The organism is Aequorivita sp. 609 (genome assembly GCF_014212065.1).
GTDB classification, from domain to species: domain Bacteria; phylum Bacteroidota; class Bacteroidia; order Flavobacteriales; family Flavobacteriaceae; genus Aequorivita; species Aequorivita sinensis.
Genome location: NZ_JACJVM010000003.1, coordinates 160,343 through 218,013, shown reverse-complemented (window position 1 = coordinate 218,013; position 57,671 = coordinate 160,343). Strand labels below are relative to the sequence as shown.

The following is a 57,671-nucleotide window of genomic DNA, read 5'->3' as shown; positions in this document are numbered from 1 at the left end:
AATATATCTGGGATATGCCAGAAATGGTACAAATTGTTGGTATGGCGCACGGAATCTTATTCGTGCTTTATGTTGGTGGTGCAATATATATGTACAAAAAACTTAATTGGTCTATTGCCGATTTGTTTATTGTAGTTATGTGTTCAGTACTTCCTTTCGGACCTTTTTATGTTGAGCGTAAATATTTATAATGAATCAAGATACACTTCAAGAATATAGTTGCTTATTACAGAACTTCCTTATAAATGAAGGAATGTATCCCCAATGGGCTATTTTCTTAAACGTTGTTGTAAACTGTATCGTTGTTTGGATAGTAGTCTATTTCCTTGACATTGTCTTTAGAAAGTTAATCATAGAAACCTTTAAAGCATTAAGCAATAAAACTGTTTCAACTTTTGATGATTATTTAGTTAAAAGTAATTTCCCAAGGTATATTGCGCACGTACTGCCGTTGGGAATTGTACACAACCTTATCCCTATAATCTTTATAGAATCTCCTCTAATAACCAATCTTCTATTGGTTATTACTAAGGTTCTTACTGTAATTCTTTTAATTTATATTTTTAGAAGTATTCTACGAACCACTCGTAACTATCTTCAAGGTACCGAACGATTTAGGGACAAACCTATGGAGAGTTACGTTCAAGTAATGATGATATTTACATGGGGAGTTGGTATATTTTATATCATACAGATGTTAACTGGTTTTTCATTAATCAGTTTAACAACTCTTGGAGCTGCTTCGGCAGTAATTTTACTTATTTTTAAAGATACCATACTCGGTTTTGTAGCTAGTATTCAGGTTGCGGTAAATGATATTGTTCGAATTGGAGATTGGATTACTTTTAGCAAGTTTGGCGCTGATGGTTATGTTACCGAAATAAACCTTGCAACTGTACGCGTTCAGAACTGGGATAATACTTATACTACAATTCCTACATATAGCTTAATTTCAGATTCTTTCCAAAACTGGCGGGGAATGCAAGAAAGTGACGGTAGAAGAATAAAACGATCTATTTATATAAAGCAATCTTCCATAAAATTTATGTCTTCAGAAGATATTGAAAAATTCAAAAAGATTCAGCTAATTAAACCATATCTAGAACACCGTGAGAAGGAGGTTTCTAAGTTTAACACACAAAATGAAGCTGATAAAGAATTGCTTATCAATGGCCGTAATCAAACGAACTTAGGAGTTTTTCGTCATTATGCCGATGCTTATTTAAACGAAAACCCAATTATAAACAAAGATTTATTTTTGATGGTTCGTCATTTGGCACCAACAGACAAAGGGATTCCTATCGAGATATTTTGCTTCAGTAAGGATAAGCGATGGGTGACTTACGAAAATGTTCAAGCGGATATTTTTGATCACCTATTGGCAGCTATCCCCTACTTCGATTTAGAGGTATTTGAGTTACCTACAGGCAAGGATATCCAACGTCTTTGATTACTTGATTTCTAAGTACTTCAGAATAAAAATTTCAAGCATCACAAGTCTTTAATTTGCGGTGAAATAGTACCTTTGCAAACTATGTCGAAAAATGAGGATTTTATAGAAGTTTTGGGCGCACGCGTCCACAATTTAAAGAATATTGATGTTCGTATTCCAAGGGAAAAATTAGTTGTTATTACAGGACTTTCGGGAAGTGGAAAATCTTCTTTAGCTTTTGATACAATCTACGCTGAAGGGCAACGCCGCTATATTGAAACTTTTTCGGCTTATGCACGACAGTTTCTAGGTAGTTTAGAACGTCCAGATGTCGATAAAATTGAAGGTCTTTCACCTGTAATTGCAATTGAACAAAAAACTACAAGCAAAAGCCCGCGTTCTACTGTGGGTACAATTACTGAAATTTACGACTTCCTTCGTTTATTTTATGCCCGTGCAAGTGATGCATATAGCTACAATACTGGCCAAAAAATGGTTAGTTATAGCGACGAACAAATTAAGAGACTTATACTTGAGGACTTTGCCAATAAAAAAGTTAGTATCCTCGCTCCTGTTATTCGTTCTCGTAAAGGACATTACCGTGAACTATTTGAACAAATAGCTAAACAAGGATTTTTAAAGGTACGCGTTGATGGGGAGGTGCGAGATATTGTAAAAGGAATGAAACTAGACCGTTACAAAACTCACGATATTGAGATTGTAATAGACAGGCTAAAAGTTCCACCTTTTACTGAGCAGACAGCAGTTAAAGAAACAGATAACGACAAACGAATTTCAGAAACCATAAATACAGCAATGTATCACGGTGATGATGTTTTGATTGTTCTAGATAACGACACCAATGAAGCACGATATTTTAGTCGTTCTTTGATGTGTCCAACTTCTGGGATTTCATATCCTAACCCCGAGCCGAATAATTTCTCTTTCAACTCTCCAAAAGGGATGTGCCCGAATTGTAAAGGGCTAGGGAAACTTTATGAAGTAAATCTAAATAAGCTTGTACCAAACCCAAAACAATCGATTAAACAGGGTGCTTTGGCTCCGCACGGACCGCAAAAAAGTAATTGGATTTTTAAGCAGTTAGAATTAATTGCCGAAAGATATAAATTCAAATTAAGCGATTCTTTTGAGAGTATTCCTCAGAAAGCTAAGGATATCATATTTTTCGGGGGAAATGAAAAGTTTGAAGTAGAATCAAAGGAACTTGGAATTACAAGAAGTTATAAAATAGATTTTGAGGGAGTAGCAACATTTATTCAAAATACATTTGATGCCAACGAATCTACTTCGCTTAAAAGATGGGCTAAGGAATATATGGATAAAATACCTTGTCCTGAATGTGGCGGAACCCGACTTCGCAAGGAATCACTTTACTTTAAAGTAAATGAAAAAAATATTGCCGAACTCGCCAACATGGATATTGTAGAGTTGGCAGACTGGTTTAAAAATTTAGAAAAAAACCTTTCAGAAACGCAGCTAAAAATTGCTTCAGAAATTATAAAAGAAGTACGCTCTAGACTTCAATTTTTAATTGATGTGGGGCTAACTTATTTGGCATTAGACAGAAGTTCAAAATCTCTTTCTGGTGGAGAAGCACAGCGTATTCGACTTGCAACTCAAATTGGTTCACAGCTGGTAGGTGTACTCTATATTTTAGATGAGCCAAGTATTGGTCTACATCAGCGTGATAACGAGCGTTTAATTTATTCTTTAAAACAGTTAAGAGAAATTGGAAACTCCGTAATAGTTGTGGAACACGATAAGGATATGATTGAGAGTGCAGATTATGTAATCGATATTGGTCCTGCTGCTGGAAAATACGGAGGAGAAATAGTTTCAGAAGGAACTCCAAAAGAAATTGAAAAACACGATACCCTTACTGCAGATTACTTAAACGGAAGAAGAAAGATAGAAATTCCAGAAAAGCGCAGAGAAGGAAACGGAAAAACATTAACGCTGAAAGGCGCTACAGGTAATAATTTAAAGAATGTTTCTGTTGAGTTTCCTTTAGGAAAGATGATTGGCGTAACAGGCGTTTCTGGTAGTGGGAAATCAACCCTTATCAACGAAACTCTCTACCCTATTCTTAATGCTCATTTCTTTAATGGTGTAAAAAAACCTATGCCTTACAAAAAGATTGAAGGACTTGAGAATATCGATAAGGTTATAGATATTAATCAGTCCCCAATTGGGCGTACACCACGCAGTAATCCTGCAACTTACACAGGCGTTTTTTCTGAAATAAGAAATCTATTCGCTAAAACACCAGAAGCAATGATTCGCGGGTATAAACCTGGACGTTTTAGCTTTAACGTCTCTGGCGGTAGATGTGAAACTTGTAAAGGTGCTGGACTAAGAGTGATAGAAATGAATTTCCTTCCAGACGTTTATGTGGAATGTGAAACCTGTCAAGGAAAACGATTTAACCGTGAAACTTTAGAAATTCGCTATAAAGGAAAATCTATTTATGACGTATTGGCGATGACAATCAATGAAGCAGATGATTTCTTTGAAAACATCCCTAAAATACACCGAAAAATAAAAACCATAAAAGATGTTGGACTTGGGTATATAACGCTCGGACAACAATCCACAACCCTTTCTGGTGGCGAGGCGCAACGAATTAAATTGGCGACAGAACTTTCAAAAAGAGATACCGGAAATACTTTTTATATTTTAGATGAACCTACTACAGGATTGCATTTTGAAGATATTCGCGTATTGATGATAGTACTGAATAAATTAGTTGATAAGGGTAACACCGTTTTAATTATAGAACATAATCTCGACGTTATTAAAACCGTAGATTATATTATAGACATAGGCCCTGAAGGTGGAAGAAAAGGTGGGAAAGTAATGGCTTTAGGAACTCCTGAAGAAATTGCAGATCACAAAAAAAGTTATACTGCGCGATTCCTTAAAAAAGAGTTACTTTAGAGGATTATTCCTGATAGCTTGAAGTAAAAATTATTAACAACATTAAAATACTATTCAATAAATGAGAAACGAATTAACACCTAAAAACTGGAACCAAGTAAAAACAAACGACTCTTGGGCTATTTTTAAAATAATGGGAGAATTTGTTAATGGATACGAGAAAATGAGTCGTATTGGACCCTGTGTATCTATTTTTGGATCAGCTCGTACTAAACCAGATCACAAATATTACAAGCTAGCAGAAAATATCGCCAAGAAAATTACTGAAAACGGTTACGGTGTTATCACTGGAGGTGGTCCTGGTATTATGGAAGCAGGAAATAAAGGTGCTCATTTAGCAGGTGGAACTTCTGTAGGACTTAATATTACACTTCCATTCGAACAACACGACAATCCATATATTGACAGCGATAAGAGCATAGACTTTGATTATTTCTTTGTGAGAAAAGTTATGTTTGTGAAATATTCACAAGGTTTTGTTGTAATGCCTGGTGGTTTTGGAACTTTAGATGAGTTTTTTGAAGCATTAACACTTATTCAAACTCACAAAATAGATAAGTTCCCAATTATATTGGTTGGCACTGAATTCTGGGGCGGACTTTTTGAATGGATTAAAACAACATTAGTTGACGCTAAAAACATTAATGTTGAAGATTTAGATTTAGTTCATTTAGTTGATACTGAAGATGAAGTACTGGTTATCTTAAACGAATTCTATAACGAATATAATTTAAGTCCGAACTTTTAATTTTCCATAAAAACTCTGGAGGTATTTATAATTTGTGATATTCTTCTAGCAGTTCAGAATTTAAATTCATTAAAATATCTTGATAGCAAAAAGTATTTTATACTGTATTTTTTTTTGCTTGACTATTCAAGCAATGGCACAGCATACGATAAATATTAATGCTACGCTAAACCCTTCTAATAAAACGATTTCGATTGAACAGAAGGTGACGTATAATAATACTTCTAAGGATACATTAAATGAAATTTACTTTTTCGATTGGGCGAATAGTTTTTCTGCTAAAACGACACCGCTAGGTAAACGTTTTGCCGACAATTATGAGAGTGCTTTTCACTTCGAGAAAAAAGAAAATCGAGGAAAAACAGATATTCACAAAATCTATAACAACTCGGTTGTTCCGCTACAATGGCAACGTGATAAAGCAGTAGATATTCTAAAAATAATTCCTGATAAACCTCTTAATCCAGGTGATAATTATACTTTCAATATAGCGTATACAGTAAAAGTTCCAGACGATAAGTTTACGCGTTACGGAGTAGACAAAAACAACAACTACAAACTGCGGTACTGGTACATTTCTCCTGCTGTTTACGATGGGGAATGGCAAGTTTATAGCAATAAAAATACAGATGATTTATATTTAACTCCATCTCATATTTCTATAAACTTAAATATCCCAAGGATATACAATGTAACGTCAGATTTAAACGTCGAAATTGAAACCCTTTCTACTAAAGAAAAAACTATTCATCTAGAAGGGGAAGATCGCAACAGCGCTGTTTTATATATTGAAAAAAATCCAAGTTTTACAACAATTGAAACCGATAAAGTTAGCATTGTTACAAATATTCAAAACAGCCGTGTAAACCCTCCTGTTCAAGCTTTAGTAATCGATAGAGTCGCTCAATTTTTACACAATAAACTTGGACCATATCCTTTTGAAAAAATAGTAGTTAGTGAGACAGATTATAAAACAAATCCCGTTTACGGTTTAAACCAACTTCCAAGTTTTATTAGTCCTTTCCCTGATGGTTTTGAATATGATATGGAACATCTCAAAACCATTACCCGCCATTATATAGACAACACTTTAATTTTTAATCCTAGAGAAGATTATTGGTTACAGGATGCTTTGCAGATTTATATAATGATGGATTATGTAGATACCTACTACCCTAATATGAAAATAATTGGAAGTTTAAGTAATTGGTGGGTAATACGTTGGGCACACGCAGCAAACCTTGAGTTTAATGATCAGTATCCGCTACTCTACTTAAATATGGCTCGTAATAATATTCAACAACCACTTACTATTTCAAAAGATTCGTTGTTGAAATTTAATATGAATATTGCCAACGGCTATTACGGTGGTAGTGGTTTCAAATATTTAAATGATTATTTAGGAGATAATATACTTAGTGAAAGCTTCAAGGAATTCTATACTCAAAATAGATTAAAACCTGTAAAATCTTCAGATTTCGAAACTTTTCTATCTGAAAAAACTGACCTTCCTATTAATTGGTTTTTTGAGGATTTTGCAAACACTCGAAAAACTATAGATTTCAAAATTAAGAAAGTTCAAAAACAAGGCGATTCCCTTATAGTTTCCATAAAAAACAATAGAAAATCTAAACTACCCGTTAGTTTATACGGCTTAAATAATGACGATGTTGTTTATAAAACTTGGACCAAACCAATTGACAGCATAGACACAATTACGATTCCATCTAAAAATATTAAAAAGTTAGTTCTTAATCACAAAGGTGAAATCCCTGAGTATAATCGTCGAAACAATTATAAAACGGTAGATGGGTTATTAAATAAGCCTATTCAATTTAGGCTTTTTCAGGATGTAGAAGATCCTAGCTTCACCCAGTTTTTCTTTATGCCAATATTCGAGTATAATTTGTACGACGGGGTATCTGCAGGTATCCGACTGTATAACAAAACCGTGCTTCCTAAGCCAGTTCACTTTAGTTTTGAACCCCAATATGGTTTTCGCTCTAAGAAATTAGTAGGAGGTGCATCTGTTAGTTATATTCAATATTTAGATGAAGACAAACTTTATAAAATGCGATATGGTTTTTCAGGAAATTATTACTCCTACAATCGTGGTTTATTCTATAAAAAATTTACACCCTATATCACTTTCTCATTCAGAAATGATGATTTAAGAGATAATGAAAAGCAATTTATCAATCTTAGAAACATAAACGTTTATAAGGACAAAGATCCTAATGATCCCGATCAAGAGCCAAATTACAGTGTTTATAATATTCAGTACGTATATTCAAATCCAAACCTAATTAATTATTTCAGGTCTGTAGTGGACTATGAAATTTCGTCTAAATTTAGCAAGCTATCAGCAAACTTAGAGTATAGAAAGTTATTTCTAAGCAACCGACAATTAAATTTACGCTTTTTTGCAGGAGTATTTCTTTTCAACGATACGCGTGAAAATGAAGATTTTTTCAGTTTCGCCTTAGATCGTCCTAGTGATTATTTATTTGATTATAATTACTATGGAAGAAGTGAAGATTCTGGTCTTTTCAGTCAACAATTAGTTATTGCAGAAGGGGGATTTAAATCACAATTAGAACCTGCTTTTGCAAATAGTTGGATGGTAACAGCCAATGCAAGTACTAATATTTGGAAGTGGATATATGCCTATGGCGATGTGGGGTTAGTCCACAATACACATAGCGGTACTACTGCAGTTTTTGATAGTGGAATTAGATTGAGTTTGGTAGCAGATTATTTCGAACTTTACTTCCCGCTTTATTCAAGTTTAGGATTTGAACCCAACCTCCCTCATTATGACGAAAAGGTTCGTTTTATAGTAACCCTAAGCCCTCAAACGCTACTTGGTCTATTTACTAGAAAATGGTATTAAAGTATGTTTTTTTTCAAAAGAACAAATTGTATAAGATTACTTCAATCAAGAAATAATAAATTATAGACTCATACTATGGATTTCCTAAACAACTGGCGTATAATTATTTTACTTTGTCTAACTCTAGGTTTAGCTCCTTTTATGCCCGAACCACATCTTTGGGGAAAGCTAAAATGGATAGCGGGAGGAGCGAATGGGATGCAGGCTGCAGATTGGTTTGATGTATTGTTTCACGGTTTTCCATTTATACTACTCTTTAGACTTCTGATTGTTAAGGGATTCAAGACTAAAAAAGAATAAACCAATTATTCACTATTTTAATTAACTTCTACTAAGCAAAATGGCGTTGTAAAACCACCCTAAATTTGCTACTTTTGCAATTCCTAAAATTTATTGTAATGCAGACAGATCCTAAGACAAATACAGAAATTTCTTTTGAAGATTTTAAAGAAACAGTTATAAACGATTATAAAATTGCTGTAACTAGCCGTGAGTGTAGTTTACTAGGCCGACGAGAAGTGCTTACTGGTAAAGCTAAATTCGGAATCTTTGGAGATGGTAAAGAAGTCCCTCAACTTGCTTGGGCAAAAGCATTTCAAAATGGAGATTGGCGTAGTGGATACTACCGCGATCAAACCTTTATGATGGCTATAGGCGAATTAACTATTCAGCAGTTTTTTGCTGGGCTTTACGCACATACCGATATCACTGTAGATCCAATGAGTGGTGGAAGGCAAATGGGTGGACACTTTGCTACGCATAGTTTAAATGAAGATGGAAGTTGGAAAAATCTAACAGAACAAAAGAATAGTAGTGCAGATATTTCACCTACCGCTGGGCAAATGCCTCGTCTATTAGGTTTAGCACAAGCTTCAAAGATTTTCAGAAATGTTGAAGGCTTAGAAGACAAAACAAAATTTTCTATAAATGGAAATGAAGTAGCTTGGGGAACTATTGGAAATGCAAGTACTAGTGAAGGTCTTTTTTGGGAAACCATAAATGCTGCTGGTGTTTTACAAGTACCAATGGTAATGAGTGTTTGGGATGACGAATACGGAATTTCTGTTCACGCAAAATATCAAACTACAAAAGAAAATATATCTGAAATACTAAAAGGTTTTCAGCGTACCGAAACTGAAAAGGGTTATGAAATTATTCGTGTAAATGGTTGGGACTATCCAGAGCTTATAGAGGTTTACAACCGTGCATCTAAAATAGCTCGTGAAGAACACGTACCTGTATTAATTCACGTACAAGAACTAACACAACCTCAAGGTCACAGTACTAGTGGATCGCATGAGCGTTACAAAAGTAAAGAGCGCCTAGAGTGGGAAGCGAAAAACGATTGTAATTTAAAAATGCGCGAATGGATGATCGCCAATGATATTGCAACAGATGAAGAGCTTTCTGAGATTGAAAAAGATATTAAAAAACAAGTACGCGACGGCAAGAAAGCAGCTTGGGATGCCTTTATAAATCCACAAAAAAGAGAACAAGAAGAAGCTGTTTTATTATTAGGAAACCTAGCGGAAAACAGTGCAAATAAAAACTTCATCGAGAAGATTAAAAACGAATTAGAGGCTGATAAAAGTCCATTGCGTAAAGACATACTAGGCGCAGCTCGTAAAGCATTGCGTTACGTTTTAAAAGAAGATTCTCCTGAAAAGAAACAATTACAAGATTGGATTGCGAATTACTTCGAAATAATTCAACCAAAATACAGTGCCCACCTTTACTCTGAAGCTGAAGAAAATGCTAAAACAGTAAAAGAAGTGCCTGCTACATATTCTGATGATGCGGAAGAAGTTGACGGTCGTGTAATTTTACGTGACAACTTTGACGCTATTTTTAGTAAACACCCAGAAGTTTTAATTTTCGGTGAAGATGCTGGTGAAATTGGAGATGTAAATCAAGGTTTAGAAGGAATGCAAGAAAAGTACGGCAAGCTTAGGGTTGCCGATGCAGGAATTCGCGAAGCTACAATCTTAGGTCAAGGTATCGGAATGTCACTCCGTGGCCTACGTCCTATTGCTGAAATTCAGTATTTAGATTACATTTTATATTGTCTTCAAATTATGAGTGACGATCTAGTTACTACGCGTTACAGAACAAATGGTAAGCAAAAGTCACCACTTATTGTTAGAACTCGAGGCCATAGATTAGAAGGTATCTGGCACAGTGGCTCTCAAATGGCTGGTTTAATTCACTTACTACGCGGAATGTATATCTTAGTACCAAGAGATATGACCAAGGCTGCAGGTTTCTACAACACACTTCTAGAAACAGACGAACCAGCATTGGTTATTGAATGTTTAAATGGTTACCGTTTAAAGGAAAAAATGCCTAACAACCTTGGCGAACTTAAAACTCCAATAGGAGTTGTAGAAACTATTAAGGAAGGTACAGACATAACTTTAGTGTCTTATGGAAGTACATTACGTATAGTTGAAGAAGCTGCTAAAGAATTACTTCAAGCAGGAATTAATGCTGAAATCATCGATGTACAGTCATTGCTTCCGCTAGATATTAATCACGACATAGTTAAGAGTGTTGCAAAAACTAACAGGCTTTTAGTTATCGATGAAGACGTTCCAGGTGGTGCTTCAGCATACATCTTAAATCAAGTTATTGAAGAACAAGGAGGTTATAGGTATATGGATAGCAAGCCGCAAACTCTTTCAGCAAAAGACCACCGTCCTCCTTATGGAACCGATGGAGATTACTTTTCTAAACCCTCAGTAGAAGATGTTTATGAAAAAGTTTATAGCATTATGCACGAAGCAAATCCAACTGAGTTTCCAAAATTGAGATAATTTATAACTAAAGGGAAATCCCCCTAAATTTTAATTTAAATCAGTTGAAATATTGTTTTTAGCAGAATTTATCATACATTAGCAATATAATTATTAAAAAACAAGTTTATGTCACTAGTTAGCTTAAATAACAACAATAATAATAACGAGCTTCCGTAACAAAAACTTGTCGCGATATATAGCCCGTCAGGTTTTTACCTGACGGGCTTTTTTTTTGCCTCCACTCCACCCCACTCGGAAGTCAAAAAAAATTAAAGCAAAACTAAATTGATATCCAAACGGAATCGAGGAAACCAAACATTACGAAACTCAACTATTAACCAAATATTCAAATTATGTGTGGAATTGTATGTGCATTCAAACTAAAAGAGCCCTCTGAGGCACTTAGACCTCAAATACTATCAATGGCAAAGACTATTCGTCATCGTGGACCGGATTGGAGCGGTGTATTTACCAATGATAAAGCTATAATGGCTCACGAGCGACTTGCTATTGTAGACCCTATATCAGGGAAACAACCGCTTTATAGCAGGGATGGAAACCTTGTTTTGGCAGCAAATGGCGAAATCTATAATCATACCGAATTGAGAAAACAATTAAACGGTTATGACTTTCAAACTAAAAGTGATTGTGAAGTTATTTTACCTTTATACAAAGAAAAAGGCCCAGATTTTCTTGACGAAATGAACGGTATTTTCGGCTTTGCACTTTATGATATTGAAAATGATAATTATTTTATTGCCCGCGATCACATGGGCGTCATTCCACTGTATATGGGATGGGATCAAAACGGAACCTTTTATGTTGCTTCAGAGTTAAAAGCCCTAGAAGGTACGTGTACCAAAATTGAACTCTTCCCTCCTGGTCATTATTTAGATAGCCGTGAAGGTGAAATTAAGAGATGGTACAAGAGAGATTGGATGGAGTTTGAAACAGTTAAAGAAAATGAAACTAGTATTGAAGATCTTAGAAATGCATTAGATGCTGCAGTAAAGAGACAGCTAATGAGTGATGTGCCTTATGGTGTTTTACTTTCTGGTGGCTTAGACTCTTCCATTACCTCTGCTCTAGCCAAAAAATATGCAGATAAACGCATAGAATCTGGCGATACCGAAGGGGCTTGGTATCCAAGATTACATTCATTTGCAGTTGGTCTAGTGGGGTCCCCAGACTTGGCTGCTGCAAAATTGGTTGCGAATCATCTAGGAACTGTACATCACGAAATCAATTTTACAATTCAAGAAGGGCTTGATGCTATCAGCGATGTGATATACCACGTGGAAACCTACGATATAACTACCATCCGTGCCTCTACACCTATGTTTTTATTAGCGCGTGCTATCAAGGCAATGGGAATAAAAATGGTGCTTTCTGGCGAAGGAGCTGACGAGATTTTTGGTGGATACCTATACTTTCACAAAGCCCCTTCCGCAAAGGATTTTCATGAAGAAAATGTGCGTAAATTAGACAAACTACATATGTACGACTGTTTACGTGCAAACAAATCATTAGCTTCATGGGGAATCGAAGGTCGAGTGCCATTCTTAGACAAAGAATTTATGGATGTGGCTATGCGACTAAACCCTAAAGATAAAATGATAATTGCTGGTAAAAGAGGTTCTCACGAAAAGCAAGCAATGGAAAAATGGGTGTTACGCGAGGCTTTTGGCGATATGTTACCCGAAGCTGTTGCTTGGCGACAAAAAGAACAATTTAGCGACGGTGTAGGTTACAGTTGGATTGACTCTTTAAAGGAAATGGTAAACAATAAAGTAACAGATGAACAAATGGCAAATGCTCATTATCGTTTCCCTATACAAACTCCTACTAGCAAGGAAGAGTTTTACTACCGCACTATTTTTGAAAGTCATTATCCTAGTGATGCTGCAGCCTTAACCGTGCCTAGCGTGCCTAGTGTAGCTTGTAGTAGTCAAGTAGCCCTGGATTGGGACGAAAGTTTTAAAAATATGAACGACCCAAGCGGACGGGCGGTTGCAAACGTTCATGACGATGCGTATTAGAGCAAATAATTAGTATTGATTCAAAAAGCATCTAAGAGTTTTTTTGGGTGCTTTTTTTCATGAATGTGAATAAATAGCTGAACAACTCCTTTTCCTTTATATTGTTGAAAATTTAAAATATATCCTATATTTGATTGTTAACCTAAAAATTTCCCAGTATAAAATATATGAGAATTGCTTTATAAGAAATTATAGGTCAAGCTAAAAATCGAACTTTTAATAATTAAATTTTAGAATATTCATAATATGGCAAATTACAAAGCAAATTCGAACAACTCATTGTCTTTTATTTTAACTTCAGCCAATATAAAAATCGGAGAATTACTGTATAACAAATGGTATGATTCAAATGCAGAAATTATAATCTCTAATGGTGATAAGTTTCAACTTAAACCAAAAGGAATTTGGAATTCTAAAGTTGAATTAAAAGACGACAAAAAGACTATATTAGATTTTAAACTTAGTTGGAATGGAATTTTAATAAAAACTTATTTTAATGAATTAGAAGAAAAGTTTTTACTTCGAATTAAAGGAGTTTCAAGCAATAAATTCATATTAACCGACACGAACAAAAGAGAACTATTAGTAGCCGAAATGGATACTAAATTAAATAACCTTAATTACAATTATAATATTAATACTACAGAAGAGTTTGAAAATTTCGCAAATAAAGATATTCTTGTATTAGCATTATTACATTGTATCAATTACTACATATATATTACAACAATTGTTTCAGTAAAATAAACTCTTAACAAATATCATATCATTTAGGCTTTGTAAAACCTACTACTTCAAACCATTTACAGTGACAATTAAAATAGGAAATAAAAAATCCGCTTTCCATTAAATAGAAAGCGGGTTTTATTTAAACGTTTAAGTTGTTACACTTCTCTTCTAACCACTTGGGTAATAGGTTTAATCTTTATAATTCCTAAGGCGTGTAAAACCTGCATTATTTTATAAGTAATATCAACCTCGTGCCAGCGAACGCCTCCAAAATTTGCGCGACTTGCGTGTTTGTGGTGATTGTTGTGGTACCCCTCACCCATCATTAAAAAATCAAAAGGCAAAAGATTTTTGGAGGTGTCCTTAGATTTAAAGTTAACATATCCGTAGATATGTGCGTACCAATTAATGATTACTCCGTGAATAGGTGCCATAAACAGCGCTACCGGGAAAAATAGCCATTGCCACCAAGCTGTTGCGAAGTAAAAGAAAAATGCAAAATACAATATACTCCAGATAATTCTAGAGAAATAAGAACTTGCAAAACTGTCAAAGCGTTCCCATTGTGGAACATTCTTAGTGAATTTTTCGTCAACCTCAATGCGTTTCTCATTTATATCGGCGTATATGTTTTTAGTGCGCCACATCATTGAAAAAACGCTGGCATCGTATTTTGGCGAATGAGGATCGTTCTCAGTATCGGCATAGGCGTGATGCATTCTGTGCATAACACCATAACCATAAGCACTTAAATAATTTGATCCTTGAAAAAACCAGGTTAACACAAAAGTTATTCTTTCGGTTAGTTTAGACATTGTAAAGGATTGGTGAGCGGCATAGCGGTGTAAGAAGAAGGTTTGGAAAAATAGTCCTCCGTACCAAAGTACCACTATAAATATCAATATTGTCATTAGCTATTTTTTTTACAAACATACTTGCAATAGCCAAGCCAAACAATGAACCTAAATCAATTAATACGTTTCCGAATACGACTTAAGGCTTGTGGCGTCACTCCAATGTAAGAACTGATATATTTAAGCGGGATATCTTTGATAAAATCTTGGCGGTTTTTAAATAGCTTTAAATACCGCTCTTCAGCAGTTTCATTTAAAAGAGATTGCTCGCGTTTCGATTTTAACAGAAATAGACGTTCAGCAGTTAATCTTCCAATTAAATTTCCAAATTGAGTATTTGCATAAACATCCTGTAAATCGGAGTACGAAATACTATACATATGTGTATCAGATAAAGCCTCCAGCTCATAAAGTGAAGGTTTTCTAGTTAAAAATGAATCGTAGGCGCTTACAAATTGGTTTTTAAAACTAAAACTAAAGGTTACCTCCTTTTCTACAAATTCCTTTGGCAGGTAAAATCGTACAACCCCAGATTTAATAAAAGAAATGTAGTTTTCAATCTCTCCTAGTTTTAAAAAAACGGATTTCTTTCTAAAATTTCGCTCTATTAATCTCGAGGAAAAGTAATGCCAATCCTCATCAGATATTTTTGATATACCTTCAATATGATTTCGGACAAATTCCATTTATTCTTAATCGATACTTTTGAAATCCGTTTATATAACTGTACTATAAATTAAATGCTAACTGCTTCAGAAAAATTATTCTATGGCAACCACTTTTTATCAAAGTTAGGTTTGCGTTTTTCAAGGAAGGCATCACGACCTTCTTTTGCTTCGTCAGTCATATAAGCAAGACGTGTAGCTTCACCAGCAAACACTTGTTGCCCAACCATTCCATCATCGGTTAGGTTCATTGCAAATTTCAACATTTTAATAGATGTAGGGCTTTTTGCAAGTATTTCTTGCGCCCATTCGTAAGCTGTATCTTCCAGTTCGGCGTGAGGGATAACAGCATTTACCATTCCCATTTCCAAAGCTTCTTGTGCGCTGTAATTTCTTCCTAAGAAAAAGATTTCACGGGCTTTTTTCTGTCCTACCATCTTAGCTAAATACGCACTTCCGTAACCACCATCAAAACTTGTTACATCGGCATCAGTTTGTTTAAAAATAGCGTGTTCTTTACTTGCTAACGTTAAATCGCAAACCACGTGTAAACTATGTCCGCCACCAACAGCCCAACCTGGTACAACACAAATAACAGCTTTTGGCATAAAACGAATTAATCGCTGTACGTCAAGAATATTTAAACGGTGATATCCATCTTCACCTACATAACCTTGATGGCCACGTGCTTTTTGATCGCCCCCACTACAAAAACTATAAACCCCATCTTTAGAGGATGGACCTTCAGCGGAAAGTAAAACTACCCCAATTGATGTATCTTCCTGCGCATCGTGAAAAGCGTCAAGTAGTTCGGCTGTAGTTTTAGGACGAAATGCATTTCTTACATCTGGTCTGTTAAATGCTATCCTGGCAACACCATTAGATTTTTTATAGGTTATATCGGTATATTCTTTTGCTGTTTTCCAATTGGGAGTATTCATAATTATTATTTTTGTTTTCAAAGATAGCAGATATTGTTTAGTATCATTTTCTATCTTCTTTGAAATTAAACATAAAATCTCTGCGCGCTCTACGCCTCTGCGGTGTCAAATTTACCGTAAAGACATAGAGTTCACAAAGAAAAGATGTCTCAAAATACTCAAATAAATAATACTCAAATAAATAAAACAATGCGCAGCCTTCTACTCCTCTTGGTAATTCTATTTACATTAAATCTATCCGCCCAAGAAAGATACAAATTTACAACTGTTACCGACCTTGAAACTACACCTGTATTAAGTCAAGGAATTACAGGAACTTGTTGGAGTTTTAGCAGTATTTCATTTTTAGAAAGTGAAATAATTCGCCTAACTGGGAAACATATCGATTTAAGCGAAATGTATCAGGTACATAATACCTATCCCCTAAAGGCTGAAAACTACATCATGAGACAAGGAAAAGCACAGTTTGGGGAAGGTGGACTTGCTCACGACGTAATGAATGCTGTGGAAAAATACGGATTAGTACCTCAATTAGCTTTTAACGGAATGCCCGACGGGGAAAGCAAACACAATCATGCCGAGATGTCAGCTGTATTGGAAGCCATGCTAAAAACCTACGTAGAAAACCCAGGAAGAGAATTAAGTAGTAAGTGGCGTGCAGCTATAGATGCTGTTTTGGATATATATATCGGTAAGAATGTAAACAGTTTTACCTTCGAAGGGAAACAATATACACCACAATCTTTCTTAGAAATGACTAAGATTCAGCCAAAAGATTATTTAAGTTTAACTAGTTTCACTCACGCTCCGTTTTATTCAAACTTTATTTTAAATGTTCCTGACAACTGGAGTAATGGCAGTTTTTACAACTTACCATTAGATGAAATGATAGCAACCTTAGACAATGCATTGGAAAACGGATATACTGTAGAATTAGATTGTGATGTAAGCGAGCGTAGCTTTTCATCTAAAGAAGGAATTGCAGTTGTTCCTGAAGATGATGAAAATAAACTTAAAGCACTAAGCTTTATATTTCCTGAAAAAACGATAACTCAGGAGTACCGCCAACAGGAGTTTGAAAATTACAATACTACTGATGATCATTTAATGCATATCACAGGAATCCTTCACGATCAAAATGGCACAAAATATTATAAAGTTAAAAACAGTTGGGGGAACGATGAAAGCCGTGTTGCTAATGGAGGCTATGTGTATTTTAGTGAAGCTTATATGCGCTTAAAGACTATAAGCATTACCATACATAAAGATGCACTTCCTAAGAAAGTAGCTAAAAAAATAAGTCTGTAATTATTAATGTTCGATTAACCTCTAAAACCGCTGCGCTGAAAGATAAATGACTTGTTTTAAGATATACCAAAAATCAATAGGTTACTAATTGTATATCCGTTATTAAAAACTCACCTAAATTTTGATAAATTTTAATTTGATAAAATTCGGTTATAAAAAGAATAATTATTCTGTCTTTTAATCCTTGGAAGCGTTCAGTCACACATCTCAAGTCTAACATCTCAAATCTATTTATTCTTGGCTTAAAATTTGATATCTTTGTTTCGATGAAAAAATTATTGTTTCTTATATTATTATTCCCATTATTGGCTTCGGCTCAATTGGATTACGAGACCAATAAATATAAGTTAGATTTTGTTAAGCTTCCAGAAATTGAAAGTTTAACTACCACTTCCTTGTTATTTGAAGGAGATTTTCGATCTAAAGGTTTAAAAAGACTCCCATCTTTTAAGTTGAATAAACAAAATTATCGCGAACCGGTAAGTATGATTGATGCGATGATTACAAACCAAAGTTACGTAGAATCGGATCTTAAAATATCTTTAGACCCTAGAGAATACGGAGTTTACGGCGGAAATAGCAGTTATAGTGCAGATGGATCTACCAAAGTTAAAAACGAGGCATATTATGAAGCAAGCCGTGGATTTTTAAACGCAAACACTTGCCCTCCACACGGAATATGCGCACGTTGTGCACCTTTTAGACTAGGGCGTAGATATTACTAAGTTATTTACAACCCTATCTAGAAATTTGAATTGAATAGGATTTATTTCAACTCAATACCATCATCTTTAATGATGATTTGTTTGTCTTTATAAAGCGTTCCTATTGCTTTCTTAAAGCTTTTCTTACTCATACCCAACATATTTTTAATAGTGTCTGGATCTGATTTGTCGTGAAGTGGAAGAAATCCTCCTGCGGCCTCTAATTCTTCTCTAATAAAATTAGCGTTAGGCTCTATGCTTTTATAACCCGGTTGTTGAAGAACTAAATCAATTTTATTGTCAGGACGTATTTTCTTTACGAATGCTTTTAGCTTATCACCTGTACGGATATCTTCAAAAATGTCTTCTATATAAATCAATCCTTTATGAACACCATTAACAATAGCATTTGCTCCTTTTTCAGTTAAATGTGTTACTAAAATATCAACTTCTTGATAGGCTTCAACCGTTAGGTTTTCATTTTGAAGAAAATGGTTTGTTTTACTTGAACCAACTAAGCGGTTGGTTTTTTCGTCTATATATAAATAAACGATATACCAATTTCCTTTTTTCATTGGGCGTGCTTGTTCCTTAAAAGGCACAAACAACTGTTTTTCTAATCCCCAATCCATAAACGCACCATATTCGGTAACATCGCTACAATGTAAATATCCGAATGTATTTAATTGTAAAAATGGGTCTAAAGTGGTTGCTATAGGACGTTCTTCATTATCAAGGTATATAAAAACCGTGAGATCATCTCCTATTTCATATTCTTCTGGTTTGTATTTGTGAGGCAAGAGAACTACGTTTTCTTCGTCATCACCTAAATATAGACCCGGTTCGGTTTCCCTTAGGATCTCTAATGTATTGTATTCACCCAATTTTATCATAACTGCAAAGGTAGTGTTTTAAAGAAAATTAAAAATATAATAAACTATGGAAAACTTAACAAATTCTAATGTAATAAATTGGCCTTAGGCAATGAATTTAAAGTAATCCAAAAGCACTTTATCGTTGATAGTCGAAGGCGTAAATATTTCTAACAAAGAAGGCCCTTCATCTGCTTGGAAGAATGTAGTAATTCCTTTACTTAATTCTTCTTTTTCAGCTATAGATTGATACTTAAAACCATACATTTCTGAAAGATGTCTGGCTGTTAGATTGTGTTTGGTTTCAAAATAAGTATTAAATACTTTAGTATCTTTTTCACCAGGAAGAATTCTAAAAATACCTCCACCTCCATTATTGATTACAATAATTTTAAAATTCTTCGGTATATAATTATTCCACAATGCATTGCTATCGTAGAAAAAGCTCAGATCTCCAGTAATAAATATTGTTGGCAAGTTTGAAGCGTACCCTGCTCCTATTGCTGTACTTGTACTACCATCAATTCCACTAGTTCCTCGATTACAAAAAACTTCTGAGGATGCTGGTAAATTAAATAATTGGGCATATCTAATTGTAGCACTATTACTTAGTTGTAACTGAATATTTTGTGGAAGTTGTTTAAATATTTCAGAAAACACCATAAAATCTGAATACGGAATTTGGGTTTCATATATATTATGACGTTGTAATCTATAAGATTTTAACGATAACCATTGTTCCCGATAGTCACTATCTACAGCATTTGTTTTCGGAAGAAATTCAGTAAGAAATTTATTTATTGGCGTTTTAAAATGATGCGTTAAAGCAAAGAAAGTATCATAAGCTTTTTTTGAATCTACGTGCCAATGTTCTTCTGGAGTATAATTTCTCAAAAACGCTTTAATTCGTTTAGAAACCACCATTCCTCCAAAACTCAATAATACTTCCGGTTGGAGATTTTTAAAATCCTCTTCTGTCAATGGTGTTATAAGCTGATCTATAGCAGAAATAAAATTTTCATTATGAAGATTTGAAGTTGTTTCGGTTAGAACTAAAACACTTTTATCTTTTGCTAAATGTTCGATAAAGCGTTGCTCTACACTGTTTGGTGGTAGAACCCCAACCAAAATCATTTTGCGACTACTACTATTCCACTTAGTTTGAAAAGGTGCTAAATCTTCTGATAAATCGAAACTATCCAACCTAGCTTTTACATTTTGTGGTGAAACTAATAGCTTGTCAACGGTTTGGTATAAAGGTTCGGAAAAAGGAATATTAATATGAACAGGTCCCGATAACTCAATTGCTGTGTTTAAGGCAACGTTTATTTCGGTTTCATTTTTTTGTTGAAATTCATCACCCTCAGTACAGTTAGCACTGTAAAGAATATGGTTATGAAAAACATTTTCCTGACGAATGGTTTGTCCATCGCCTATATCTATTCGGTCTGCAGGCCTGTCTGCTGAAATAGCTATAAGCGGAATATCGCTATAAAACGCTTCCGTAATTGCTGGGTAATAATTTATTAGTGCTGAGCCGGAGGTGCAAACAACAGCTACTGGTTTTTTTAATTGTTGCGCCATTCCCAATGCAAAAAATGCAGCAGCACGTTCATCAACTATACTAAAGCACTTAAATTCCGGATGTTCTCCAAAACCTATGGTTAATGGTGCATTACGCGACCCAGGAGAAATTACGATATGATTAATTCCTTTATCCAAACATAATTGAATAAGGGTTTGTGCGAGGATTTTATTTGTAAATTTCATGGAGTGTAAAGGTACAAAGACACTGTAGATTTTAAAGCATTGGCTGCAACACTTGTAACATTGTTTGCATTTTGTTTTGAGTTTCCTGCCATTCTTCTATTGGATTAGACTCTAATGTTATTCCACCACCAACAAATATACGCGCAACGTCATCTTCTATTTTCATACATCGTAAGTTTACCATAAGATTAGCCGAAGTCCCATTGTTGAATACAGGACCAAAAAAACCTGTGTAAAATTCGCGATTGTATCCTTCATTTTCTAAAATGAATTTTTGTGCTATTTCTTTAGGATTGCCACCTACTGCCGGTGTTGGGTGTAGAGCAGACGCTATAGCTGTGAGCGTTGTATTATTATTTAATTTACCCGTTATGTCTGTTCTAAGATGTAATAACGAACCAGCACGATGGGTATATGTTTTAGAAATCTCTAATGAAGAAGTCGCAGGTTTTAATTTATCTAAAATCATATTGGTTACCTGCTGTTGTTCATCTTTTTCTTTAGGTCTCCAAGTTGCGGGCTCATCATTAATATAAGGTTGGGTTCCTGCCAAAGCCATAGTTGTAAACATATTATCATCTAAATTCACAAGTGTTTCTGGCGTAGCACCACACCACAAACCAGTTCTGGGATGAAACCAAATATATCGGAAGGCCGTAGGATAAGCTGAGAATAAACGTTTTAGTAATTTATCAATAGAAAAACTTTGAAGCTTTACGTTTTTTGGGCGCGAGATAACAATTTTAGTTGCTATGTCATTTTTAATTGCTTCTATTGTGCTTTCTAACAGTTTAATATAATTACCTTCCTCATTTTCATCGTTTGAAACTGAAGTAACTTCTGCTATAAAGGGTTCTTTTACAAATTCAGAAACATAAATCTCTGACTCGATTTCAGGTATAAAAAAAGAAGAATTGTGATAGTTGAATGGCGAAAGTACAAATCCAGCTTTATTTAATTCTTTAATTTCGTGTAAGAAATCATTCTTTTGCAGAAGAGCTGATAAGGCTTTACTATTTGGTTTACTGTATACTACAAATGGTAATTTCTTCAAATAATGATTTGAAATTTTCTCAAGTAATAAATTAAAATCCATTATTGGGTTTTTGGTAAACTTATTGTTGTGAGTTTCACAAGAGAAACGAGATCGCCTTCTTCATTGGTTATCTTTATCTGCCATAGCTGAGTTGTACGTCCTTTATGAAGAATACTTGCGTGAGCATACACAAAACCTTCACGTACACTTTTTACGTGGTTGGCTGCAATTTCAATTCCGCGAACAACGATGTTTTCAGCGTTTAAAAAGAAATAGGCTCCTGCACTTCCAACACTCTCTGCTAAAGCGACAGATGCACCGCCGTGTAAAACACCGTCAGGTTGATGAACTCTAGGAGTTACTGGCATTTTTGCAATTAAAAAGTCATCTCCGACTTCCGTAAATTCTATATTCAAGGTTTCCATTAATGTGTTTTCACACATTTTTTTGGACATAGCTAAAATTTGATCTTTAGTGTACTTCATCTTATTAAATTACATTTGTAAAAATACAAAATTGAATACAACAAATGAGCACTGAAAAAGAAGCTTCTTACAAATCGGTCAACACTTATTCAACCTTAAATACTTTAACCGACAACACTAAAAATGTTTGGATAGTTTTTCACGGTTTGGGGTATTTAAGCAAATACTTTATTAGATATTTTTCTGAGTTGAATCCTGAAGAAAATTACATAATAGCACCACAGGCTCCTTCAAAATACTATCAAGACAGAAAATTTAAACACGTTGGCGCTTCTTGGCTTACACGTGAAAATACAATTCTAGAAACTGAAAATGTATTAAATTATATAGATGCTGTTTTTAAAAAAGAAATAACTAGAGAAATACCTAATTTAATTGTTTTAGGATATTCGCAAGGAGTTTCAATTGCTACTCGCTGGGTTGCAAATAGAAAAATAAATTGTGACAAACTAATCCTTCATTCGGGAGGAATTCCAAAAGAATTGAAAGCCTCTGATTTTGAATTTTTAAATCCTTCTACTAGGGTTATTTACTTATATGGTGATAAGGATGAATACATTACAGAAGCGAGAAAAACCGAAGAGCAATTAAAAGGAAGCGAGTTGTTTAATAACAGACTAGAAATTAAAGTTTTCGATGGAATCCATGAAGTTAATCGAAAATTTATAAATGAGATTGCTATATAAACATACAAATCCTTTAAAAGTTAAATTTTCAAAAATTATCATCAATTGGTTTGGGATAGTGTTTAATAAATTATATTTTGGCCCCCGGTTACCTATTGGAAACCCCCACTTTCCAAGTATGTGACCTTAAAGCTTAATAATTGGTTAAAATAAAAAGCTTTAAAATTGAACGGCCCTTACGGGCCGTTCTTTTTATGTGTGTTTGTTCGAAATCTAAACTTAACACCTTCCCACATTTTAATTACAATTATCTAAAATTTTAAGAAGATCAATAACTCTGCTATTTATTTCTTAATTTGTCTTAATAACTAAAATACCCCTCAATTAGTCAAAACAAAAAACCGCAACCTTTTCAGGTTGCGGTTTTGTATTAAGCTTATATAATGTTGCTTGTAAAAATCCCTCGACTATGCTTGGGATAAGCGATTGATAAATTTTCACTTAGAGCGAAAATTGATCTCAGCTTACTTTACTTCTTCGAAGTCAACGTCTTCCACATCACTGTTTTCAGTGTTGCTTCCCTGCTCAGCTCCTGCTCCAGCATCACCTGTTGGTGCACCTTGAGCATCTGCTTGCGCTTTGTACATTTCTTCAGAAGCAGTTTTCCAAGCTTCATTTATCTTATCTAAAGCTGGTTGAATTGTAGCTAAATCTTGTGATGCGTGTGCTTTCTTCAATTCTTCTAAAGCTTCCTCAATTGGTTTCTTTTTATCATCAGATAATTTATCACCAAATTCTTTCAGTTGCTTTTCAGTTTGGAAGATCATTGCATCTGCTTCATTCAACTTATCTACTTTTTCTTTTGCAGCTTTATCGCTTTCAGCGTTTGCTTCTGCATCAGCTTTCATCTTCGCGATTTCTTCTTCTGTTAATCCTGAAGAAGCTTCGATACGGATGTCTTGAGATTTATTAGTAGCCTTATCTGTAGCGCTTACTTTAATGATACCATTAGCATCAATATCAAACGTTACTTCAATTTGTGGCACACCTCTTTGTGCTGGTGGTATTCCGTCTAAGTGGAAACGACCAATTGTTTTATTATCGTTTGCCATTGGACGCTCTCCTTGCAATACGTGAATTTCAACACTTGGCTGATTGTCTGCAGCTGTAGAGAATACTTGACTTTTCTTAGTAGGAATTGTAGTGTTAGCTTCAATTAATTTAGTCATTACACCTCCCATAGTTTCAATTCCAAGAGAAAGAGGAGTTACATCTAAAAGAAGTACATCTTTTACATCTCCAGTTAATACACCTCCTTGAATTGCAGCTCCAACAGCTACTACTTCATCAGGGTTTACACCTTTATGAGGTTTTTTTCCGAAGAATTTTTCAACAGCTTCCTGAACTGCAGGAATACGAGTTGAACCACCAACTAAAATTACTTCATCAATATCGCTCTTGCTTAAACCTGCAGCTTTCATTGCAGTTTCACAAGGAACCATAGTTCTCTTAACTAAATCGTCAATTAATTGCTCGAACTTAGCACGAGACAATGTTTTAACCAAGTGTTTTGGTCCGCTAGCAGTAGCAGTAACATAAGGTAAGTTGATTTCTGTTTGTGCAGCAGAAGAAAGTTCAATTTTTGCTTTTTCAGCAGCTTCCTTTAAACGTTGTAACGCCATAGGGTCTTTACGAAGATCGAAATCCTCTTCAGCCTTAAACTCATCTGCTAACCAATTGATTATTTTTTGGTCAACGTCATCACCACCTAAGTGTGTATCTCCATCAGTAGCAAGTACTTCAAAAACTCCGTCTCCTAATTCAAGGATACTAACGTCATGCGTACCACCACCAAAGTCAAACACAACTACTTTTTGGTCTGTTCCTTTTTTGTCAAGACCGTAGGCAAGTGCAGCAGCAGTTGGCTCATTAATAATTCTTTCTACTTTAAGACCAGCAATTTCTCCAGCTTCTTTAGTAGCTTGACGCTGACTGTCATTAAAGTATGCAGGAACAGTAATTACTGCACGAGTAACATCTTGTCCTAAATAATCTTCTGCAGTTTTCTTCATTTTTTGAAGAATCATTGCACTTAATTCTTGTGGCGTATATAAACGGCCATCGATATCAACACGAGCTGTATCGTTATCGCCTTTTACTACCTTGTATGCAGAATGTTCTGTTTCTTTTAAAGACTCAGAATATTTATTCCCCATAAATCTCTTAATAGAGCTAATGGTTTTTGTTGGGTTTGTAACAGCTTGACGTTTTGCAGGATCACCTACTTTAATTTCGCCACCTTCCACAAATGCGATTACAGAAGGAGTCGTTCTTTTTCCTTCGGCATTAGGAATAACTGTTGGCTCGCTTCCTTCCATTACGGCAACGCAAGAGTTTGTTGTTCCTAAGTCGATTCCAATTATTTTACTCATAATAGTATTGTTTGTTGTTTATTATTTATGTTGTGTATTCTTAATTTCGAGTTCTATAAGTCAATGATTGTGCCAACCAAATTGTACTGCCATCATGTCATAAATATATTTAAATCCGTCATTAATAATGGTTTAATTGCCTTCCTGAGCATATCAGAATGGTAAAATTCTATTCTAACTACAATAAAAACATCTTCTTTTTAAAATACACTACTTTTACAAGAAGCAAATTTTATAAAATAAACAATTGAATAATAAAAAGCCTTCAAAACAATATATAGCATATATTATCCTATTAATACTTGCGGGGGAAGCTGTCTTTATCTTACCATTTGTATTGGCACGAGTTTTTAGAGCTACTGTTCTTGAAGTTTTTCAAATCAATAACACAGAATTGGGATTTTGTTTTTCGGTATATGGAATAGTGGCAGTCTTCTCTTATTTATTTGGCGGTCCTTTAGCAGATAGATTTCCTCCTCGAAAATTGATGGGAACAGCTTTAATACTTACAGCATTAGGCGGACTTGTTTATGCCAGCTCCCCTACTTTTCAAACTTTAATAATTCTTTATGGTTTTTGGGGGTTTACAACAATTTTTCTGTTTTGGTCGGCAATGATAAAAGCCACCCGCGTTTGGGGTGGAAATGACAGTCAAGGAAAAGCATTTGGCTTTTTAGATGGAGGGCGTGGATTAGTAGGCGCACTCTTTGGATTGCTTGGTGTATTTGTGTTTTCTCTGTTTGTTTCTGAAACTGAAATATCGTCTGAAGTTCAATTAAAGGCCTTCCACTATGTAGTATATACCTCCTCCGCCCTTGTTGCTATAATTGGAGTAATAGTATTATTTTTCTTAAAAATTGATAAAGAAACTGAAGCGACAAGCCATGAGAAAATCACTTTTAAAAATATAAAAACAGTCCTAAAATTACCTTCTGTTTGGCTCCTTATGGTTATTATAATATGTGCCTATGTAGGGTATAAAATAACCGATATATTTTCGCTCTATGCCAAGGACGTAATGTTATATAGCGAAGTAGATGCTGCCAAAACAGGTACGTTCTTATTATTTATTCGCCCTATTGTAGGTGTTGTAATCGGATTTCTGGCAGATCGTTCTCGTCCCTCCATTTACCTGTGTATCGGATTTGTACTTTCATTTTTTGGAGGGTTACTTTTTGCCTCTGGTATTTTAGACCAAGAAACAGATGTATTATTCTTTCTTTCTATAATTGTTACAGCCGTTGGTGTTTACGCTGCTCGTGTTCTTTATTTCGCCGTTATGAAAGAAGGCAACATACCTTTAACGCTTACAGGAACTGCAGTGGGAATTATTTCCTTTATAGGTTATACACCTGAGGTTTTTGCAGGTCCCGCTATCGGGTATTTTTTAGATGGCTCCCCTGGTGAAAAAGGCCATCAGCAGGTATTTTGGATGTTGACAATCTTCTCGGTAATAGGATTTTTAGCGTCATTTATTTTTTATCGCATTTCAAAAAAGTAAAAGTTGAAATCTACTAGAATTGGCGGATAACGATTCCGCTTTTAATTGAGATTTATTTAAAATCTTTTTCCAATGGTTATAATTCCTTGATTTCTAAGCATAATACATTTATAGAAAGTTTATCTATAACCCAAAATAACAGTCTCCTCACCTTGTAGTATTTCTTGCCTCCGTCTATTTAATGGTTACCACTCATTAAAGTATGCCCCCACTAATCCTGCATTAGGTAGTCGCTATTAAAAATTTTAGGGAGCTGCATAAAAACACTTATCTCGTGTCTTATCTTTATTTTTGTAGGTTTACCTGAAAAAAACAATTTCAAGCAGTAATTGTTAACAATTAACGTCTTCTGTTTAGCTAAATGTTTTAAAATTTCTTAGGTTTGACTCAAGATAAAATTTATGGAAAGTATTAGTGTTTTTGACATGTTGTCGATAGGTGTTGGGCCGTCTAGTTCCCACACTTTAGGTCCTTGGCGCGCAGCATTGCGTTGGGTTGAGGAGTTGAAAGATGATAATAAATTTGATGAGGTAGTATCGCTAACTGTAGATCTATATGGCTCGCTTTCACTAACGGGAAAAGGTCACGCTACAGATATAGCTGTAATGCTAGGTTTAATGGGGTTTGACCCTGTTACATTTCCCATTGAAAATATAAATAAAGAGATAGACTTTATTACTTCGGAAAATAAGCTCAAACTTAACAACGAGTTAGAGGTGCCGTTTGTCCCGAAAGAAAATATAATCTTTAATAGAAAGTTTCTTGAATTCCATCCCAATGGAATGACTTTTAATGCCAGCTTTAAAGACGGATCGAAAGAATCTACCTCTTTTTATTCCATAGGTGGAGGATTTACTGTTAAAGAAGAGCGCAAGCAGGAAAAAGCAAAAATGGAGAAATTTGCACAGTTCCCTTTCCCTATTCAAAACGGAGCGGAACTAGCTGCATACTGCAAATCTGAAAATAAAAGTATTTCAGAAATAGTTCTCGAGAATGAAAAATCATTGCGTTCGGAAGCAGAAATAACAAATGGTTTAAAAGAAATTTGGGACGTAATGCTTGACTCTATGTATGTGGGTGCACATACTGAAGGAATTTTACCTGGTGGCCTAAATGTTACCCGAAGAGCATTCGAAATGAATAAAAACCTTATTGGGGACACCACATATAATAATGCTGAAGAATGGATAGATGCCATTAGAAATACCGAAGTAAAATTTCGACAAATTCTGAAATGGGTTTCTTGTTTCGCATTAGCTGTTAACGAAGTAAATGCATCTTTAGGTAGAGTTGTAACCGCTCCAACAAATGGAAGTGCTGGTGTAATTCCTGCCGTAATGATGTATTATATGGTGATTGAAAACCACGATGCAAATTTTGAAGACGTTCAGAAATATTTATTAACTGCTGGCGAAATAGGAAGTCTTTTCAAAAAAGGAGCTACTATCTCAGCGGCTTTAGGTGGATGTCAAGCAGAAATTGGTGTATCATCATCAATGGCTGCAGGTGCGTTATGCGAACTTATGGGCGGAACGCCAGATCAATGCTTAATGGCTAGTGAAATTGCTATGGAACATCACCTAGGTTTAACCTGCGACCCAATTGCTGGTTTGGTTCAAATTCCTTGTATAGAGCGTAACGCAATGGGAGCAATTAAAGCTATAAACGCTTGTGAAATGGCACTTAACAGTGATCCTGCCAAGGCAAAAGTACCTTTAGATAAGGTAATTGCAACAATGTGGGAAACGGCAAAAGATATGACATCGAAGTATAAAGAAACTAGTGAAGGAGGTCTTGCAGTACAAGTTAATGTAAGCGATTGTTAATTCACAGTATTTAATATTGATATAAAAACACTCCAGGAATTATCAAATCCAAAATCCAAGTTTCTAATGTCGTAATTTATTACTTTTACCATTCAATTTCAATATAACTATGAGTATAGCTAAAAAAGAATACAAACGCATTACCACCAAAACTTTGGTGGATATGAAAAAGAAAGGTGAAAAGATTTCGATGCTAACTGCATACGACTTTACCATGGCCAAAATTGTAGATAGTGCAGGAATAGACGTAATTTTAGTAGGTGATTCTGCTAGTAATGTGATGGCTGGACACGAAACCACCCTACCCATTACCTTAGACCAAATGATATATCACGCAGCTTCAGTAGTTCGTGCTATTGAGCGCAGCTTAGTTGTAGTTGATTTACCATTTGGAAGCTATCAAAGCGATCCAAAAGAAGCACTTCGCTCTGCCATCAGAATTATGAAGGAAAGTGGCGGACACGCAGTTAAGCTTGAAGGAGGAAAAGAAATAAAAGAATCGGTAAAACGAATCTTAAACGCAGGTATCCCTGTAATGGGACACTTGGGGTTAACACCGCAATCAATTTATAAATTTGGAACGTACACTGTACGCGCTAAAGAAGAGGAAGAAGCCGATAAGTTAATTGAAGACGCTCTTTTATTGGAAAGAATTGGATGCTTTGCTATTGTTCTAGAAAAAGTTCCTGCTAAGCTAGCACAACAAGTAGCCGAAAAAATTAGTATTCCAGTTATTGGAATTGGAGCCGGGAACGGCGTAGATGGACAAGTTCTAGTGCTTCACGATATGATTGGAATGACTCACGAATTTAATCCTCGTTTCCTTAGACGTTATTTAGATTTGTATACTGATATGAAAAATGCATTTACTCAGTATAGTAAAGACGTAAAGAGCGGCGATTTCCCTAATGAAAGTGAACAATATTAAGTCTAAAAATTAAAACTCTGAATTCTAATTTAATTTTTAGAATTCAGAGTTTTAATTTACTTCTTACTCTTCAGGTGCATACCCGTGAATTTCTTCAAAGATTTCATCAAAGTTCTCTCGAAGATAATTTCTAAATTTTAAACGGTAATCTTCTTTTAGCCAACTAATGAAGTTACCTGTACTTTTACTAATGCACTGCGTATACTTTTCAATTCGATAATCGATATCATCTCCTAACATTTTCGCTAAAGCAAGTGCGTCGTAAACATCTTCACTGTTTTCTACACAAATTCGCGCGTGTTGTTCAATAGATCTTTCTAAAATTACCTTACTAGATTCACCTTTTGCTACAGAGTCTTGATAGGTTTGTTTAATATCAAAATAAACGTTCTCACTCTTTGCAAACTCATTGCGCACCTCTTCTGGCATTTCGTAACGGAAGTTACTTTCTAATTCCTCATCGCTCACTAAGCGATCCATAAAGAAGTCAGGTGAATTGAATATTGCCTGCCAATCTAAAGGTGCCTCCCATGGTCCAAATCGCTGAAAGTTGTTACCAAGGTCGATAACCGAGAACTTAGTTTTATTATTCCAAATACGCGAACCACGACCAATCATCTGAAAGTAAAGCGTTAAAGAACGTGTCGCTCTATTAAGAATAATTGTATCTATCGATGGTTCATCAAATCCTGTAGTTAAAATGCTTACAGATGTAAGTATAGCATCAGGAGTTTCACGAAACCAATTTAAAATTTGCTTTCGCTGTTTTTTTGTAGCTGTATTATCTAAGTGCATTACAGGCAAACCTTCTGCCTTTAAGTGATAATACACTTGGATAGATGTATTAATACCGTTGTTGAAAATCAATGTTTTCTTACCGTTAGAGTGCGTTCTATACGCCTCAAGTAAACGGTCAAGCATATTTACTCCAGAATAAAGATCATCTGATGATTTTACAGTATAATCACCATTAGAACCAATCTCCAAAGATGTTAGCCCCATATTGTATTGAAAAACTTCAATTTGAGCTAGAAACTCATTATCAATTAACGACTGAATACTTTCTCCAACAATCAGTTCTTGATAGTTATCCTTCATCGGAAGATTTCTATTAGAACTTAATGGAGTTGCTGTAACGCCAAGGATAAATGATTTTTCAAAGAATTTAAAAAGCTTTGTAAATGAGTTATAGTGAGCCTCATCAATAATAACTAATCCAATATCTGAAATATCAAGTTTATCATCGTTCAAACGGTTGTTTAAGGTTTCAACCATTGCCACAAAGCAACTGTATTTTGCTTGATCGGAAAGATTAGCAGTACTATTAACAACTTTGTTTACAACACCAAAACTTGTAAGCATTTCAGAAGTTTGCTTACATAGCTCCACTCGGTGAGTCATCACCAAAACTTTTTTATTGTGAAGTTTAAGATATTGACGGACAATTTCAGAAAAGATAACTGTTTTACCTCCACCTGTTGGTAATTGATACAACAAGTGATAATCGTCTGGAGCGGTTTCAAATTTTTCAAAAATTTGATCTATTGCCCCTTTTTGATAGCTATATAGCTCCTTATCAGTTTTTTTTTCTTTTAGTGCGTCTGTTACCTCCATCATAAATTCTACCTTTTTTAGAAGGTGCAAAATTACGTCCTTTTTTCACAATGCAAAATAATATCTTTTGACGCTTGAATTTTTAACGAATAACAGCAAAAAAAGAGCAGCTAAAAACCCTCACCCTCAGTGTTTAAAGGAATTTTAAGTAATGAAATTTAAAATTAGATTTTTAATTCTATTTAAGCTTATCACTGTGCATTTTACGTAACCTTGCCAATTTTGGAGAAATTACCGCTGTACAATATCCAGCAGTTTGATTGTTGGCATAATAATCTTGGTGATCTTCTTCAGCTTCATAAAATGTTTGTAACGGACTTATTTCTGTTACAATGGGATTTGTGTAATAAAGCGACATCTCCTTCACTATAATTTCTGAAATTTCCTTATGAGCTTCGTTGTGATAATAAATTACCGAACGGTATTGTGTCCCTACATCCGCCCCCTGACGATTTAGGGTTGTTGGATCGTGACTCGTCATAAAAATTACTACTAAATCTTCGTACGAAATTACTTTAGGATCGAAACTAACTTGTACTACTTCAGCGTGACCTGTTAAACCTGAACACACTTCACGATAGGTTGGTCTTCCAGGAGCATTCCCTCCAGTATAACCCGAAACAACTTTTTCTACTCCTTTCACTTGATCAAATACTGCTTCAATACACCAAAAACATCCACCGCCAACTGTCATTAATTCCATTATATAGTCTTTTTAATTTTATAAAAATATTTTTAAAATTTCATCGAAATAGAGAAGCCAATTATATCCACTTTTTTCTTTTGAAATACCAAAGTAAGCCCAGAAAAACAAGAATCATTAACCCCCAAAGGTAATAATACCCATATCTAAGATGAAGTTCTGGCATATTATCAAAATTCATTCCGTAGATACCTGCCATAAAGGTAAGCGGAATAAATATAGAAGCCATAATTGTCAAGACCTTCATAACTTCATTCATCTTGTTACTGATAGTCGTCATATACATATCCATCAAACTCCAAATCATCTCTCGGTAAATTTCCACACTTTCATTAACTTGAATTATATGGTCGTATAAATCGCGAATATATTTATTGGTACGCTCTTCTATAATGGTGTAATCTATTTTTTCTAATCTATTTACAACTTCTCGCAAAGGAACGACTGCTTTTCTAATTTTTAATATTTCCTTTTTTAGTTGTTGAATCTCCTCTGCAATATCTGGGTCTTCTTTTTTATCGAAAAGCTTATCCTCTAACAACTCAACCTTATTGCTTAAATACTCAATAACTGAAAAATAATTATCCACAACTGCGTCCAGGATTGCAAACATTAAATAATCTGCTCCTACCCCACGAATCCTACCTTTACCGTGTTCTAAACGTTCCCTCAAATCACTAAAAACATCTCCTTCGGCTTCTTGAAAAGTTAACACATAATCCTTCCCCATAACCATACTAATATGCTCATTGTTAAGCCTATCATTGTCGTAATGAAGCATTTTAAATACTATAAACAAGTATTCTTCGTATTCATCAATTTTTGGACGTTGATATGTACTTACTATATCTTCTTGAATTAATGGATGTAGTTCAAAATGGTTCCCGAGTGTAATAATATCATCGGTATTGCTAAGTCCGTTTACATTTATCCAAGTAATATTTGTAGAATCTTCGTAGTTAAAAGCCTCATTAATATCATTTGTTTTAAATCGATGATAATGATCCTTAGAGTAATCAATTATATCTAACTCTGTAATTGTCGTGACTTTTTTACCAGTATACTTAACAGTACCAGGAGATAAATTTCTGGCTCTTTTGGGTTCTATTTTAGTTGTTTTCGCTTTACTCCTACGTTTTGCCGTCATAGAAAATCAATTATTTTTTTAAAGGTAGGAAATAGAAATTAGAATTTTTAGTATGAAATGTAAAGTTCCAATAAATGGTTTAAAACCATAATGTTAATTTGGCTTGGTATTTATTTAAAAGAAATGTTCAATGATTGAACTTTGTGAATTGTTTAAAAACTTGTGAATATTTAAATTACCGAACTTTTAAAAAGCCTTTCAAAATAAGTACTTTAACCGAAGTTTAAAAACAACCAATTTTACTAAAATTATGCACTTAACCACCATCGATTGGATCGTTATAATTACATTTTTTATAATATTTATTACAATTGGTCTAGTTGTAGCTAAAAAAGCTGGAAAAGATTCAAAATCCTTTTTTCTTTCCGATAGAAATATGCCTTGGTGGCTTCTTGGAGTTAGTATGGTGGCAACAACTTTTGCTGCAGATACACCAAACTTTGTTGCAGGGGTTATTCGTGAAGACGGCGTATTTGGAAACTGGATTTGGTGGAGTTTCTTACTAACAGGAATGCTTACCGTATTTTTCTACTCTAAACTATGGCGAAAAAGTGGGATTACAACCGATTTAGAATTTTATGAATTGCGATATAGCGGAAAAAGCGCCGCCTTTTTAAGAGGTTTTAGAGCCATCTATTTAGGAGTTTTCTTCAACATTGTAATTATGGCGAACGTTTGTCTCGCAGCAATTAAAATTGGACACGTTATGTTCGGTTTATCTTCCTATGAAGTATTATTAATTGCTTCGCCGGTAGTAGTTATTTACTCAGCCTTTGGGGGCTTAAAAGGAGTTTTACTTACAGATTTTGTTCAATTTATAATCGCCATGGTTGGAAGTATTTGGGCGACCGTTTACATAGTAAATATGCCTGAAATTGGTGGGATAGATAAATTACTCGCTACTCCAACTGTAGCAGCAAAAACAGCAATGCTGCCAGACTTTTCTAAACCTGAGTTATTAATCCCATTGCTTATAATTCCGCTAGCTGTGCAATGGTGGAGCGTATGGTATCCAGGTGCGGAGCCAGGTGGTGGTGGTTATATTGCCCAAAGGATGTTAGCCGCCAAAGATGAAAAACACGCAACCTATGCTACCCTATTTTTTAATATCGCACATTACGCACTTAGACCATGGCCGTGGATTATCATCGGTCTTGCATCCATCGTTGTTTTTCCAAATATAGAAAGCCTACAGGCGGCCTTCCCAAATTTAGATCCTGATTTTGTAAAAAATGACCTTTCTTATCCAGCAATGCTAACTTTCTTGCCAGCCGGTTTATTAGGAATTGTAATTACATCATTAATTGCAGCTTTTATGAGCACAATCTCGACGCATTTAAACTGGGGAAGTTCGTATGTTGTAAATGATTTTTATGTACGTTTTCTTCGAAAAGAAGCTACTGGAAAAGAGCAAGTTGCTGCTGGTAGAATTTCTACGGTGGTGATGATGATTTTCGCAGGCTTATTAGCACTTGTTCTAGAAGAAGCTCGTGATGGCTTCAACTTATTACTTTCTATTGGAGCAGGTACTGGATTATTGTTTATTTTAAGATGGTTTTGGAGTAGAATAAACCCCTATAGTGAAATTGCCGCTATGCTAATTTCATTTTTAATTGCTGCCTTTTTCTTTGTTAATGGAAAAATGGACACTCCAATGATTGAAATTGCTGGTCATTGGCAATTAGTTCTTGGGGTTGTAATAACCACAATTGGATGGGTACTTGTAACGCTATTAACAAAACCGTCAAATGCTGAAACACTAAATAGCTTTAATAGCTTAATTTTTGGAAATGAATCCAAGTTTAAAGGGTTTGGAATGAAAATTCTAGGCTTTTTTGCAGGGGTTGTAGGGGTTTACTGTACACTATTTGCCATCGGGAATTTTATTTACAGCAATACAATTTTAGCCTTTAGCCTTACTACTGTAGCTTTAATCTGCGGACTGGTAGTTATAAAATCTTTTCAGAAAACGGAATAAACTATATAATAAAGACCTTCTAAATTAGAAGGTCTTTATTATCCAATTAGTGAATCTATCGATGTTGGTCTATTAAAATAATATTTCCATCAGGATCTGTAAGAGTTATACTTGCGGGGCCCGATGTATTTTCATCTGCTTCTGTAGAGAGTGCTACCCCACTCTGTTTAAGGCTTTTTTGAATTTCCCTTACATCATCAAAGCTTTCCAAGTTCTGTGCATTTTCATCCCAACCTGGGTTAAAGGTTAAAATATTTCCTTCAAACATTCCTTGAAAAATGCCGATTAGTGCATTACCATTTTTCATTATAAGGTAATTGTGCTCCATACTTCCTCCAAAGACTTTAAATCCTAAGTTTTCGTAAAATTGTTTTGAAACCTTTAAATCCTTTACATTCAGACTAACTGAAAAGGCACCTAATTTCATATCGTTATCTTCCATTTTATTAATTTTAGTTAGTGTAAGATTATCCTCCTTTGGAAAATTCGCAAATACATTATTGATATATAATCCAATTCCAAAAGACAATAGAACTGTTAATATTGATAAACTTATTTTTTTTGTCTTCATAAATGAGTTTTTTTAAGAGGTTAAATTGATTTTTAAAAAAATTATTCCATCCTAAGTATTTTATCCATTTTGCGGCCTTTAGCTAACTCATCTACCAATTTATCTAGGTAACGAACTTGTCTTGTTAATGGATTTTCAAGTTCTTCTATGCGATATCCACAAATCATACCTTTGATGAGGTTGGCATTAGGATTAAGATTAGCTTTTTTAAAGAAGGTTTCAAAAGTTGCTTTTTCTTCAATAAATTTATTTAAATCGCTTTCATTATACCCTGTAAGCCATTCTATTACTTGATGTAATTCTTCTATTGTTCTATCTTTCTTTTCAACCTTTGTAATATAATGTGGGTAAACCGAAGCGAAAGTCATTTTGGCTATACGCTCGTTATGTTCTGGGGTGGTTTTCATATCGTTTTGATAGTTTACTGTTTTGCTATCTTTTTACTTATCCATATTCCTATAAAGTAAAACAAAATTAAATACCCTATAAGTAATACACTTCCAATAATCCATCCAATTACTCCTAAAGTAAAGCCGAAGCTAAAAAAGTATGTTTGAAAACTCCCGATAGGATCAAAAGTCAGAGGAGAATTTGATGGTTTAGATAGTAAATCAACCGATAGAATAAACAGGATTACTCCAACTATCAAGCTAAACAAACCGATATTTCTTTTATTATATTTCATATTTTTAAGGCTAATTAGGAAATCGGTTTTAATGATTATTATTATCTCTTCCCAATTTTTGTCTAAAGATTTTAAGGATTATCTTAAATAATACCGGCATTAATGATAATTGTAATACTAACGTAAATACCAAGGGAATAAAAATCCCCACCATATCAAATTGAATAATATTCAACCAGCTTAAAGATATCAGTAAAACTGTTCCTCCTATTCCATTGATCAAAATTGACTTTAAATATAAAAATGGAAAACATTTATATTTTCTTTCATTTTGTAAGATGCATAATACCACTGGAGCTAAAAAACTCTGGTAATTATCTTCAATTCGTATTCGAAAAGTGATTTGATTTAATCTTTTTATTTGAAGCTCATTTCCGTTCTTAAGTAGAATTTTTTTTGTTTCTTTTATCGAAATAGTTTTAATTTCTTTAATCAATTTTTCATTTTGATTGTCTAACATCTGTACTAAATCTTTCTTAGATTTCTTTTTTTAACTCTATTCTTCTAAATTATTCGTGATAAAAGTACAGAGTATTATTTCCTTAAAATTAAATAAGACATTCGCTTAAATTTAACAAATTCAAATAATAATTTGGATAATTCCTATAGTTATATATCAATAATTATAAAAAAACCTTCCACATGGGAAGGTTTTAAATATTTACATTCGATAGATTTCCGTTTAGCAACAAGCTGAGCATTTGTACATTACCCATTGCAAACTAAGTGGAATGTATCGGTCTCAAATTGATTTTAGTTATTCCCTAAAATTAAAGGTAAACCACTATCTCCAGAACCAACAATTACAACTTTAGAGTTTGGTGATTGTGCAAGTTTTAAAGTTGCATCAATTCCTTTATCTTGAAGCACCTTATCTGTTAACGAAGCACTTAAAATTGCGTTTGCGTCTGCTTTACCTTGTGCTTCAATTCTTACTTTTTCAGCTTCTTTAGTCGCTTTTTCCAAACGGAATTCATACTCTAAAGATTCTTGTTCTTGACGGAGCTTACGCTCAATAGCATCTTTAATTGCCGGTGGAAGCGTAACATCACGAACTAATACTTCGTTTAATTGAATGTATTGTTTGTCTAAAATTTTCTTAGTTTCTTCAAAAATCTCCTCTTGTATTGCATCTCTTTTACTAGAATAAAGTTGTTCAGGTGTATAACGACCTACAACACTTCTTGCCGCACTTCTTATTGCTGGCTGAATTACACGTTGTAAATAGTTTTCTCCCTTCTCTTGATGAAGTTTCGCTATGTCGTTGCTCTCTGGTTGATACCATGCAGATGCATCTAGCTTTATTTCTAGTCCGTTAGAAGAAAGAACTTGCATTTTTTCACTAAGCTCTTGTTGGCGTACCTCATATATAAAAACCTTGTTCCAAGGCGCTATAATATGAAAACCTTCACCTAATGGTGGTTCGTCGGTTACCACACCATTTCCGAAAGTTTGATATAATACTCCTGCGTGACCAGAGCTAATGGTAACAGATGATTTTGAAATTAAAATAATAAATAATACAATTCCTACAATTACAGGTATTGTTAACTTGGGAAGTTTTTCCATTTTTAAAAAGTATTTGGGTTTCTATATAAGTCCGTTATATTTTCTGATAAACCATTCTGAAACGAGCGCTAGAATGATAAGTGCTAGAAGATATTTCCAATCTATCAAAGGTACTACTTTTTGTTCGCTTCTTTCAATATTTTGGTAGTTTGTGTCTGCAATCAACAATTCTATCAAGGCATCGCTTTGTGATGCGAAGTATGCTTTTCCACTAGTGTTTACTGCTACCCTATTCAATTTTGAAACATTGGCGTTTAAAAATTGTTGTTCTACATTAAAATCTAAAATAGTAAAATCACCACTGCTTTTAATCGATTCGTCTGCAGTTGAGACAGTAAACTTGTACTCACCAGCAACAAGACTGTTTAAATCCACTTCAAAATAATTATTACGAAGTAACATTGGAAAAATCGTCAATTCTTCAGTTTCAGTGTTTCTCACCTTTATATTTAATGAAGCACGATTGTCGAATACATAGTTTTTATCAAAATATTGGGCTGAGATTTTAATAGGGTTATTGTTGTAATAGAAAGTTTCAGAAGACACTTCTAGCCTAGTTCTGCGTTTATTTGATGCTAAATATTGAACAATATTCCCGATAAAATCATCAAACTCTTTAAAGCTATTACTATTCACAAAGTTACGTGCTCTCCAACGCCAAAAGCCTTCTCCATCCCAAATAGCGTTGCGTTTACCATTTAGTTCCATGGTAGCCAGCAGTGGATTGCCATTAGAAATTCCACTTACAGTTTGCGCTAACATTTCTTCATTTGAAACAGTTACAGACAAAGATCCAAATTCAGTATGCAAGGGTGGAAAATCGTCAAATCCTATATCGTCGAACGCAAATGTACCGTAATTGCTATTAACTTTTGCTTGAACATCTTCTGTTTGTGTAGATGCTTCTTTAATAAAATTGTTTTGAGCAGCATTTAGAAAATGCCAATCGGTTTGCAATCCAGAGAATACCCAAGTGTTTTTGTTTAATTTTTCTATTTCAGAATATACTGTGGCGAAATTTCTATCTGGCTGATAAAGAATCACCAATTGATAATCGTTTAAAATTGAAACAGCTTCAAAAGGCTTTTTGAAAGTAATAGTTCGGCGCTCGTTTGAAGTAATTGCCTTTTTAAGCGCACCCAAGTCTGGATGTGTTATATTACTAACTACCAAAACATTTGTTGCTTGGTCGATTACTTCTACAGCAAAATACTTACTGTTATTAGTTTTATTTTTTTCATCTGAAAGCGGAAAAATTTGTGCTGAATATTTTTGAAGTCCTACTGAATTTGCAGAAAGCGTAAAGTTTATTGTTTTTGAAGTTTCATTATTGGAAAACGAAACATTAGTTCGATATACAGAAGAAGCACCTTGATTAACGATAAATTCGGTATTTACAGGGGTTGGACCTGTGTAATTGACAATAACTTCAACTGGAAATTGGTTTTTTAAGAAAGCATAACGATTGGTATTTAATTGCGATATTTTCAAATCTATATGCTGTACAGAATCCCCGAGAATAACAGGATAAATAGGGTTTTTGCTTGTTGCAGAAGAAAATTCGTAATCACTCCCAAGTGTTTGATTTCCATCAGAAATAAGAATTATTGGAGCAACTTCATTTTTAAAAATTTCATTTGCTGAAGAGAGTGCTTTTGAAATATTGGTGTTTTTATCATCAAAAGTTAAGGAATCGATTTTCCTAAAATCACTTCCAAAAGAAAAATAAGAGAGATCAAATTTATTGTTTAACTCCTTGTTGTTTTTTATTTTTTCAAGTAATTCAGAAACGTTTTGCGATTGGTCTAACTCAGAAATAGATTCCGAATTATCAACTAATACAGGAAGTTTGGGTTTTTCGATGGTGTATGTTTCACTCTTAAATTTAGGATTAATTAATAAAAGTAAAATTGAAAATATTGAAATAAATCTAAGTGCGCCAAAAACCCAAGCCAATAATCCTTTTTGCTTAGACTTATATCCATACATAAAAACCGCCAGAGCAATAGAAATTACTCCGGCGATTAAAATATAAAATATGGTTTCTGTGGTCACTAAATTAGTTTCAAGTTTATAAATTCAAGGTACTGATTTTTACCACCGAAAAGGATTATTTTAGGTAAGCATCCCTCCATCTACATTAAGAACTTGTCCTGTAACGTATGCTGATAAATCACTTGCTAAAAACACACATGCATTTGCAACATCCTGTGGAGATCCACCACGTTTAAGTGGTATCATGTCTGCCCAACCCTTTATTGCATCCTCATTTAGGTTTTGCGTCATTTCAGTTTCGATGAAACCAGGAGCAATTGCGTTACAACGAATGTTACGTGATCCTAATTCGATAGCTACAGATTTTGTAAATCCTATTACCCCTGCTTTGGAAGCTGCATAATTTGTTTGACCTGCATTCCCTTTTACTCCTACAACCGAGCTCATATTTATGATAGATCCTTGGCGTTGTTTAAGCATTGTACGTTGTACAGCCTTGGTCATATTGAAAACGGATTTTAGGTTTACTTCGATTACTTTATCAAAATCTTCCTCAGAGATTCTCATTAAAAGATTGTCTTTAGTAATCCCAGCATTGTTTATAAGAATATCAACACTTCCAAAGTCTTTTAAAACTTCATCTACCAATGTTTGAGCTTCAGTAAAAGAAGCGGCATCACTTTGATATGCTTTAGCTTTAACACCTAATTTGGCAACTTCTTCGGCTAAATTATTTGCAGCTTCGGCTGAGGAGCTATAGGTAAAAGCTACATTTGCGCCGTGATTAGCAAATACTTCTACAATTCCTTTTCCAATTCCGCGGCTTCCGCCTGTAATAATTGCTGTTTTTCCTTCCAGTAATTTCATATTAAGGTCTATTTATATTTAATCTAATATACCCTCAAGATTATATAAACCTTGCAAGATAACCGCGAGAGGCGGGTTTCAAATATAACAAAAGCTAGTGGCTTCACCATAAAAAAAGCCCTGTGAATTTCACAGAGCTTTTTAATATATATGTTGAAAAGATTAGCCTAAAACTTCTTTTACTTTCTTTCCAATTTCTGCTGGAGAATCTACAACATGCATTCCACATTCGCGCATTACTTTTTTCTTTGCTTGAGCAGTGTCATCACTACCTCCAACAATTGCACCAGCGTGTCCCATTGTACGTCCTGCAGGCGCTGTTTCACCAGCGATAAAACCAATAACTGGTTTTTTGCTTCCGCTTTCTTTATACCATTTTGCTGCATCAATTTCTAATTGACCACCAATTTCACCTATCATTACAACTGCTTCACTTTCTGGATCGTTAATAAGCAATTCTAAAGCTTCTTTTGTGGTAGTTCCAATAATTGGATCTCCACCAATACCGATTGCTGTAGTAATTCCTAAACCTTGTTTTACAACTTGATCTGCAGCTTCATAAGTAAGTGTTCCTGATTTTGAAACAATACCTACACTACCTTTTTTGAAAACGAAACCTGGCATAATACCAACTTTTGCCTCACCGGGAGTAATAACTCCTGGACAGTTAGGACCAATTAAACGACAATCTCTGTCTTTAATATAGTTTGAAGCAGTTATCATATCTTTTACTGGAATACCTTCAGTAATTGTGATAATTACTTTAATACCTGCATCAGCAGCTTCCATAATAGCGTCTGCAGCAAATGCAGGCGGCACAAAAATAATAGTGGTGTCGGCAGCAGTTTCTTTTACAGCTTCTTCAACTGTATTGAATACCGGCTTATCAAGATGTTTTTGTCCACCTTTTCCTGGAGTTACTCCTCCAACAACATTAGTTCCGTATTCAATCATTTGTTCAGCGTGGAAAGTTCCTTCACTCCCAGTGAATCCTTGAACTATTATTTTTGAATCTTTATTTACTAAAACGCTCATTTTTAACTATTTTGTAATTGTTATATATAATTTAAATTCAAATAAACCTTTCGAATTTTATTCAGAATTCCTGCAAAGATACAGTTTTTGACAACGGATTTAAAAATTATTAAACCTTAACTTTTTGATAACTTTCGGTAGTGTCGTCATTTTCGGTAACAGGCTGACTAACTTGATATCCTTTGTAAATTTTATCGTCTTTAACTTCCCAAATCCCAATGAAATGAGCAATTCCTAACTCTTCATCTGGATTTTCCATAGTACGGATATAATACTTGTAACGTATTGTTACGTGTGGCCCGTCTGCTAAGAGATGACTAATTTCAATCCTTAAATCGTTATAAGAACGCTTAACCTCACCTAAGAAGTTTTTTAAGTCGTTATAACTTAAAATATTAAGACCATCAGCACTATTCCATATCAACTGTAAATCAGGATGGAAAAAGCGCTCTAAAATTGTTTCGTCTTTTAATAAATCGGAATTATAAAAATCCCTAACTATTTCTTTTGCTTTATTACTCATGGCAATTTATCCAGTTTTTTAATTATGTCTGGAATTAGCTTAACCATGGCCAATTCCTTATATTTTTTTCTAAATTCTTCTGCAGGTGAACCAAAATATGATTTATGTCCAGGAAGTGATTTACTAACACCACTTTGTGCAGATATTATTGCTTTTTCACCTACAGTCACCCCACTAGTAATAGCTGCTTGCCCCCAAAGTGTTACAAAATCTTCTACCAAAACACAGCCTGCTATACAAACTTGAGCAGCTATTAAACAGCGTTTACCAATAACAGTATCGTGTCCTACGTGAACTTGATTATCGAGCTTTGAGCCTTCCCCTATGGTTGTAGATGCTGTCACTCCTTTGTCTATAGTACATAGTGCGCCAAGATCTACATCGTCTTCTATTACAACGTTTCCGCCACTTAATAATTTATCAAAGTTTTCTGGACGATTTTTATAATAAAAAGCATCAGCACCTAAAACAGTACCCGCGTGAATCGTAACATTATTTCCAATTACAGTATTATCATAAATACTAACATTAGGATGAATTAAACAGTTTTTCCCAATCTTTACGTTGTTGCCAATAAATACATTGGGTTGAATCACTGTTCCCTCACCTATTTCAGCAGATTCTGAAATTAAACTGTTAGAACTAGTAAAAGGTTTAAAATAACGAGTAAGCTTGTTAAAGTCTCGAAAAGGATCGTCAGAAATTAATAGTGCTTTCCCTTCAGGACAATCTACCTTTTTATTAATAAGTATAACTGTAGCCTGCGATTGTAGTGCTTTATCGTAGTACTTTGGGTGATCTACAAAAACAATATCTCCAGGCTGAACTACGTGAATCTCGTTCATTCCAAAAACTGGAAAATCAGGACTACCTACGTAATCAGAGCCGATAAGAATGGCTATATTTTCAAGAGTTTGTGGAGTTGGAAATTTCACTTTTAGTTAGCTATAGAATTAATGAATACTGTTTTTGAAGTTTAATAGATGAATAAAATTTACTCTTTCATTCTTTCTTGATACTGACCTTTTTCGGTATCGATTCTAATTTTATCTCCTTCATTGATAAACAATGGAACATTAATTTCAGCTCCAGTTTCTACAATTGCTGGTTTAGTAGCGTTTGTAGCTGTATTTCCTTTTACACCTGGCTCTGTTGATGTTACTTCTAAAACAACATGCGCAGGCATTTCAACTGAAAGTGGCGCACCGTCTTCTGCATTTATAAGTACAGATACTACTTCTCCTTCTTTCATTAATTCTGGAGTATCAAGTATGCCTTTCATTAATTGAATTTGAGAATAATCCTCTGTATTCATAAAATGATACATTTCACCTTCACTGTATAAATATTGAAATTTATGAGTTTCAACACGAACATCATCAATTTTATGACCAGCTGAAAAAGTGTTATCAATGGTTTTACCTGTAGTTACACTTTTTAATTTAGTCCTTACGAATGCAGGGCCTTTTCCTGGTTTTACGTGAAGGAATTCTATAATCTTGTAAATATCGTTGTTATAACGAATGCAAAGTCCTTTTCTTATATCTGATGAAGTAGCCATTATTTATATTTATGGTTAATTGATTGTAATTTTGTTTGAATTAATTTGAATTGAAATATCCCTTCATAATTCCACGCTTGGAATTTTTAATAAACTGAAGGATTTCATCTCGTTCAGGAGTTGCCTCCATTTCAGCTTCAATAATTTCTGTAGCTTGGGAGGTGTTATAGTTTTTCTGATATAGAAGTCTATAAATATTCTGAATTTCGGTAATTTTTTCTGAAGTAAATCCTCTTCTTCTTAACCCAATCGAGTTTATACCCACATAACTAAGTGGTTCTCGAGCAGCTTTAACGTATGGTGGTACATCTTTTCGTACTAGGGAACCACCTGTAACAAATGCGTGATTACCAATCATACAAAACTGATGAACAGCAGTCATTCCTGCTAATACTACGTGATCGCCTACTGTAATATGCCCTGCAAGGGTACTGTTATTACTAAAAATACAGTTATCTCCAACGATGCAGTCGTGAGCAATGTGGCAATAAGCCATGATCCAACAGTTTTTACCGATTACGGTTTTTCCGCGATCTACTGTACCTCTATTGATTGTAACGTATTCTCTAATAGTAGTTCCGTCACCAATTTCGGCCGTTGTTTCTTCGTCTTTAAATTTCAAATCTTGAGGAACTGCAGAAATTACAGCACCTGGAAAAATATTACAGTTTTTACCAATACGTGCACCTTCCATAATAGTTACATTACTTCCAATCCAAGTTCCTTCGCCAATTACGACGTTATTATGGATTGTTGTGAAAGGTTCTATCACAACGTTTTTGGCAATTTTTGCGCCCGGATGGACGTATGCAAGTGGTTGGTTCATTTATAAATTTTTTGTTTTAACCATTTGAGCCATAAGCTCAGCTTCTGTAACTAATTTACCATTCGCATAAGCGTTTCCTTGCATATGTACAATTCCTCGGCGGATAGGGGTAATTAGTTCTAATTTAAATATAAGTGTATCTCCAGGATTAACCTGTTGTTTAAACTTTACATTGTTTATTTTCATAAAGAATGTAAGGTAGTTTTCAGGGTCTGGTACAGTGCTTAATGCTAAAATACCACCTGTTTGTGCCATAGCTTCAACAATTAAAACTCCTGGCATAACTGGTGCTCCTGGGAAGTGACCAACGAAGAAAGGTTCGTTCATAGTCACATTTTTAAGACCTACCACCCCTGTTTCGGTCATTTCCATAATTTTGTCAACCAATAAAAATGGTGGTCTATGTGGAAGCATAGCCATTATTTCATTTACATCTTTTACTGGTGGTTGGTTGATATCAAATTTAGGAACTTTATTTCGTCTTTCAATTTTAATTCTCTTTGAAAGCTTTTTAGCAAATTGTGTATTTACATGGTGGCCTGGCTTATTAGCTATAACCTTCCCGCGAATTCGAGTACCAATCAGCGCTAAATCACCAATAACATCTAACAACTTATGTCTAGCTGCTTCGTTTGGATAATGAAGCGTAAGGTTGTCTAGAATTCCATTTGGCTTAACTGAGATATTATCTTTCCCAAAAGCCTTGCGAAGCTTTTCCATAGTATTTGGAGAAAGCTCTTTATCTACATATACAATAGCATTGTTTAAATCACCACCTTTAATTAGGCCGTGTTCTAACAACATTTCAATTTCGTGAAGGAAACTAAAAGTTCGTGCATTTGCAATTTCGTCCTTAAAGTCTGAAATCTTTTTTAATGAAGCATTTTGAGTACCTAAAACCATAGTGCCAAAATCTACCATTGTAGTTACTTGGTATTCATCCGATGGCATAACTATAATTTCACTGCCCGATTCTTCATCTACATACGAAATAACTTCAGTTACGACATACTCATCTCTTTCAGCTTCTTGTTCTACAATTCCAGCTTTTTCAATAGCTTCAACAAAATACTTAGATGACCCGTCCATAATTGGCGGTTCTGAAGCGTTAAGCTCCATAATACAGTTATCAACCTCAAGTCCTACTAATGCAGCAAGAACGTGTTCTGAAGTTTGGATTTTTACACCTCGCTTTTCCAAATTGGTTCCGCGTTGTGTATTAACTACAAAATTGGCATCTGCTTCAATCTCAGGATGACCTTCCAAATCTATTCTTACAAAAGAATAGCCATGGTTTTCAGGTGCAGGTTTAAACGTAATTGTAACTTCCTTGCCAGTATGTAGGCCTACCCCAGTAAGAGATACCTCTTTACCAATGGTGCGTTGTTTTACCACACTTTTATTCATTATCAAGTTTTTTTTCTACTATATTAAACCTTTCCATTATTTTAGGAAGGTTTTTAAAATATACATAACTTTTATTAAAATCGCCATAACTTAGAGCTGGAGAGCCTTGTAAGGTTTCATTGTCTTTTACATTTCTTCCTATACCACTCTGAGCTTGTATTTTTACATTGTCTCCAATTACAATATGCCCAGCTATTCCTACTTGGCCACCAATAATACAATTTTTTCCTATCTTGGTAGAACCTGCTACTCCAGTTTGAGCGGCAATAACGGTATTTTCTCCAATGGTAACATTATGAGCAATCTGAATTTGATTGTCTAACTTAACCCCTTTCTTAATTATTGTAGATCCTAATGTAGCGCGATCTATTGTCGTTCCTGGACCTACATCTACGTTGTCCTCTAGAATTACATTTCCAGTTTGAGGAACTTTTTTATATTCCCCTTTTTCATTTGGAGTAAAGCCAAAACCATCAGCACCAATAACAACGCCACTATTAATAACGCAGGACTCGCCTACTTTAGTTTCTGAATACAGTTTTGCACCAGTAAAAACCACAGTATTATCGCCAATAGACACATTGTCTCCTAAATATGAATTTGGATAGATTTTTACATTATTCCCAATCCTAACATTTTCACCTATATATGAAAAAGCGCCTAAATACAAGTTCTCTCCGTATTTGGCACTTTCTGAAATAAAAACAGGATTTTCAATACCCGTTTTATTCATCTTTACCTGATTATAATATTCTAGTAATTTAGAAAATGCATTATAGGCATTTTCAACACGGATAAGCGTAGTTGAAATTTTATCGGTTGCAACAAAATCATTATTAACAATAGTTACCGAAGCCTTTGTTGAATATATAAAATGCGTATACTTAGGGTTTGCCAAAAAGGTTAAGCTTCCTTCACTACCTTCTTCAATCTTAGATAATTCAGAAACTTCTACACTGTCGTTTCCCTCTACGGTTCCGTCAAGTATTCCTGCTATTTGGGCTGCTGTAAATTTCATAATGCGAGTGGATTTTCTTCAACCGAATTTCGGAAAATAATCAACCGCAAATTAGCATTAATAAAATGATTTAAATATAGGTTGTTAATTTTCATTCCTGCAAAAATAGAAAAAAAGGGCTTAGTCTCTATAGCTATCAGTATTGTTTTTTGGATAACACATATAGTACTTAACCACAGACTTAGATAAAGCCTCTAAGTTTAGCTGATCACTAGCCTTTGCAACATCTATAATTTTTCCATTTTTCAACAATAGATTAATGGTTTCCTTTTCCATACTATAAGCCTGATTCTGTAGCGTACCGCTGAAAACAAAGTATGCAGCTTCTTCTTCTGAAAGCTGATATTTATCCATCAACTTCTCTCTTTTACTTTTTACTTTTTTATCCAAATAAGGTTTCGACTTAACTTTCACTTTTAATAAGTCACGATTAAGTAGCATTGCAGATAAATTCTTTAATACAAAGTCGTCACTATCCACCCAAACCTTCATTGCTGAAACAATATCGTAATCATCTAACTTAGAAAACGTATCGAGCACCTCCTCCGAAAAACTATCTAAGGTTATGTTATTCTTTAAGAAAAACTGTAAGTTTTTACTAGCATGCAACTCAACTCCTTGTGCAGTAAGCTGTTTTGCACGTTTTAAAACTCTAACTAAAAGCTGTTCTGCTACTATCCCTGTTTTATGAAGATAAACCTGCCAATACATCAAACGCCTTGCTACAAGAAAATTTTCTACCGAATATATTCCTTTTTCATCTACAACTAAAGCATCGTTTTTTACATTCAACATTGCAATTAAACGTTGAGCATTTACAGTTCCCTCTGGAACTCCTGTAAAGAAACTATCGCGTTTTAAATAATCCAATCGGTCCATATCCAATTGGCCAGATACCAATTGATGGAAAAATTTACGAGAGTATTCATCTTTAAATATCTTAATAGCCAAAGCTAAACGATTATTAAACTCACTGTTTAAAGCTTCCATAAACAGTAGTGAAATATGCTCGTGACTCACACTTTCTACTATGCTGTTTTCCATAGCATGTGAAAAAGGACCGTGACCGATATCGTGTAAAAGTATAGCTATATACAACCCTTCTTCTTCCTTAGTGGAAATATCAATTCCTTTAGACTTGAGGGTTTGCACAGCTTTCTGCATTAAGAACATGGCACCTAATGCATGATGAAATCTAGTGTGATGGGCTCCTGGATATACTATATAGGAAAAACCCATTTGTGAAATCCTGCGCAATCTTTGAAAGTATCTATGCTCTATCAAATCGAAAACCAATTTACTTGGTATGGTAATAAAACCATAGATAGGATCGTTTATAATCTTGAGTTTGGGAAAGGTTTTCAAACTTTAACTTTAAATTAATAGCTACAATATTCTTTTGACACAATTCGGGGCTATTTTTGAAGTGATTCTTCGCAAATTTGTGAGAATTATACCAAATTGATTTTAACAACACTCCTAGGCTAGCATCTTTTATAATAATTAATATATAGGCTAATTGCAAAGGAGCAACAACACAAATATACATATATGAGCGACATAAAAGTACTATGGGTAGATGATGAAATAGATTTACTTAAACCACATATTCTTTTCTTAGAAAATAAAAACTATAAAGTAACTACTGCACAAAGCGGTATGGAAGCCCTAGAAGAAATAAAAAAACAAGTTTTCGATATTGTTTTTTTAGATGAAAATATGCCGGGCCTTAGTGGACTTGAAACTTTAGCTGAAATTAAAGAACAACAAGCTTCGATTCCTATTGTAATGATAACAAAAAGTGAAGAGGAGTATATTATGGAAGAAGCAATTGGTTCTAAAATAGCCGATTACTTAATTAAACCCGTAAATCCACATCAGATTCTTCTTAGTCTTAAGAAAAACTTAGACCACAGCAGGTTAGTTTCTGAAAAAACAACTTCAAACTATCAGCAAGAATTTAGAAAAATTGCGATGGACCTTTCTATGGTAAATAGTTTTGATGAATGGAAAGATCTTTATCAAAAATTAGTTTACTGGGAATTAGAATTGGAAGGAATTGAAGATTCGGGGATGTTTGAAATTTTAGAATCACAAAAAACTGAAGCCAATAATCAGTTCTGTAAGTTTATAGATAAAAATTATCCTTCTTGGTTTGAAGATACAAGTGAAGCGCCAGTAATGTCGCATACACTTTTTAGAGATAAAATACAGCCAGAGCTAAAAACAGGCACTCCTACCCTTTTAGTTGTTGTGGACAACCTAAGGTTTGACCAATGGAAAGCCTTCGAGCCTACTGTAGCCAACATTTACAAAAAAACTTCAGAGGAACTGTTTTGCAGTATTCTTCCCACGGCTACGCAATATGCTAGAAATGCCATTTTCTCAGGTTTAATGCCTAGTGAAATGGAAAAACTTCACCCAGACTTATGGTTAAATGATACAGATGAAGGTGGAAAAAACATGAAGGAAGAAGAGTTCCTAACTGCACAATTAAAAAGATTGGGAATAAATATAAATTGGAGTTACCACAAAATATCAAGTTTAAAACAAGGAAAAAAACTTGTTGAAAATTTTAAAAGCCACAAAGACGAAGACCTAACTGTAGTAGTTTATAATTTCGTTGATATGCTTTCACACTCCAAAACCGAAATGGAAGTAATTAAGGAACTTGCTTCTACGGATAAGTCGTACCGTTCGTTAACCCAAAGTTGGTTCAAAAATTCGCCTTTATTAGAAGTTATTCAACAAGCTGCACGTTTAGGTTTTAAACTTATTATCACTACCGACCACGGAACAATTAATGTAAAAAACCCGTCTAAAGTTATCGGTGATAAAAACACTAGTTTGAACTTACGTTATAAAACAGGTAGAAGTTTAACCTATGAAGACAAGGAAGTCCTAGCAGCTAAAGACCCTAAGAAACTTTGCTTACCAACTATAAACATGAGTAGTTCGTTTATTTTTGCTAAAGGAGATTACTTTTTTGCATATCCTAACAATTACAATCATTACGTTAGTTATTACCGAAACACGTACCAGCACGGAGGTGTTTCCTTAGAAGAGATGATAATTCCATTTTCTGTATTTACATCTAAATAAAAAAATGAATTTAAGGTGTTCAATTGCTTTCCTTAATTTATTTTTGACTCGATAAATAGACATTTATAATGGAGATTGTTTATACTGAAGATAACATTGCTGAAGTCGCTAAACAGCTACTGGTGAAGGCACCTCATAATATATTTTTATTCTTTGCGAAAATGGGTGTTGGTAAAACAACACTCATTAAAGAATTAATAAAACAACTCGGTTGCACAGACACAGTTGGAAGCCCAACATTTTCAATAGTAAATGAGTATCAAGCTAAAGATATACAAATTTATCATTTCGACTTTTATAGATTAGAAAATCCATCAGAAGCTTTTGATATGGGAGTTGAAGAATATTTTGAAACTGGAGATTACGTTTTTATTGAATGGCCAGAAAAAATTTCTTCATTACTACCTGAAAATGCGACAAAAGTCTACTTATCCAAAAATGACGACGGAAGTAGATTTTTAAAGATTGATAACTAAGTTCACTTCTTATAGTTTATAAATTTCTGAAGTCTAATTGCTATTGAAATTTCCTTATCAAAAATGAAAATTATTCGTAAATTGAGACGGTTAAACTAGTACTATGTCTCATCCCACTTCTCCTTTCACACACGCTCAATTAATTCCTCAAGAGGAAACCCTTGAAATAACCAGACAAAAGGGTGAACTCCTTATAGGTATTCCTAAGGAAGCTTATTTTCAAGAAAAAAGAATTTGTCTTACACCAGATGCCGTGAATGCAATGGTTAATAATGGGCATAAAGTCTTGATTGAACGAGGCGCTGGAGATGATGCAGGGTTTACAGATAAAGATTACTCAGAAGCTGGAGCTCAGATTACGGAAGATAAAACAAAAGTGTTCGGATGCCCGATGGTATTAAAAGTCGAGCCACCAACTCTTGATGAATTAGAGCTTATAAAACCTAAAACTGTTTTAATATCTGCACTACAATTAAAAACACGTCAAAAATCATATTTTGACGCTCTTGCAAAAAAGAAAATTACCGCTCTGGCCTTTGAATTTATAAAAGACGAAGATCACACCTACCCTGCAGTTAAAGCTTTAAGTGAAATTGCAGGAACTGCTTCTGTTCTTATAGCTGCAGAATTAATGGTAAACGCAAAAAAAGGTAACGGCTTACTTTTCGGAAATATTAGCGGCGTCCCCCCAATTGAAGTTGTAGTTATCGGTGCTGGCACAGTTGGTGAGTTTGCAGTGCGATCTGCTCTTGGATTAGGTGCCAACGTTAAAGTTTTTGATAGCTCAATAACCAAACTTCGAAAAATTCAGACCAATGTTGGTCGTATATTATACACCTCTACTATACAACCAAAGAATTTAATGAAAGCCTTACGACGTTGTGATGTGGCGATAGGCGCCGTTAGAGGTCACAACCGCGCCCCTATTATTGTAACAGAAGATATGGTGGAGAATATGAAGAAAGGTGCTGTAGTGATAGATGTGTGCGTAGACATGGGAGGGTGTTTTGAAACTACAGAAACTACCAGTCACGATAATCCAACAATAATTAAGCACAATGTAATACATTACGGGGTGCCTAATATTCCGGCACGATACCCGAAAACCGCTTCAATTTCTATTAGTAATATATTCACCCCCTACCTTTTAGAAATTGCCGAAAGTGGTGGATTAGAAAATGCTGTTCGTTTTGACAACGGTTTGAAAAATGGTTTGTACTTTTACCGCGGAATTTTAACCAACAAAGCAATTGCCGATTGGTTTGATATGTCTTATAGCGATATCAATTTATTGATTTTTTAAATTTAGATATAAAATTCTACTTTAATAAATACACATACCAAAACTCTAATCCCATAAAATGAAATTAACACACCGATTCGCCTATTTTTCAGGGGGGTTCTTATTAGGAATACTTTTATTGTTTTTTATTTTAAGCGGAAAAAAGACATCTTGTGATTATGGTCCAGAATCTCGGACATTAAAAAACATTCGCAACAAAGAACGAGCGTTTACTGAAGAAAGCTTGAGAGTCCTTCGCGAAAACAAAATGGACACTTCGGCTGTATCTAATTTATTAGTTGATGGAGATGTAATATTCTCTCAAAGTATCACCAATTTAGACTCCTGTAATCAATATGTAATTGAGAAGAAGTTTTCAGAGAAAACGCTAAAGATTAGAGTTGAAAATTGCAATAAAACGGCAACTGTTTCAAAAGCGGAAGTAATTCAGAAATAATAAAAACATAAAAAAAGCCTCTTAATTAAGAGGCTTTTTAATTTCTTAGAGGTTTCTACGCTCTTTTTCTTTTTTAAGTAAAGTAAGCTCCCTACTAGTTTGCCCAGCCACAGATGTGTTTTCTTCAGCACGACGAATCAAGTAAGGCATAACATCTTTTACAGGTCCGAATGGAATGTATTTTCCTACATTATATCCTTCAGCACCAAGATTAAATGAAATATGATCACTCATACCAAATAACTGACCGAACCAAACCCTGTCATCACTTTTAGAAATGCTTTTTTGTTTCATTATATCCATTGCAATATAAGTACTGGATTCATTATGAGTTCCAGCGAACAACTCGATATCATCTAGATTATCAAAAATGTATTTTAAAACATTATTGAAGTTATCATCGGTTGCTTTTTTACTTTCACAAATAGGCGTTTTATAACCTTTTTCAAGGGCGCGATCATTTTCTTTTTCCATATATGCGCCACGAACAACCTTAAACCCTAGCTTAAATCCTTTTTCTTTAGCGCGTTTATGCAATCCTTTTAGATAGTCTAATCTATCCCAACGATAGCATTGTAAAGTATTAAATATAATTGGTCGCTCCTTATTGTATTTCTCCATCATCTTTTCGCAAAGATCATCTGCTGCGTCTTGCATCCAAGATTCCTCAGCATCAATTAAAATACGAATATTACACTCGTGAGCCACCTTAGAAATTCTATCGTATCTAGACACGATATTATTCCATAGATCTTTCTCTTCATTTGTTAAAGCTTCTTTTTCTGTAAGCTTTTGCCAAATTTTGAACATTCCAAGACCCGTAGGTTTAAATACTGAAAAAGGCATTGCTTCCTTATTCTTGGCAAATTTTGTTAGTTCAATTACTTTTTTAGTAGTTGCTTCAAATTGCTCCTCTTCCTCTTTACCCTCTACAGAGTAATCAAGTACCGAAGACACACCCACCTCCTGCAGTCTATCCACCGTAGGCATACAGTCTAATTCATTCACACCACCACAAAAATGGTCGAATACTGTAGAACGTATTAACCCTTCTACAGGCAAGTTTATATTTAATGCAAACTTTGTAACCGCAGAACCTATTTTTACTAGAGGTTCGTTAGAAATCATTTTAAACAGGAAATAAGCGCGTTCTAGTTCTGAATCGCTTTTTAACTGAAATGCAGTTTCCGTATTATCGAAAAGAGAATTTGTTGACATAAAAGGGGAAATAAAGTGTACAAATATACTTAGATTTGAATTGTGTTTACACCATAAAATTCAAGAAATTAATGTCTACAAATAAAAAGGATAAAGAATTGATTTACAACAGCAAAGAAGCTTGGATAGCCTTGGATAATTTTATCAAGAAATCAAATCCTTCTAATCTCTTCATTCTAACCGACAAAAATACGCGCAAACACTGCATTCCTTACTTTTTAGAAAAGGCTATTTTTGAATTTACTCCTTATATTATTACGATACCAGCCGGAGAAAAGTATAAAAACATTTCTACCTGTGTGGATGTCTGGAATACACTTTCAGAAAATGGAGCCGATAGAAACAGCTTAATAATAAACCTTGGAGGTGGTGTGGTTACTGATTTAGGTGGTTTTGTGGCATCTACATATAATAGAGGTGTAAATTTTATTAATATACCTACTTCCCTACTCGCTATAGTTGATGCTTCAGTAGGAGGAAAAAACGGAATAGACTTAGGACATCTAAAAAATCAAATTGGAGTTATTAACTCTCCAGAATTGGTTATTATTGATACAGGGTTCTTAAAAACACTGCCTTCAGAGCACTTAACTTCCGGGATTGCTGAAATGTTGAAACACGGAGTTATACACAGTAAGGCATATTGGAATGAAGTTAAGAATATAAATGTGTACAATAAAGATGAGTTTGAAAAATTAATTTGGGGTTCTATAAACATTAAAAAAGAAGTTGTCTCGAAAGATCCTTTTGAAAAGGATTTAAGAAAAACTTTAAATTACGGCCATACACTTGGTCACGCAATAGAATCCTACTTTCTTGAAAGTTCAGAGAAAAAAACATTATTACATGGGGAAGCTATTGCGATAGGTATTATTTTAGCAACTTACATTTCATCGGAAACACATAATTTTCCAAAAAACACCTTAGAGGAAGTTTCTAAAAGCATTTTAAATTATTTTTCAAAGGTAGAATTCACTAATATGGACATTGAAAACATCATTAAATTGCTGGTGTTTGACAAGAAAAACAGAAACGGAAAGGTTCTTTTTGTACTTTTAGAGAACATTGGTGCATATCAAACCAATTGCACTGTTAACAATGAATTGATTTACAAAGCTTTCGAGTACTATAAAAATTTGTAAAAAAATTCTTTAAAACATTTTTAAGTAATCATATTTTAAATAGTTTTATCCCATAATTTAAAGATTAAAAATTACATGAAGCGCATAATTGTAGATTACCGAAAGTTGACCCCCGAGATACTTTCTTTATTAGTTGAAAAATACCCTGACGGGTATGATGATGACCATGTTATTACCTTTAAAAACGCAAAAAACGAATTAGTTGAAGCGGTTGAGGTAAGAACAGAGGATGCCATATATCTGGTAAAAGTAAGCTCTCGACTTGAAGTGTCCATGGCTAATTTTGATGAAGACGATTACGAAGAAGCAGACTTCAACGAACCAATTAGCGAAATGTTAGAGAAGCGAAAAATGGATGAGGAGGAGTAATCCTTTTTAGAATATATTTATAAAAAAAGAGGCTCAATAAAGCCTCTTTTTTCTTTATAGACAATGCTCATTTCTTCGCATTATTTTTTAAGGCTAAGGCTTTTTTTTTATCTTCCTCAACTTTACGTTTATATTCTCTTAGTTCCTGCATTTCTAATTCGTATGATAGCGTTGCATTTTCAGTGGGTTCAATTTTAATGTTCTTATAAAGCGCCCAGTTGACAGTAAATTCAGCACCAAAAAATAATATTAAACAAGTATAATACACCCATAATAAAACCAAAACAACACTTCCTGCAGCACCATAAACTGAAGCTGGATCTGACTCTGAAAAGTAAAATCCTATTAAGTATTTTCCTACTAAGAATAACAAGGAAGTCATAAACGCACCAATTAGATTGGTTTTCCACTTAACTTTTACATCTGGAAGTAATGTGAAAATTGATGCAAATAAAGAGGTTATTATAACTTGCGAAATAACAAAATTCAGCAGTTTTATAAAAAATGTAGAAAACTCGTCAAAATAGTTCCCAATAAAATCACTTAATGCATTTACAGCCGTACTTAATACCAATGATATTAATAACAATAAACCTATAATTAGCACCATTCCAAAAGAAACTGCTCTTCGTTTTAAGGTATCTAAAATGTTATTTTTTAGAGCGCGAACACTCCAAATATTATTTAAAGCTTTTTGAAGCTGAAAAAACACTCCGGTAGCACCAAAAATAAGAACTCCTACACCAAAGATTATAAATAGTAGAGAACTTTCGGATAATGCTGAATTTATTATCATCGTTTGAATTAGCTCTGCACTTCCTTTTCCTATTAAGCCACTTATTTCTTCTGTAATTTTTCCCTCTACCGCTTCTCGACCGAAAAATAAGCCTGCAAAATGAACAGTAATAATAAGTAGGGAAGGCAGAGAGAATAATGCATAGTAAGCGATAATTGCACTTTTAGCCCAAGGATCATTTTTGTCCCAACTTAAATAAGTATTCTTTAAGAGTTTGAAAAGCTTCATATTCAATTGTTGTTTTTTATAAATTTAGAAAAACTTAAGTAATTTCAACTCCTTACTTTTTGAAATAAAAAAAAACCTTTACCAAACGGTAAAGGTTTTAATACAGTTTATTAAATAAGGTTACATCTCATTAAAGATAGAGTGTAACATTCTCTTCTTATCATTAATGCTTTCTTCCATAGAAATCATTGTTTCTGTACGACTTACACCTTCGATATCGTCAATTTCGTAGATAATTTCTTTTGCATGAGCTGTATCTCTTGCTCTAATTTTACAGAAAATATTGAATTTTCCTGTAGTTACGTGAGCAACTGTGATAAATGGAATTTCACTAATGCGTTCTAAAACAAATTGTGTTTGTGAGGTTTTGAAAATAAAGATTCCAACATAAGCAATGAAAGAGTATCCCAGTTTTTGATAATCTACTTGTAATGAAGAACCTGTGATTATTCCTGCATCTTCCATTTTCTTAACTCTAACATGCACAGTACCTGCAGATATTTCAAGCTTCTTAGCGATATCTGTGAAAGGAATACGTGTATTGTCAATTAATAGATCTAGTATTTTGTGATCCGTTTCGTCTAATTTGAATTTACCCATTTTCGTATATTTTTTTCGCGAAATTAGGTAGTTTTACCTTATTATGGAAGCTTTTTTTGAAAAAATATCATTAATTCATCACTTTTATCAAATAATTCTGAAATTTGAGTGCCAATTGTTAAATTTTGTTGGGTTTTTGTTAAAATATTTTTGTTTTTTATATTTTTCTCTTTATGTCCTTTACGGTTTTCCAAATCGCCAAATGCATCAATTATAGCCTCAAAACGAATTTTATCACCTTTAAGCACTTCTTTATACTGAATTGCGATATCAATGGATTTCTCTTCGGTTTCGATTTTTACATTTCTTAAAATAATGTCATTATAATTTTTTTGATTTTCACCGATTTTAAAGTAATCCTCATAGTCAATAAGTTCCTTTTCATTACCAATAATATCGAATAATGATAAAAGCGCATAAAATATAAACTCACGAGTTTTTTCTCTTTCATAATCTAACTCGAAGTGCCCCGCTTCAAAAAGTATAGTAGCAACACCAGCTTTTTGAAAAGTGTCACCTACACATGCTGCATTAAAGCTATCATCATACCTTCCCACCTGGCCAGGAATAATGTTTTGAAGATAATTATTCATCTTTACAATCTTCTCCATCGCCAATTTTCTTGCCTCTGTAAGAGATCTACTTTCATCTGCAGCAGGTGATAAGAAGGAAACAGTAGCCGGTTTTCCTGTATTTAAGCCAAAAATAGAACGTTGATCGTGCATATTAAGGCATAATTCAGGCTTTAGCTCACTGAAGAGCCTGTTAAGGCACTTACTTTCCTTTTGTGATAAGTTTTGTGCATCTCGATTTAAGTCAATGTCGTTTGCATTAACTCTTGTATAAGATTGCGCACCATCTGGATTTAAAATTGGGATTATATATAAGGTGTAACTACTTAAGAAATTTTCAATTTCAGTTTGATAAAAATGTTTTTGATTTATAAATTTTAAAAAATCA

General features: G+C 34.2%; 52 protein-coding genes (2 of these 52 running past the window's edge). 22 read left to right on the top strand and 30 right to left on the bottom strand.

What is annotated here, in order from left to right; all coding sequences use genetic code 11:
- The 9 genes from H4O20_RS02050 to H4O20_RS02010 all read left to right on the top strand — a co-directional run.
- Window positions 1-191 carry the 3' portion of a DUF3817 domain-containing protein gene (locus H4O20_RS02050; protein WP_139855017.1) on the top strand. The gene continues 97 nt to the left of window position 1, outside the view, so the window shows 191 of its 288 coding nt (coding positions 98-288); its start codon lies off the left edge, out of view; the stop codon is at window positions 189-191.
- Complete coding sequence (locus tag H4O20_RS02045) at window positions 191-1,450, top strand: mechanosensitive ion channel family protein (protein ID WP_185098132.1); 1,260 nt, start codon at window positions 191-193, stop codon at window positions 1,448-1,450. The genes H4O20_RS02050 and H4O20_RS02045 overlap by 1 nt, the downstream gene beginning before the upstream one ends.
- 84 nt (window positions 1,451-1,534) lie before the next feature.
- On the top strand, window positions 1,535-4,390 hold the full coding sequence (gene uvrA, locus H4O20_RS02040; protein ID WP_139854593.1) for an excinuclease ABC subunit UvrA: 2,856 nt from the start codon (window positions 1,535-1,537) through the stop codon (window positions 4,388-4,390).
- A gap of 61 nt (window positions 4,391-4,451) precedes the next feature.
- The gene (locus H4O20_RS02035) at window positions 4,452-5,138 is read left to right on the top strand and encodes a TIGR00730 family Rossman fold protein (protein WP_139854591.1); all 687 of its coding nucleotides are present in this window, start codon (window positions 4,452-4,454) and stop codon (window positions 5,136-5,138) included.
- Between the two features lie 133 nt (window positions 5,139-5,271).
- Complete coding sequence (locus tag H4O20_RS02030) at window positions 5,272-8,031, top strand: metalloprotease (protein ID WP_260402624.1); 2,760 nt, start codon at window positions 5,272-5,274, stop codon at window positions 8,029-8,031.
- A gap of 75 nt (window positions 8,032-8,106) precedes the next feature.
- Complete coding sequence (locus H4O20_RS02025; protein ID WP_139854588.1) at window positions 8,107-8,331, top strand: hypothetical protein; 225 nt, start codon at window positions 8,107-8,109, stop codon at window positions 8,329-8,331.
- Between the two features lie 98 nt (window positions 8,332-8,429).
- Window positions 8,430-10,844: a thiamine pyrophosphate-dependent enzyme gene (locus H4O20_RS02020; RefSeq protein WP_185098130.1), complete on the top strand. Its 2,415-nt coding sequence runs from the start codon at window positions 8,430-8,432 to the stop codon at window positions 10,842-10,844.
- 335 nt (window positions 10,845-11,179) lie between these two features.
- Window positions 11,180-12,865 carry an asparagine synthase B gene (gene asnB / locus H4O20_RS02015; RefSeq protein WP_185098129.1) on the top strand — a complete coding sequence of 562 codons (1,686 nt, stop codon included), beginning with the start codon at window positions 11,180-11,182 and terminating at the stop codon, window positions 12,863-12,865.
- 246 nt (window positions 12,866-13,111) lie between these two features.
- Entirely contained in the window at window positions 13,112-13,612 is a 501-nt protein-coding gene (locus tag H4O20_RS02010; protein ID WP_139854582.1) for a hypothetical protein, read from the top strand.
- 137 nt (window positions 13,613-13,749) lie between these two features.
- Here H4O20_RS02010 and H4O20_RS02005 read toward each other — a convergent pair whose 3' ends face one another.
- The 3 genes from H4O20_RS02005 to H4O20_RS01995 form a co-directional block, all read right to left on the bottom strand.
- Window positions 13,750-14,505 (bottom strand): acyl-CoA desaturase, encoded by a 756-nt coding sequence (locus H4O20_RS02005; protein ID WP_139854580.1) that lies wholly within the window; start codon window positions 14,503-14,505, stop codon window positions 13,750-13,752.
- Between the two features lie 56 nt (window positions 14,506-14,561).
- The gene (locus tag H4O20_RS02000) at window positions 14,562-15,134 is read right to left on the bottom strand and encodes a Crp/Fnr family transcriptional regulator (protein WP_139854579.1); all 573 of its coding nucleotides are present in this window, start codon (window positions 15,132-15,134) and stop codon (window positions 14,562-14,564) included.
- 80 nt (window positions 15,135-15,214) lie between these two features.
- The gene (locus H4O20_RS01995; RefSeq protein ID WP_185098128.1) at window positions 15,215-16,054 is read right to left on the bottom strand and encodes a 1,4-dihydroxy-2-naphthoyl-CoA synthase; all 840 of its coding nucleotides are present in this window, start codon (window positions 16,052-16,054) and stop codon (window positions 15,215-15,217) included.
- Between the two features lie 189 nt (window positions 16,055-16,243).
- Between H4O20_RS01995 and H4O20_RS01990 the strand changes: the two genes are divergently transcribed.
- A complete protein-coding gene (locus H4O20_RS01990; protein WP_185098127.1) occupies window positions 16,244-17,362 on the top strand; it encodes an aminopeptidase C in 1,119 nt (372 codons plus the stop codon).
- Between the two features lie 266 nt (window positions 17,363-17,628).
- A complete protein-coding gene (locus tag H4O20_RS01985; protein ID WP_165150100.1) occupies window positions 17,629-18,087 on the top strand; it encodes a hypothetical protein in 459 nt (152 codons plus the stop codon).
- A gap of 41 nt (window positions 18,088-18,128) precedes the next feature.
- Here the strand turns inward: H4O20_RS01985 and H4O20_RS01980 are convergent, their stop codons facing one another.
- From H4O20_RS01980 to H4O20_RS01965, 4 genes are all read right to left on the bottom strand, one after another.
- Window positions 18,129-18,959 (bottom strand): S1 RNA-binding domain-containing protein, encoded by an 831-nt coding sequence (locus H4O20_RS01980; protein ID WP_139854573.1) that lies wholly within the window; start codon window positions 18,957-18,959, stop codon window positions 18,129-18,131.
- Window positions 18,960-19,043: 84 nt separating this feature from the next.
- Window positions 19,044-20,708 carry a 2-succinyl-5-enolpyruvyl-6-hydroxy-3-cyclohexene-1-carboxylic-acid synthase gene (gene menD, locus H4O20_RS01975; RefSeq protein ID WP_185098126.1) on the bottom strand — a complete coding sequence of 555 codons (1,665 nt, stop codon included), beginning with the start codon at window positions 20,706-20,708 and terminating at the stop codon, window positions 19,044-19,046.
- Window positions 20,709-20,739: 31 nt separating this feature from the next.
- The gene (locus tag H4O20_RS01970; RefSeq protein ID WP_185098125.1) at window positions 20,740-21,804 is read right to left on the bottom strand and encodes an isochorismate synthase; all 1,065 of its coding nucleotides are present in this window, start codon (window positions 21,802-21,804) and stop codon (window positions 20,740-20,742) included.
- A complete protein-coding gene (locus H4O20_RS01965; RefSeq protein WP_185098124.1) occupies window positions 21,804-22,229 on the bottom strand; it encodes a PaaI family thioesterase in 426 nt (141 codons plus the stop codon). Before H4O20_RS01965 ends, H4O20_RS01970 begins: the two co-directional genes overlap by 1 nt.
- A 44-nt stretch (window positions 22,230-22,273) precedes the next feature.
- Here H4O20_RS01965 and H4O20_RS01960 point away from each other — a divergent pair, with 44 nt between their 5' ends.
- Window positions 22,274-22,915, top strand: coding sequence for an alpha/beta hydrolase (locus H4O20_RS01960; protein ID WP_185098123.1), 642 nt, complete (start codon window positions 22,274-22,276; stop codon window positions 22,913-22,915).
- Window positions 22,916-23,379: 464 nt separating this feature from the next.
- On the opposite strand, the gene dnaK is transcribed toward H4O20_RS01960, so the two are convergent.
- Window positions 23,380-25,287: a molecular chaperone DnaK gene (dnaK, locus tag H4O20_RS01955; RefSeq protein ID WP_185098122.1), complete on the bottom strand. Its 1,908-nt coding sequence runs from the start codon at window positions 25,285-25,287 to the stop codon at window positions 23,380-23,382.
- A 247-nt stretch (window positions 25,288-25,534) separates the two neighbouring features.
- Between dnaK and H4O20_RS01950 the strand changes: the two genes are divergently transcribed.
- The 3 genes from H4O20_RS01950 to panB all read left to right on the top strand — a co-directional run bounded on the left by H4O20_RS01950 (window position 25,535) and on the right by panB (window position 29,542).
- On the top strand, window positions 25,535-26,788 hold the full coding sequence (locus H4O20_RS01950; protein ID WP_185098121.1) for a nitrate/nitrite transporter: 1,254 nt from the start codon (window positions 25,535-25,537) through the stop codon (window positions 26,786-26,788).
- Between the two features lie 392 nt (window positions 26,789-27,180).
- Window positions 27,181-28,614: an L-serine ammonia-lyase gene (locus H4O20_RS01945; RefSeq protein ID WP_139854561.1), complete on the top strand. Its 1,434-nt coding sequence runs from the start codon at window positions 27,181-27,183 to the stop codon at window positions 28,612-28,614.
- Window positions 28,615-28,723: 109 nt separating this feature from the next.
- The gene (panB, locus tag H4O20_RS01940) at window positions 28,724-29,542 is read left to right on the top strand and encodes a 3-methyl-2-oxobutanoate hydroxymethyltransferase (RefSeq protein WP_185098120.1); all 819 of its coding nucleotides are present in this window, start codon (window positions 28,724-28,726) and stop codon (window positions 29,540-29,542) included.
- 63 nt (window positions 29,543-29,605) lie between these two features.
- Here panB and H4O20_RS01935 read toward each other — a convergent pair whose 3' ends face one another.
- The 3 genes from H4O20_RS01935 to corA form a co-directional block, all read right to left on the bottom strand.
- On the bottom strand, window positions 29,606-31,159 hold the full coding sequence (locus H4O20_RS01935; protein WP_185098119.1) for a DEAD/DEAH box helicase: 1,554 nt from the start codon (window positions 31,157-31,159) through the stop codon (window positions 29,606-29,608).
- Between the two features lie 175 nt (window positions 31,160-31,334).
- Entirely contained in the window at window positions 31,335-31,859 is a 525-nt protein-coding gene (gene msrA / locus H4O20_RS01930; RefSeq protein ID WP_185098118.1) for a peptide-methionine (S)-S-oxide reductase MsrA, read from the bottom strand.
- Between the two features lie 61 nt (window positions 31,860-31,920).
- Window positions 31,921-33,006 carry a magnesium/cobalt transporter CorA gene (gene corA / locus H4O20_RS01925; RefSeq protein WP_139854554.1) on the bottom strand — a complete coding sequence of 362 codons (1,086 nt, stop codon included), beginning with the start codon at window positions 33,004-33,006 and terminating at the stop codon, window positions 31,921-31,923.
- Between the two features lie 250 nt (window positions 33,007-33,256).
- On the opposite strand from corA, the gene H4O20_RS01920 reads away from it, so the two are divergent.
- The gene (locus H4O20_RS01920; protein ID WP_139854552.1) at window positions 33,257-34,984 is read left to right on the top strand and encodes a sodium:solute symporter family protein; all 1,728 of its coding nucleotides are present in this window, start codon (window positions 33,257-33,259) and stop codon (window positions 34,982-34,984) included.
- Window positions 34,985-35,039: 55 nt separating this feature from the next.
- Here the strand turns inward: H4O20_RS01920 and H4O20_RS01915 are convergent, their stop codons facing one another.
- The 15 genes from H4O20_RS01915 to H4O20_RS01845 form a co-directional block, all read right to left on the bottom strand.
- Window positions 35,040-35,411, bottom strand: coding sequence for a VOC family protein (locus H4O20_RS01915; protein ID WP_139855016.1), 372 nt, complete (start codon window positions 35,409-35,411; stop codon window positions 35,040-35,042).
- Window positions 35,412-35,596: 185 nt separating this feature from the next.
- Window positions 35,597-35,962, bottom strand: a complete 366-nt coding sequence (locus H4O20_RS01910) for a DUF2200 domain-containing protein (protein WP_185098117.1) — start codon at window positions 35,960-35,962, stop codon at window positions 35,597-35,599.
- A 14-nt stretch (window positions 35,963-35,976) separates the two neighbouring features.
- Window positions 35,977-36,240, bottom strand: coding sequence for a hypothetical protein (locus H4O20_RS01905; RefSeq protein WP_185098116.1), 264 nt, complete (start codon window positions 36,238-36,240; stop codon window positions 35,977-35,979).
- 28 nt (window positions 36,241-36,268) lie between these two features.
- Window positions 36,269-36,700: a hypothetical protein gene (locus tag H4O20_RS01900; RefSeq protein WP_185098115.1), complete on the bottom strand. Its 432-nt coding sequence runs from the start codon at window positions 36,698-36,700 to the stop codon at window positions 36,269-36,271.
- Window positions 36,701-36,993: 293 nt separating this feature from the next.
- A complete protein-coding gene (locus H4O20_RS01895; RefSeq protein WP_139854547.1) occupies window positions 36,994-37,809 on the bottom strand; it encodes a prohibitin family protein in 816 nt (271 codons plus the stop codon).
- Window positions 37,810-37,830: 21 nt separating this feature from the next.
- Window positions 37,831-39,864, bottom strand: a complete 2,034-nt coding sequence (locus H4O20_RS01890) for a vWA domain-containing protein (protein WP_185098114.1) — start codon at window positions 39,862-39,864, stop codon at window positions 37,831-37,833.
- Window positions 39,865-39,924: 60 nt separating this feature from the next.
- The gene (fabG, locus tag H4O20_RS01885; protein ID WP_185098113.1) at window positions 39,925-40,671 is read right to left on the bottom strand and encodes a 3-oxoacyl-[acyl-carrier-protein] reductase; all 747 of its coding nucleotides are present in this window, start codon (window positions 40,669-40,671) and stop codon (window positions 39,925-39,927) included.
- A 162-nt stretch (window positions 40,672-40,833) separates the two neighbouring features.
- On the bottom strand, window positions 40,834-41,706 hold the full coding sequence (gene sucD, locus H4O20_RS01880; protein ID WP_185098112.1) for a succinate--CoA ligase subunit alpha: 873 nt from the start codon (window positions 41,704-41,706) through the stop codon (window positions 40,834-40,836).
- A 109-nt stretch (window positions 41,707-41,815) separates the two neighbouring features.
- On the bottom strand, window positions 41,816-42,229 hold the full coding sequence (locus H4O20_RS01875) for a nuclear transport factor 2 family protein (RefSeq protein ID WP_139854541.1): 414 nt from the start codon (window positions 42,227-42,229) through the stop codon (window positions 41,816-41,818).
- Complete coding sequence (locus H4O20_RS01870; protein ID WP_185098111.1) at window positions 42,226-43,164, bottom strand: UDP-3-O-(3-hydroxymyristoyl)glucosamine N-acyltransferase; 939 nt, start codon at window positions 43,162-43,164, stop codon at window positions 42,226-42,228. Before H4O20_RS01870 ends, H4O20_RS01875 begins: the two co-directional genes overlap by 4 nt.
- A 59-nt stretch (window positions 43,165-43,223) precedes the next feature.
- Window positions 43,224-43,790: an elongation factor P gene (gene efp, locus H4O20_RS01865; RefSeq protein ID WP_139854538.1), complete on the bottom strand. Its 567-nt coding sequence runs from the start codon at window positions 43,788-43,790 to the stop codon at window positions 43,224-43,226.
- 40 nt (window positions 43,791-43,830) lie between these two features.
- Window positions 43,831-44,616: an acyl-ACP--UDP-N-acetylglucosamine O-acyltransferase gene (gene lpxA / locus H4O20_RS01860; RefSeq protein ID WP_139854537.1), complete on the bottom strand. Its 786-nt coding sequence runs from the start codon at window positions 44,614-44,616 to the stop codon at window positions 43,831-43,833.
- On the bottom strand, window positions 44,617-46,023 hold the full coding sequence (locus H4O20_RS01855; RefSeq protein ID WP_179951768.1) for a bifunctional UDP-3-O-[3-hydroxymyristoyl] N-acetylglucosamine deacetylase/3-hydroxyacyl-ACP dehydratase: 1,407 nt from the start codon (window positions 46,021-46,023) through the stop codon (window positions 44,617-44,619). It abuts the gene before it with no gap.
- Window positions 46,016-47,041 carry a UDP-3-O-(3-hydroxymyristoyl)glucosamine N-acyltransferase gene (gene lpxD / locus H4O20_RS01850; protein WP_185098110.1) on the bottom strand — a complete coding sequence of 342 codons (1,026 nt, stop codon included), beginning with the start codon at window positions 47,039-47,041 and terminating at the stop codon, window positions 46,016-46,018. The genes H4O20_RS01855 and lpxD overlap by 8 nt, the downstream gene beginning before the upstream one ends.
- 120 nt (window positions 47,042-47,161) lie before the next feature.
- Entirely contained in the window at window positions 47,162-48,406 is a 1,245-nt protein-coding gene (locus H4O20_RS01845) for an HD domain-containing protein (RefSeq protein WP_185098109.1), read from the bottom strand.
- Between the two features lie 186 nt (window positions 48,407-48,592).
- On the opposite strand from H4O20_RS01845, the gene H4O20_RS01840 reads away from it, so the two are divergent.
- From H4O20_RS01840 to H4O20_RS01825, 4 genes are all read left to right on the top strand, one after another.
- Window positions 48,593-50,143, top strand: coding sequence for a bifunctional response regulator/alkaline phosphatase family protein (locus H4O20_RS01840; RefSeq protein ID WP_185098108.1), 1,551 nt, complete (start codon window positions 48,593-48,595; stop codon window positions 50,141-50,143).
- 68 nt (window positions 50,144-50,211) lie between these two features.
- The gene (gene tsaE, locus H4O20_RS01835; RefSeq protein ID WP_185098107.1) at window positions 50,212-50,619 is read left to right on the top strand and encodes a tRNA (adenosine(37)-N6)-threonylcarbamoyltransferase complex ATPase subunit type 1 TsaE; all 408 of its coding nucleotides are present in this window, start codon (window positions 50,212-50,214) and stop codon (window positions 50,617-50,619) included.
- 103 nt (window positions 50,620-50,722) lie between these two features.
- Complete coding sequence (locus tag H4O20_RS01830) at window positions 50,723-51,922, top strand: alanine dehydrogenase (RefSeq protein WP_139854528.1); 1,200 nt, start codon at window positions 50,723-50,725, stop codon at window positions 51,920-51,922.
- A gap of 58 nt (window positions 51,923-51,980) precedes the next feature.
- Window positions 51,981-52,358, top strand: coding sequence for a hypothetical protein (locus tag H4O20_RS01825; protein ID WP_185098106.1), 378 nt, complete (start codon window positions 51,981-51,983; stop codon window positions 52,356-52,358).
- Window positions 52,359-52,403: 45 nt separating this feature from the next.
- On the opposite strand, the gene H4O20_RS01820 is transcribed toward H4O20_RS01825, so the two are convergent.
- The gene (locus tag H4O20_RS01820) at window positions 52,404-53,576 is read right to left on the bottom strand and encodes a proline dehydrogenase family protein (protein ID WP_185098105.1); all 1,173 of its coding nucleotides are present in this window, start codon (window positions 53,574-53,576) and stop codon (window positions 52,404-52,406) included.
- 71 nt (window positions 53,577-53,647) lie between these two features.
- On the opposite strand from H4O20_RS01820, the gene aroB reads away from it, so the two are divergent.
- Window positions 53,648-54,718 carry a 3-dehydroquinate synthase gene (aroB, locus tag H4O20_RS01815; protein WP_185098104.1) on the top strand — a complete coding sequence of 357 codons (1,071 nt, stop codon included), beginning with the start codon at window positions 53,648-53,650 and terminating at the stop codon, window positions 54,716-54,718.
- Window positions 54,719-54,793: 75 nt separating this feature from the next.
- Window positions 54,794-55,087, top strand: a complete 294-nt coding sequence (locus tag H4O20_RS01810; protein WP_185098103.1) for a hypothetical protein — start codon at window positions 54,794-54,796, stop codon at window positions 55,085-55,087.
- 67 nt (window positions 55,088-55,154) lie between these two features.
- Here H4O20_RS01810 and H4O20_RS01805 read toward each other — a convergent pair whose 3' ends face one another.
- From H4O20_RS01805 to H4O20_RS01795, 3 genes are all read right to left on the bottom strand, one after another.
- On the bottom strand, window positions 55,155-56,111 hold the full coding sequence (locus H4O20_RS01805; protein WP_185098102.1) for a YihY/virulence factor BrkB family protein: 957 nt from the start codon (window positions 56,109-56,111) through the stop codon (window positions 55,155-55,157).
- Window positions 56,112-56,231: 120 nt separating this feature from the next.
- Complete coding sequence (locus H4O20_RS01800; RefSeq protein WP_139854522.1) at window positions 56,232-56,711, bottom strand: Lrp/AsnC family transcriptional regulator; 480 nt, start codon at window positions 56,709-56,711, stop codon at window positions 56,232-56,234.
- A 41-nt stretch (window positions 56,712-56,752) separates the two neighbouring features.
- On the bottom strand, window positions 56,753-57,671 hold the 3' portion of the coding sequence (locus H4O20_RS01795; RefSeq protein WP_185098101.1) for a M14 family zinc carboxypeptidase. Its footprint extends 239 nt past the window's final position; 919 of the gene's 1,158 nt are visible here — the last part of the coding sequence; the start codon falls outside the window, past its right edge; its stop codon occupies window positions 56,753-56,755.

What these genes read in the sequence shown, in the direction of transcription:
- sucD (WP_185098112.1), bottom strand. Translation starts at nt 41,706, where the DNA reads ATGAGCGTTTTAGTAAATAAAGATTCAAAAATAATAGTTCAAGGATTC.
- H4O20_RS01910 (WP_185098117.1), bottom strand. Translation starts at nt 35,962, where the DNA reads ATGAAAACCACCCCAGAACATAACGAGCGTATAGCCAAAATGACTTTC.
- efp (WP_139854538.1), bottom strand. Translation starts at nt 43,790, where the DNA reads ATGGCTACTTCATCAGATATAAGAAAAGGACTTTGCATTCGTTATAAC.
- H4O20_RS01935 (WP_185098119.1), bottom strand. Translation starts at nt 31,159, where the DNA reads ATGATGGAGGTAACAGACGCACTAAAAGAAAAAAAAACTGATAAGGAG.
- H4O20_RS01970 (WP_185098125.1), bottom strand. Translation starts at nt 21,804, where the DNA reads ATGGATTTTAATTTATTACTTGAGAAAATTTCAAATCATTATTTGAAG.
- lpxD (WP_185098110.1), bottom strand. Translation starts at nt 47,041, where the DNA reads ATGAAATTTACAGCAGCCCAAATAGCAGGAATACTTGACGGAACCGTA.
- dnaK (WP_185098122.1), bottom strand. Translation starts at nt 25,287, where the DNA reads ATGAGTAAAATAATTGGAATCGACTTAGGAACAACAAACTCTTGCGTT.
- H4O20_RS01990 (WP_185098127.1), top strand. Translation starts at nt 16,244, where the DNA reads ATGCGCAGCCTTCTACTCCTCTTGGTAATTCTATTTACATTAAATCTA.
- uvrA (WP_139854593.1), top strand. Translation starts at nt 1,535, where the DNA reads ATGTCGAAAAATGAGGATTTTATAGAAGTTTTGGGCGCACGCGTCCAC.
- H4O20_RS01995 (WP_185098128.1), bottom strand. Translation starts at nt 16,054, where the DNA reads ATGAATACTCCCAATTGGAAAACAGCAAAAGAATATACCGATATAACC.
- H4O20_RS01830 (WP_139854528.1), top strand. Translation starts at nt 50,723, where the DNA reads ATGTCTCATCCCACTTCTCCTTTCACACACGCTCAATTAATTCCTCAA.
- corA (WP_139854554.1), bottom strand. Translation starts at nt 33,006, where the DNA reads ATGACGGCAAAACGTAGGAGTAAAGCGAAAACAACTAAAATAGAACCC.
- H4O20_RS01840 (WP_185098108.1), top strand. Translation starts at nt 48,593, where the DNA reads ATGAGCGACATAAAAGTACTATGGGTAGATGATGAAATAGATTTACTT.
- H4O20_RS01895 (WP_139854547.1), bottom strand. Translation starts at nt 37,809, where the DNA reads ATGGAAAAACTTCCCAAGTTAACAATACCTGTAATTGTAGGAATTGTA.
- aroB (WP_185098104.1), top strand. Translation starts at nt 53,648, where the DNA reads ATGTCTACAAATAAAAAGGATAAAGAATTGATTTACAACAGCAAAGAA.
- msrA (WP_185098118.1), bottom strand. Translation starts at nt 31,859, where the DNA reads ATGGAATTAATGACAGTTGGCGGTGGATGTTTTTGGTGTATTGAAGCA.
- lpxA (WP_139854537.1), bottom strand. Translation starts at nt 44,616, where the DNA reads ATGAACCAACCACTTGCATACGTCCATCCGGGCGCAAAAATTGCCAAA.
- H4O20_RS01825 (WP_185098106.1), top strand. Translation starts at nt 51,981, where the DNA reads ATGAAATTAACACACCGATTCGCCTATTTTTCAGGGGGGTTCTTATTA.
- H4O20_RS01905 (WP_185098116.1), bottom strand. Translation starts at nt 36,240, where the DNA reads ATGAAATATAATAAAAGAAATATCGGTTTGTTTAGCTTGATAGTTGGA.
- H4O20_RS02005 (WP_139854580.1), bottom strand. Translation starts at nt 14,505, where the DNA reads ATGACAATATTGATATTTATAGTGGTACTTTGGTACGGAGGACTATTT.
- panB (WP_185098120.1), top strand. Translation starts at nt 28,724, where the DNA reads ATGAGTATAGCTAAAAAAGAATACAAACGCATTACCACCAAAACTTTG.
- H4O20_RS01900 (WP_185098115.1), bottom strand. Translation starts at nt 36,700, where the DNA reads ATGTTAGACAATCAAAATGAAAAATTGATTAAAGAAATTAAAACTATT.
- H4O20_RS02030 (WP_260402624.1), top strand. Translation starts at nt 5,272, where the DNA reads ATGGCACAGCATACGATAAATATTAATGCTACGCTAAACCCTTCTAAT.
- H4O20_RS01855 (WP_179951768.1), bottom strand. Translation starts at nt 46,023, where the DNA reads ATGAATAAAAGTGTGGTAAAACAACGCACCATTGGTAAAGAGGTATCT.
- H4O20_RS02035 (WP_139854591.1), top strand. Translation starts at nt 4,452, where the DNA reads ATGAGAAACGAATTAACACCTAAAAACTGGAACCAAGTAAAAACAAAC.
- H4O20_RS01875 (WP_139854541.1), bottom strand. Translation starts at nt 42,229, where the DNA reads ATGAGTAATAAAGCAAAAGAAATAGTTAGGGATTTTTATAATTCCGAT.
- H4O20_RS02020 (WP_185098130.1), top strand. Translation starts at nt 8,430, where the DNA reads ATGCAGACAGATCCTAAGACAAATACAGAAATTTCTTTTGAAGATTTT.
- H4O20_RS01960 (WP_185098123.1), top strand. Translation starts at nt 22,274, where the DNA reads ATGAGCACTGAAAAAGAAGCTTCTTACAAATCGGTCAACACTTATTCA.
- fabG (WP_185098113.1), bottom strand. Translation starts at nt 40,671, where the DNA reads ATGAAATTACTGGAAGGAAAAACAGCAATTATTACAGGCGGAAGCCGC.
- H4O20_RS02010 (WP_139854582.1), top strand. Translation starts at nt 13,112, where the DNA reads ATGGCAAATTACAAAGCAAATTCGAACAACTCATTGTCTTTTATTTTA.
- tsaE (WP_185098107.1), top strand. Translation starts at nt 50,212, where the DNA reads ATGGAGATTGTTTATACTGAAGATAACATTGCTGAAGTCGCTAAACAG.
- H4O20_RS01915 (WP_139855016.1), bottom strand. Translation starts at nt 35,411, where the DNA reads ATGAAATTAGGTGCCTTTTCAGTTAGTCTGAATGTAAAGGATTTAAAG.
- H4O20_RS01920 (WP_139854552.1), top strand. Translation starts at nt 33,257, where the DNA reads ATGCACTTAACCACCATCGATTGGATCGTTATAATTACATTTTTTATA.
- H4O20_RS01980 (WP_139854573.1), bottom strand. Translation starts at nt 18,959, where the DNA reads ATGATAAAATTGGGTGAATACAATACATTAGAGATCCTAAGGGAAACC.
- H4O20_RS01965 (WP_185098124.1), bottom strand. Translation starts at nt 22,229, where the DNA reads ATGAAGTACACTAAAGATCAAATTTTAGCTATGTCCAAAAAAATGTGT.
- menD (WP_185098126.1), bottom strand. Translation starts at nt 20,708, where the DNA reads ATGAAATTTACAAATAAAATCCTCGCACAAACCCTTATTCAATTATGT.
- H4O20_RS01805 (WP_185098102.1), bottom strand. Translation starts at nt 56,111, where the DNA reads ATGAAGCTTTTCAAACTCTTAAAGAATACTTATTTAAGTTGGGACAAA.
- H4O20_RS02000 (WP_139854579.1), bottom strand. Translation starts at nt 15,134, where the DNA reads ATGGAATTTGTCCGAAATCATATTGAAGGTATATCAAAAATATCTGAT.
- H4O20_RS01820 (WP_185098105.1), bottom strand. Translation starts at nt 53,576, where the DNA reads ATGTCAACAAATTCTCTTTTCGATAATACGGAAACTGCATTTCAGTTA.
- H4O20_RS01810 (WP_185098103.1), top strand. Translation starts at nt 54,794, where the DNA reads ATGAAGCGCATAATTGTAGATTACCGAAAGTTGACCCCCGAGATACTT.
- H4O20_RS02025 (WP_139854588.1), top strand. Translation starts at nt 8,107, where the DNA reads ATGGATTTCCTAAACAACTGGCGTATAATTATTTTACTTTGTCTAACT.
- H4O20_RS02045 (WP_185098132.1), top strand. Translation starts at nt 191, where the DNA reads ATGAATCAAGATACACTTCAAGAATATAGTTGCTTATTACAGAACTTC.
- H4O20_RS01985 (WP_165150100.1), top strand. Translation starts at nt 17,629, where the DNA reads ATGAAAAAATTATTGTTTCTTATATTATTATTCCCATTATTGGCTTCG.
- H4O20_RS01800 (WP_139854522.1), bottom strand. Translation starts at nt 56,711, where the DNA reads ATGGGTAAATTCAAATTAGACGAAACGGATCACAAAATACTAGATCTA.
- asnB (WP_185098129.1), top strand. Translation starts at nt 11,180, where the DNA reads ATGTGTGGAATTGTATGTGCATTCAAACTAAAAGAGCCCTCTGAGGCA.